We start from the raw sequence: 57,671 nt of genomic DNA, 5'->3' as shown, positions 1-57,671 counted from the left end.
TGTTTGATGACCTTTCCGGTGCTCAGGTCCATCACATCTATGCCGTGATGAAAGGTTCCAATCCAAAGCTTATCGCCATCAGCCATCAACCCGTGAATATTCGAATGCACGATGCTCTTTTTTTTCCCATCTGGGCGGTAGTTGCTGAATCGTCCGGTGTTGATCTCGTACTTGTTCAATCCTGCATCTTCAGTTCCGATCCATAGCCTGCCATATTGATCTTTTTGTATTTCGCGCACCGCATTTCCGCTGATCGAATTTTCCTGCTGCTGCGGAAAGTGTTTGCTGAAAATGGAATATTGTGCGGAGTAGTAGGAGATGCCTCCGAAATAGCTGCCCAGCCAGATCCCACCCTGATTATCCCTACAAAGGGTATAAACGGCATTGTCCGCCAAAGCATATCTGTTGTTGTTCTGTTTTTCCAGGTGGGTGATCCTGCCCGTATTGTGATGGTAAATGTATACGCCGGATTCGGTCGCAATCCAGTATTCCTGATTCGTATTCCGGAGGATATCTCTGACATAAATATTAGTCTTGTCCGGGTTGAAGCTAATGACATCGGTCACCTTGCTATTATTCGGGTCAAATAGCTTTAAACCCTGGGTGGTGGTGCCGACCAGCAGTTTCCCATCGTCGGTCTTCCGTATGGTCGAGATGGCAGCGGCTTCGCGGATCCCGGCGGTACTCAGGTTTTGAACCATACTGATCTTGTCTGCGCCTTGGTCATAGCGCCTGAGGATGCCATCACTGGCGCCGAGCCAGATGCTGCCGTCCTCGGCTGGGTAAATAAAGGTATAATCAACCTTGTTATCCTTAAATCTCCGGATCGTTTTGTTGTCTTTAGACAATCTGCTCAAGCCATTTGCAGCTATGATCCACAGGTTGCCCCGGTGATCCTGTTGTATGTTGAACGCCCGGATGCCCTTGGTATGGTTCAGCATCACAAAGCTTTCATCAGCGGCATGAAATCGATAAATACCATTGCCTGTACCCACAAACAGCTGGCCCCGGCTGCTATATAAAGAATAGATCAGGTTATTGCCAAGACTTTTCGGGTCATTTGGGTCGTTGCGGTAAGTTTTGAAAGTATAACCATCGAAACGGTTCAGACCATCCTTGGTTCCAAACCACATAAAACCTTTGTCGTCCTGAATGGAGGTATACACCGTATTGTTCGACAAGCCGTTCTCCACCTGGTAGTGTTTGAAATAGTACGGCTGGCCATATCCATACAGGTATGTACAGGCAAATGCAATGATTAAGAGAATGCGGTTCAATTGGTTAGGCTTTCTCAAATATATCAAAGATATGATGTGGTTGTTTACTCAAAATAGGGAATAGTGCAGAAATTTTGAGACGATTTGAGGAATTAATGAGACAATTCTGTAAACGACGAGCTTTTCAAAAGCGCCATATTTGAGTAACCGCATGCTGCATGCAGCATGTTTAAACCAAATAGCTAACCTTATGAAAAGACGTTTACACGCTTATGGCAGGAGCATAAGCTTAGAGTGGCGTACTCTTACGACACTTTTGTGCTGTTTCTCAATCCTTCTTTTCTCCTTACCGACGCTGGCACAAAACAGCACCATCACTGGTACCGTGGCCGACGACAAAGGTGTCCCCCTTGCTGGCGTAACCGTGAAAGTAAAGGGTACCACAGTTGGTGCAACAACGGATGGAGATGGCAAGTTCCAGGTCGCCGTAGCCAATAGAAATGCAACCTTGCAGTTCGGCTATGTCGGTTTCATCACCCAGGAGGTTCCACTGAATGGTCGCTCCAGTTTAACGGTAACCCTTGCCGAAGACAATCAGAAGCTTGAAGAAGTGGTGGTAACCGGCTTCGGTACCCAGAAGCGGGAGTCCATCACCGGGGCAATCTCCTCGGTAACCAGTAAGGATATCGAACGGGTACACGGTGGTGCTACCGTAAGTACCTCCCTTGCAGGTAAGATCCCAGGTGTCACTTTCCGGATGTCTGAAGGCCGGCCGGGTGCCAGCGCGAGCATCCAGGTGCGTAACATGGGCCGCCCGCTGTATGTCATTGACGGGATCCAACAGGATGAAGGGCAGTTCAACAACCTCGCACCAAATGATATCGAATCGATCTCCGTATTGAAAGACGCATCAGCGGCAATCTACGGTGTACGTGCTGCAAATGGGGTGATCGTGGTTACGACCAAAAAAGGTGCTAAAGGGGACAGTCGCATCAATGTGGATGCCTATGCGGGTTTCCAGAACTGGTCGCGCTTTCCTGATGTTGTACGTACCTCATATGATTACATGCGTTACAAAGCGGAAGCGGAAATGAATTCCAATGGTAACACCAGTATCACTCAAGAGGAACTGGCAAAATATCAGGCTGGCACCGACCCGGCTTACCGCAGTTTCGACTGGCGGGAATATGTGCTGAAGAGTAATAACAATGCGCCTCAGAACTCCCTGAACGTGAACTTTACCGGCGGCACGGATAAGTTGAACTATTATGTATCTGCGACAAATCTTTATCAGAACTCCGTTTTAGGAGAGGAATATGAATTTCAACGTACTAACATTCAATCGAACGTTAGTGCCACGGTGGCCAACGGCCTAAAAGTTGGCGTAAATATTAACGGTCGGATCGAAACTAGGGAAAACCCTGGTGTACCTGGTGTCGATGATTACTTCCTGGCCAGATTTGCCGTACTGCGCAACTCCCCACTTGAACGTCCGTATGCAAACGACAACCCGCTGTACCTGAACGATATTGGCCACACGGAATCGAATTACGCTTTCCTGAACAAGAGGCTCTCCGGAACCTACCGGAACGACTGGCGTGTACTACAGACCAATTTCAACGCGGAATACCAGATCCCCGGGGTGAAAGGGCTTACTGCCCGGGCAGTGTATTCCTACTATTTTGCAGATTACCTGCTTAATAACCATGAATATACCTATAACACTTACACCTATCGCCCGGAAACAGACACCTATGACATCACCGGCGGTAGTAATAACCCATACCGCGAGCGTGAGCAACGTAAAGAGTTTGCAACAACTTTCCAGGCGCAGATCAACTATCAAAACACCTTTGGTCAACACACCGTAGGCGCAACCCTGGTGAATGAAAGGATCGAGCTTAAACACCTGGGCAACTACATCCACTCCTCGCCAATTTCAAACAATTTACCGCTGATCTATTTTCCTACAGCAGATACCTACAATGACCGGGATGATGCAGAAACCAGGATCGGCTACATCGGACGGATTACCTACAACTTTGCCAACAGGTACTTCCTCGAAGCTTCCGCCAGGCGGGATGCCTCCTACCTGTTTGCGCCGGAAAACCGGGTAGGCTACTTTCCGGGTGTCTCTGCAGGATGGCGGATCACGGAAGAGAACTTCATGAAAAAGCTGCTTGGCGATAGCAAGATCTTAAGTGACCTGAAATTCAGAGGATCTTACGGTATCCTGGGGGATGACCGAAACCCGAATGATCCCAACCAGCCTATTGTTGCCGCTTACGCTTATCTGCCGGGCTATAATTACAACCAAGGTACAGCCATCATCGATGGAAATGCGGTGATTGTTTCCAGAGACAAGGGCATTCCGGTAACCAGAGTTTCCTGGCTTAAAAGTAAGTCCTTTAACGTCGGGGCCGACTTTGCATTGTTTAATAATAAGCTAACGGGTACCATTGATTATTTCTACCGTAAAAGAACCGGCTTGCTGGGCAATAAGAATGACCTGATCGTGCCAATAGAAATTGGATATAGCCTGCCGCAGGAAAACGTGAATTCTGATGCACAGTATGGAGAGGAGTTATCGTTGAACTATACCAACAAGATCGGAGAGCTAACTTACAATATCGGCGGAAACATTTCCTACACCCGCTTGAAGAACCTGAACTCATACAATCCGATTTTCTTTAACTCCTGGGATCAGTACCGCAACTCCTCGGAAAACAGGTTTGCGAATATTGACTGGGGTTACGAGATTGCCGGGCAGTTCTCTTCCCAGGAACAGATCAATAACTATCCCGTGAATGTGGATGGTAGGGGCAACCGTACGCTATTGCCGGGTGACTTGATTTACAAGGATCAGAATGGTGATGGCAAGATCGACCAGTACGATGAGCGACCTGTAGGCTTTGGCTACGGCAGGCAACCGAACGTGAATTTCGGCTTCAGCATTGGCGCGTCTTACAAGTCTTTCGACTTCCATGCTGATTTTTCTGGTGGTGCAGGGTATACCTGGTTCCAGAACTGGGAAACACGTTGGGCATTCCAGAACAATGGTAACCTGAACTCGATATTCGAAGACCGCTGGCATCGCGCTGATCCTTTCGATCTCAATAGCGAATGGATCCAGGGTAAGTATCCTGCAAACCGGATGAATCCAGGAACCAGCCACAGTAACTACGGCTCAAATTCCACATTCTGGTTGCACAATGTACGGTACTTGCGTGCCAGGACGATAGAGCTTGGCTATTCGCTGCCACAATCGATTCTCGAGAAGATCAAGGTTAAACGTGCCCGGGTATATCTGAATGGGTACAACTTGTTTTCAATCGATAACTTAAGCTCTTACAACGTTGATCCGGAAACAACAGACGACAACGGTCTTCAATTTCCACAGAATAAAGTTGTTAATGTTGGTTTAAACCTCACCTTTTAAGCCCCACAAATCGAATTACCATGAAGAAGATATATGTTACGATAATGCTCGCAGTGCTGTTGGTTGCAGGCTGTAAAAAAGACAGCGAATTTCTTGATGTGCCGCCAAAGCAGATTATTCCTGAAGAAACCGCTTTCTCCGACCCTGCACTCGTGCTGTCGGTCTTGGGAGACTTGTACAACCGGCAACAGGATTTTTCAAGCCTGGATGATGGCTGGGACAGCTTTGTTGATTTCAGTGAGGCTTTTCCTTCGGAAAATGGCGCTTACGACATTGTGCAAAGGACAAGCTGGGGCTATGGAGAATGGTCGAGCTGGGATTATGGTTATATCCGTGACCTGAACCTGTTCATTGAGCGGGCTACGGCAGCGACCAAACTTTCTGAAGCCGACAAAGTGCGCTTTATTGCAGAGGGCCGCTTCTTAAGGGCAAACTACTATTTTGAACTGGTGAAACGCATGGGTGGAGTGCCGCTGATCACCACCTCTTTGGTGTATGACTATAGCGGTAATGTAACCAACCTGCAGACACCAAGATCAAAAGAATCGGAGATCTATGATTTTGTAATCAGCGAAGCTGAGGAGATCAAATCCCTGCTCCCAGCAGATGTGAACGTGAAATCAAGGGCCAGCAAAGGTGCTGCTTTAGCCATGGAATGCCGCGCAGCGTTATACGCAGCGTCGATAGCTAAATACGGCGCCACAACACCGCAGGTCGCTTTGCCGGGCGGAGAGGTTGGCATTCCTGCGAACCTTGCTAATGATTATTATACCAAGGCATTACGGGCCGCTGAAGAGATCATTAGTGGAAGCGCTGGTGGCTACCAGTTATATCGTGTCTTACCTGACTTGTCTGATAATTATGCGCAACTTTTCCTGGATAAAAGCAGTGTGAATACCGAACCGATCTTTATTGAAGATTTTAAAGTGAATACCGGTCGGGTGCACAACTTTACGACAAACAATCAGCCTTTCTCCATCTCGGATGAAGGCCTTGATGCAGGACGTTTGAACCCTTCACTTAACATTGTAGAGGCTTTTGAACGTTTGGATAATACCTATGCACCGCTGGCAACCCGGGATGCCAATGGTAACCCAATTTATTACACCAATCAGCTGGATATTTTCGCGGGCCGGGATGCACGTCTTGCGGGAACAGTGCTGCTGCCAAATGGGCTCTTCAAAGGAAAACGGGTAGACATCTGGGCGGGTTACCTGCTTGCTGATGGAAGCATCCTCAGCAGTGATGATGCCAGTCGCCTGGTGCCACTTCCTGGAACAACCGTTCCTGTGCAGGTGGTCGGAAAAGATGGTCCGGTAAATGGGCAGGAATTCAGAAGCCAGACTGGCTTCTACATCCGCAAATATCTGGATCCTCAAGAAGGATCGGGTAGAAGGGGCCGCCGAAGTGATGTTGCGTTCATCCGCTACCGCTTCGCAGAGGTGCTTTTAAACGCTGCCGAGGCCGCTTTCGAGTTGGGTCAGACCAGCTTAGCGGCCGATTACCTGAACCGGGTGCGGCAGCGTGCGGGGCTCACCACGCCGCTAACCGAAATTACCTTCGACAGGATCGTGCATGAACGTCGGGTGGAGCTGGTGTTCGAAGGTCATACTTTGTTCGACATGAAGCGCTGGCGGCTTGCCCATGTGGTATGGGATGGCAGCCAGATGACGGTGAGCCAGCTTACCAGCAACATTGGTTCCGCTACCAAGAAAAACACACAGCCTTTTGGTTTGTGGCCATACAAATACTACAATCCTGGGAATCCGAACAATGGAAAATGGCTGTTCCGCGAAGTGAAGCCAAGTCCGGTAACCGGCGCAAGCAGGTTCCAGCTGGGTAACTACTACTCCAACATAGGTAACGACATTGTTTCGGCAAATCCTAAAATTGTTAAGCAACCAAATCAATAAGACACTTACATTTAAGACGTCATGAAGTTTAAAATTCATTATATCATCCTTTTGGCCATCGCATTTGGGGTTCAGTCTTGTAAAAAAGACAATTATGAAGCGCCGGCATCGACCTTGAGCGGCCGGATCATGTACAACGGCGAAGAGATCGGGCTGGAGTTTAATCAGGTCCCGCTGGAATTGTATCAACCAGGTTTCGGCAAGTCGGGTGCAATTGCCACAACCTTCGCGCAGGATGGCACCTTTTCATACCTGTTGTTCGACGGGCAGTATAAGCTGATCATCCCTAACGGGCAGGGACCCTTCCGCTGGCAGGAAAATTCAAGTGCTGGCCGCGATACGCTGAATGTGACTGTGAGTGGCAACCAGACCCTTGATCTTGAAGCAACACCTTACTTCCTGCTACGGAATGCAAGCTACTCGGCTAGTGGCACTACCATCAATGCCAGCTGTCGCATTGATCAGATCATCACCGGAGCGGATGCGAAGCTCATTGAAAATGTGGCATTGTTCATTAATAAAACACAGTTTGTTTCCAGAGCAGATAACATCGCAAATACCGAACTCGGCGCGGCAGCGATCACCGACCCGGCAAATGTAAGCCTGTCTGTCACGGTGCCTGCGATGACGCCAACACAAAACTATGTGTTTGCACGTATCGGACTAAAAATCTCCGGAGTGGAAGATATGATATTTTCACCGCTCCTAAAAATCCAACTATAATACATCTAAAATCAATTTGAATGAAAAAAGGAATCTCACTTTTACTGCTCGTTTTAAGTCAATTTGCAGTTCAGGCGCAGGAAAAATCCTGGAGTCTTGTCCGGGAAAGGATCGTAACGCCATGGGCAGAGCAGGTCGATGTAAATGCGCCTTTGCCGGAATATCCGCGTCCCCAATTGGTACGAAACAACAATTGGAAAAACCTCAATGGCCTTTGGAACTATACCATCGTTCCAAAAAATCAGAAAGCCACCACTAAATACGAAGGCAAGATCCTGGTGCCCTTTGCAGTGGAATCTGCACTATCTGGTGTAGGTCGCCGCGTAGGCAAGGACAGCGTACTCTGGTATCAGCACAACATTACCGTACCAACAAATATGCGCGGCAAAAAGGTGTTGCTGCACTTTGGTGCGGTAGATTGGCAAACCGAAGTATTTGTAAACGGTAAAAGTGCCGGTAAACATGAAGGCGGATTTGATCCTTTCAGTTTCGACATCACGAAACTGCTGACCAGAAGTGGTAATCAGGAGATCAAGGTACGTGTTTGGGATCCCACCGATGACGGGCCTCAACCTAGAGGTAAACAGATCAACAAGCCGGACGGCATCTGGTATACGCCGGTCACAGGTATCTGGCAAACGGTATGGATCGAGGCAGTGCCGGAGACGTACATCGAAAGCACGAAACATACACCAGATATCGATGCGAAAACCCTTACCGTAAGTGCTGCGGTTGCTGCTGCAAAACCTGGTGATCAGATCAGGGTACAGGCACTGGCCGGCGGTAAAGTTGTTGCCGAGCAGGTGGTTGCCGCGGATGCTACTGCCGTGCTGAAGCTGGAAGATCAGCATCTATGGTCGCCCGATGATCCTTATTTGTATGACCTGAAAGTTGCCCTGGTACGTGGCTCCAAAGCCCTAGATCAGGTAGATAGCTATTTCGCCATGCGTAAGATCTCTATGGCACCTGATGCGGCGGGCATCCAACGCATGCTGTTAAATAATAAGTTCCTGTTCCAATATGGCCCCCTGGATCAAGGCTGGTGGCCTGATGGTCTATACACGCCACCAACGGAAGCAGCGATGGTCTGGGATATTGACCGTTTGAAAGACATGGGCTTTAACATGATCCGTAAGCACATCAAAGTAGAACCTGCACGTTATTACAACTACTGTGATAAAAATGGTATCCTGCTTTGGCAGGATATGCCGAGCGGCGACTTGGGTAATGGTTGGGAAAATCATCCGGGTGTGATCGACAGGGCAACAGACCAGAAAAGAACCCCGGAATCTGAAGGCTACTACCGAAAAGAATGGGACAAGATCATGACCAGTCTTCATAACTTCCCATCGATTGTGGTGTGGGTACCTTTCAACGAGGCCTGGGGACAATTTAAAACCAAAGAAATTACCGATTGGACGATTCAGAAAGATCCTTCGAGGTTAGTGAACAGCGCCAGCGGCGGTAATTTCACGCAAGATGGGCATATTGTCGATCTGCATAATTATCCACGTCCGGCGATGCCTGATCCGGAACTGTTTGGTGCCAAACGCATCCTGGTACTAGGGGAGTTCGGGGGATTGGGTTTACCATTAACCGGTCACCTGTGGCAGGAACGTGATAACTGGGGCTACCAGAACTTCAAATCTGCGGATAGTCTGTTCACCCGGTATACAACCTTCATTGAGCGCATGACAGAGCTTATTCCAATGGGACTTTCTGCTGCGGTATATACCCAAACTACTGACGTGGAAGGAGAGGTGAATGGCTTCATTACCTATGATAGAAAGGTGATCAAAATAGAGCCGAAAAAGCTAAAATCAGAAAGTAAAAAGCTGTATGATGTGAAAGTAGCACTCTAAATTTTTCATTTTTTTAACCTGAACAACTGTTAAATAAAAAGTTTGGGAAGTTCATCAAACTTGAAAGATTAACAGCGATTTAAGTTTATTAAAGCCTCCTGGTTAGTTTGCTCCTCTGGATAGAGGGCAAACTAGTCAGGAGGCTAAAATTTTTATAAGCGCTTCGTTTTCTTATATTTGGCAGTTCATCAAAGAAAGAAATATGAGATATTGTTTGCTTTTACTAGGTATGATCTTCTTTCTTCAGGCGGGTGCTAGTAGCCCGGTAGAAGATAAAAATCCCAATATTAAGACTAAAACAGGACTCGCAACCTACTACTCGTCCAGGTTTGAAGGACGAAAAACCACCAGCGGTAAAAAGTATCGTGCACATAAGCTTACCGCAGCTCACCGCACCCTTCCCTTCGGTACCATCGTTACCGTGAAAAATCTTAAAAATGGTAAAACTGTAGATGTGGAAGTAAATGACCGAGGGCCATTCACCAAGCGCTATATCATTGATGTCTCTGCACAAGCTGCGAAAGAACTAGGCATCTGGAAAAAAGGCGATGCCCGGGTGGAGATTACCTATGTTAAAAAGTAACACGACACCAATTCTTCTGGTCGAACTAAATCAATTTCCCGCTGCCGCTTGTGTTCCACAAACGGCATTTGCTTTTATGGCCTGCTTCAGCATCAGTGAGGCTTGCTGGTTCCATGTTAGATTCAGGCTGCGGATGGCGATCTAACTGCCTGTAGGTTGAACCGCCCTCAAGCCGCCCTCAATCCGGGGTCGATACGGCCTCGACCGGCCGGTTGCCGGGTCAAACCCCTAAAGATACCCTGCTGATGCTTGGTCAACATCCTGGGCGGGTTTAGCTTAATTTATGATGGATGTGATGTTTAACTTACCGGGTACAAAACCTTCGATTAAGCAAATTCTCCTCGTAATAAATGTGTCACTTTATGTGTGCAATGTTGATAAAATTGCTCACTTGTTAAGAACTATTCGGAGCTAAGCTAAGGGGGGCTGTTTATATTTGTTAACACAAATTCCGCACATCGTAGATGTGAGGAACCTTGAACAAGTTGTTGAAATCTAGCAGATTAACTTCAATGCGAAAATTTCAGCTGTCGCCTGGCTCAGCTCAGGGGCGTTTTTGTAAAGACGAACGGCAGTGTTCAAAAAATTAAATAATTACTCATCCAAAATAGAAACATATGCAACAAGAAGAAGTATTACTAAAAGAAAATAAGGATCGCTTTGTTCTATTGCCTATTAAGTACCCGGAGTTGTGGGAAATGTACAAAAAGACCGAGGCCAGCTTCTGGACTGCAGAAGAGATTGACCTGTCTGACGACCAAAAACACTGGGATGGTCTTAATGATGGTGAAAGGCATTTTATCTCCCACGTACTTGCATTTTTTGCAGCAAGTGATGGTATTGTAAACGAAAACCTGGCCGTAAACTTCATGAGCGAGGTGCAGCTTCCGGAGGCGCGTTGTTTCTATGGTTTCCAGATTATGATGGAGAACATCCACTCTGAAACCTATGCGTTATTGATCGATACCTATATTAAAGATCCGGTAGAAAAGGATCGTTTGTTCCATGCGATTGAAACGGTGCCTTGTGTGAAGAAAAAAGCAGAATGGGCACTACGCTGGATCGATGGCGGTAACTTCGCCGAGCGCCTTGTCGCATTTGCAGCCGTCGAAGGTATTTTCTTCAGCGGTAGCTTCTGTTCCATTTTCTGGTTGAAAAAACGTGGTTTGATGCCAGGTTTAACCTTTAGCAATGAGCTGATCTCCCGCGATGAGGGTATGCACTGCGAGTTTGCCTGCTTATTATACCGCATGTTACAGACTAAATTGAGCGAAGAAGCTGTACAGGGCATCATCCGCGATGCCGTGGAAATTGAAAAAGAATTTATTACCGATGCATTACCCGTAGCACTGATCGGTATGAATGCGAAGCTGATGTCTCAATACATCGAGTTTGTTGCCGACAGATGGTTGGTAGAGTTGGGTTACAGCAAGATCTATAATGCAACCAACCCCTTTGATTTCATGGAAATGATTTCGCTGCAGGGTAAAACCAACTTCTTCGAAAAACGTGTGGGTGACTACCAGAAAAGTGGTGTGTTGACCTCTACGGAGGATAAAGCATCTGCTTTCTCCCTGGATGACGACTTTTAAAAAATTAGATAAATATTCACGGTTCGACAATTAGGCCCTTTGTGGGATTTTGGTGTCGCCTCAAAAATCTTTAAGATATGTTTGTACAAAAAAGAGATGGCCGCAAGGAAGTGGTGAAATTCGACAAGATCACCGCCAGAATTGAAAAGCTATGTTATGGCTTCAATCCGGAGCTGGTCGATCCTATTGATGTTGCCAAAAAGGTGATTGAAGGGCTTTATGATGGTGTAACAACCTCTGAGCTGGACAGCCTTGCTGCAGAAACGGCAGCGTCGTTGACCACCAAACACCCGGATTATGCATTACTAGCTTCCCGTATTGCGGTGTCTAACCTGCATAAGAACACCACCAAGTCGTTCTCAAAGACGATGGAGATGCTTTATAATTATGTGGATCCAAAAAACGGTAAACCAGCATCGCTGATTGCGGATGATGTTTGGGCGGTTATCGAGGAGCATGCCGATATTTTGGATAGCACGATCATTTATGACCGCGACTTTGGGTTTGACTACTTCGGTTTCAAAACCCTGGAAAAATCTTACCTGCTTAAAGTTGACGGACAGATCGTTGAACGTCCGCAACACTTATTCATGCGTGTTGCCGTAGGTATCCATAAAGCTGATATCGACAGTGCCATTAAAACTTACAACCTGATGAGTGAGCGTTGGTTTACACACGCTACACCAACCTTATTTAATGCGGGTACACCGAAACCTCAGATGTCTTCATGCTTCCTGCTAACGATGCAGGACGACAGTATTGAAGGTATCTATGACACCTTGAAGCAAACAGCGAAGATTTCGCAGAGTGCTGGTGGTATCGGCTTAAGCATCCACAACATTCGCGCTACTGGTTCCTATATCGGTGGCACAAACGGCACCAGCAACGGTATTGTGCCGATGTTGAAGGTCTTCAACGATACGGCACGCTATGTAGATCAAGGTGGAGGTAAACGTAAAGGTGCTTTCGCAATTTACCTGGAGCCATGGCATGCGGATATCTTCTCTTTCCTTGACCTTCGTAAGAACCACGGTAAAGAAGAATTGCGTGCCCGTGATCTGTTCTACGCTTTATGGATCAGTGATTTGTTCATGCGTCGTGTGGAAGAAGATGGCGAGTGGAGCTTATTCTGTCCGCATGAAGCACCAGGTCTGGCCGACTGCTTTGGCGCGGAGTTCGAAGCGTTATATGCACGTTACGAGCAGGAAGGCCGTGCAAGAAAAACCATCAAGGCACAGGAACTATGGTTTGCGATCCTTGATGCGCAAATTGAAACTGGTAACCCATTCTTGTTGTATAAAGATGCTGCGAACAGCAAATCTAACCAGCAGAACCTTGGAACGATCAAAAGCTCCAACCTTTGTACTGAGATCATCGAGTACACCTCCAAAGATGAAGTTGCGGTTTGTAACCTTGCTTCACTTGCATTACCTAGATTTGTAATCAACGGTGAATTTGATCACCAGAAATTATATGATGTTACTTATCAGGCTACATTGAACCTGAACAAGATCATCGACAATAATTACTACCCTGTAGACGAGGCGAAAAACTCGAACCTTCGTCACAGACCAATTGGCTTAGGGGTTCAGGGCTTGGCAGATGCCTTCATCCTGATGCGTTATCCTTTTGAAAGCGAAGAGGCAAGGATCCTGAACAAAGAGATCTTTGAAACGATCTACTTCGCTGCTATGACAGCTTCTAACGATCTGGCAACGAAAGATGGTGCTTATGAAACCTTTGAAGGCTCGCCATTATCACAAGGCAAGTTCCAGTTTGATCTTTGGAATGTTAGCCCGGAAAGCGGTCGCTGGGATTGGGAAAGCTTACGTGAAAAGGTTATTAAACATGGTGCCCGCAACAGCTTATTGGTTGCGCCAATGCCAACGGCATCAACTTCACAGATCCTTGGTAACAACGAATGTTTCGAGCCATATACTTCTAACATTTACACCAGAAGGGTGTTGAGCGGCGAGTTCATCGTGGTGAACAAACACCTGCTTAAAGACCTTGTTGCTTTAGGACTTTGGAATACGGCAATGAAAGACAGGATCATTCTTGCGAACGGTTCTATTCAGGACATCGCAGAAATCCCGCAATACATCAAAGATCTTTACAAAACCGTTTGGGAGATCAAGATGCGCAGCATTATTGATATGGCTGCTGATCGCGGTGCTTACATCTGTCAGTCGCAGTCACTGAACTTGTTCATCAATGCACCAAATACTTCAAAGTTGACTTCAATGCACTTCTATGCATGGAAAAAAGGCTTGAAAACAGGTATGTATTACCTGCGTACCCAGGCAGCTTCACAAGCGGTTAAATTCACGATTGAGAATCAATCGGGTAAAAACCTGGAGCCCGTTATTCCGGCATTGATTTCAGAAGGTGCTGAGGAGATCATTGAAGGTCCAGTTTGTACCATGGAAGAGGGCTGTATCAGCTGCTCTGGCTAAGATAATTTAGTGGTTAATTCACCGGGGAGTAGATGTTCATCTGCTCCCTTTTTTTGTTTTTAAATTCCGGCTACGGTGTCGATAAATCAGCATGTCTAAACACGAGATCATTTCCTGCGAACGTTGTACTGCCCGAATGGAGTGCAAAGCAAATTCCTATAGCAAGTGCCAGTGCGCAAACATCCAACTTACGATTAATGAAGTTCAGTACATCGCGGAGCTTTATGACGGTTGTTTGTGTGTCAAATGCCTTCATGACTTACAGCTGGAGTATCTAAGTTCTATACGCTAATATTTTCTCCATGCAACATGACAATGCGTTAGTTACGGCTTCTTTTTGTAATAATGCGGTATAATTAGCGCCTTGAATTAAGTATAGAGCAGTCCCAAAAATATTTTCTATAACTTTGCATTTCAAAATTTTATTGAATGGCTAAAGTACAAGTTGGATTGGTGCAGATGAGCTGTACCAGTAATAAACAGGAAAATTTAGATAAAGCGATCGTAAAGATCCGTGAGGTTGCTGCGCAAGGTGCCCAGGTGGTATGTTTGCAGGAGTTGTTTACCTCATTGTATTTCTGCGATGAAGAAAATTATGATAATTTTCAGTTGGCAGAGGCCATCCCTGGTCCCTCAACAGATGCTTTATCTGTGGTTGCTGCAGAATTGAATGTAGTGATTATAGCTTCTTTATTTGAGAAAAGAGCTGAAGGTCTTTACCATAATACCACCGCAGTGCTGGATGCTGATGGTGCATACCTGGGTAAGTATCGCAAGATGCACATCCCGGATGATCCAGGTTTTTACGAGAAGTTTTACTTCACCCCTGGAGATCTAGGTTATAAAGTATTCAAAACGAAATATGCGAAGATTGGGGTGCTGATCTGCTGGGATCAATGGTATCCTGAAGCTGCACGACTTACTGCGCTTATGGGTGCCGACTTCCTGTTTTACCCCACTGCAATTGGCTGGGCGACTACACAGGATGAAGGTACCAACACGGAGCAGTATAATGCATGGCAAACCATTCAGCGTTCACATGCCATTGCAAACGGCGTTCCAGTGGTGAGTGTAAACCGTGTAGGTGAAGAAGCGGGCGTTAAGTTCTGGGGTGGATCTTTTGTGTCCAATCCTTTCGGAACTCTATTATACAAAGCATCGCATGATGAAGAAGAATTGAAAGTGGTGGAGCTTGATCTATCCAGATCTGACAGCTACAGGACACACTGGCCATTCCTTCGCGACCGCAGAATTGACAGTTATGCACAGATCACTAAAAGGTACATAGATGACGAGTCTATTTAACGATACGCCGAAAAAGGCAGGTTATGCCTTTCCGGCGGAGTGGGAGCTACATGAAGCGACCTGGTTAAGCTGGCCACATAAAGAGGCTTCCTGGCCTGGAAAGATCGAGACCATTTACGGTCCTTACTGCGAATTCATCAAGGTGGTGGCAGAAGGGGAGAAAGTGCGTATCAACATCAATGATGAGGAAACCAAAGCATTCGCAATTGCAGAATTGCAGAAAGTAGGTGCCGATCTGAACAATGTGGAGTTTTTCATGCATCCCACAAATGATGCCTGGTGCCGCGACCATGGTCCTGCGTTCTTGTTGAATGCAGATCGCTCGAAAAAGGCGGTGATCGACTGGGGCTACAATGCCTGGGGCGGTAAATATCCGCCTTTCGATCTGGATGATGTGATTCCAACAACCATCGCGCAGCATTATAAGTTACCATTATACACCCCTGACATCGTCATGGAAGGTGGATCTGTGGAGTTTAATGGTGCAGGTACGATCTTGACCACTACGGCTTGTCTGTTGAATGAAAATCGTAATCCGCACCTGAACAAGTTCCAGATTGAGCAATACCTGATGGAATACTACGGTGCGGAGCAGATCCTTTGGTTAGGGGATGGTATTGTTGGTGACGACACGGATGGGCACATTGACGACATCACCCGATTTGTAAATGAAGATACGGTACTTACCGTTGTGGAGGAAAACGAGGAGGATGAGAACTACCACCTGCTGCAGGAGAACCTGGAAGCGCTAAAACAGATGAAACTGCTAAACGGGAAACCGCTGAAAGTGGTTACTTTGCCGATGCCATCACCAGTGATCCATGAAGATACCCGCTTGCCGGCTTCTTACGCGAACTTCTATATTGCGAATAAAGCGGTTGTGGTACCTACTTTCCGGGATGCCAACGACCAGCGCGCACTGGAAATCATCCAGAGTGTTTTCCCGGACCGTAAAGTGGTAGGGATCGACTCTACGGATATCATTTGGGGACTTGGCAGTTTCCACTGTTTGAGTCAGCAGGAACCTGCAACATACAAGCCGGTGCCAGTAGTTTAATTGATAAATAAATAACCAAGCATAAATGAAATTATTAGAAGGAAAAACCGCACTGATTACTGGTGCTTCTAAAGGAATTGGTCGTAAGATCGCAGAGAAATTTGCAGAACAAGGAGCAAAAGTAGCTTTCACTTATTTATCGTCTGTTGAGAAAGGTGAAGCTTTAGAGCAGGAATTGCAAAGCTTCGGTACCCAGGTTAAAGGTTACCGTTCTGATGCTTCAAAATTTGATGAAGCAGAAAAATTGATCAATGATATTGTTGCTGATTTCGGGGCATTGGATATCGTGGTTAACAATGCAGGGATCACTAAAGATGGTTTGCTGATGCGCATGAGCGAAGAGAACTTCGATGATGTGATCAATGTAAATCTTAAGTCTGTGTTCAACGTAACCAAGGCGGCTTCTAAGATCATGATGAAAGCACGTAAAGGTGTGTTCATCAACATGAGTTCTGTAGTTGGTGTACAGGGTAATGCCGGTCAGGCGAACTACGCAGCTTCAAAAGCTGGTATCATAGGCTTTTCTAAGTCCGTAGCTAAAGAACTTGGCTCCCGGAACATCCGTAGCAACGTGGTTGCTCCAGGTTTCATCCGTACGGAAATGACCGATGTATTGGATCCAAAAGTTGTTAAAGGCTGGGAAGAGGGTATTCCTTTGAAACGTGCCGGTGAAGTGGAAGACGTGGCAAACGTATGCGTTTTCCTGGCATCAGACATGAGTTCGTATGTAACCGGACAAGTGATCGCTGTAGATGGCGGTATGCTGTAAATAGATCATCTTAATTGCAGCTGGATCATTCAGCTGAAGAAATACACGCTGAACCCCGCAATTGCTGTGGGGTTCTTTTTTTACCAGAAAATTCTGGATATATTGTTGCTTAAAGCCTGAACATCTGAAATGACCATCACAACCTCCGTCGCAATAGAAATCCTGGGTACCATTGCTTTCGCCATATCGGGATCGTTTGCTGCCATGCAAAAGCGACTCGATCCCTTCGGTGTGCTGATCATTGCTTTTGTGACCTCGATCGGCGGTGGTACGGTACGTGACCTGCTGCTTGGCGATACACCGGTGAAGTGGATGCGGGACGTAAATTACTGCCTGTTGATCCTGGTGACTTCACTGCTAACCATATTCTTCAAGAAGAACATCAAACGTTTCAAGGTGACCCTGTTTATATTTGACTCCTTGGGTTTAGGTTTATTTACGATGCTGGGCTTGCAGAAGGGCATTAACTTCGGACTGGATCCGGGCATGTGTGTTGCGCTGGGCACGATTACCGGCTGCTTTGGTGGTATCATCAGAGATACGCTCTTAAATGCGATCCCATTGATCTTCCGGCAGGAGATTTACGCTACTGCGTGTATTCTGGGAGGAGTTTTGTACTTCGGACTGCTGGAGTTGCATATGAAGCCCGACTTCGCGAAAGTGGCGGTGATTGGTTTTATCTTCGTGTTGCGGATCATTGTGGTGCGCTACAAGCTTGCACTGCCAAAGTTTGGCTATTAGCTGATCGGGAAGGGCTTTATTCTTTAGGGGTGTCTTTCACAATTACAAAGACATCTTCATTGTCTTTCTTCATGAAGTACTTTTCACGGGCAAATTTCTCTGCCATCTTCAGGTTGGTGGTAAGCTCACGAAGGTCTTTCTTTACCTGGTTGGTTTCTTTTTCATAGAAAGCCTTTTCTTCTTTTAGCTTGCTTACTTCAGAGCTGTATTCGTATTGCGATAACATATCATTCCTGTCGAAAAACAACATCCATACTGCAAAGGCGAAAGCGCAGAGGAAATACTTGTTCCGGAAGAGTTCAATGATCCTTTTCATTGATACAAATATAAAAGAAAAGCGGAGCGAAGTGGATTTATTTACAAAGAAGAATCTGCAGGGAAATTGATTAACGAAAAACGGCCGTTACAGGAGCTGTAATGACCGTTTATTTCTTGCTTGATCTCGATTCCGATCAAGCGCTTAAGTGTATTTCAGCAGCCTTATACGCTGCCGGTATATACTTTATATTATTTTTTTAAGAATTTGAAGTCTCTTCCCAAGAAACGTGCTGCAGAACCAAGTTCTTCTTCAATACGAAGTAATTGGTTGTATTTAGCGATCCTGTCAGAACGTGACGCTGAACCAGTTTTGATCTGTCCGCAGTTTAAAGCTACTGCTAAGTCAGCGATGGTTACATCTTCAGTTTCACCGCTTCTGTGGCTCATTACGGAAGTATAACCACTGTTTTGTGCTAAGCTTACTGCATTAATGGTTTCGGTTAATGAACCGATCTGGTTTACTTTTACCAGGATAGAGTTTGCAATGTTCTTCTCGATACCTTGTTGAAGACGCTTAACGTTGGTAACGAACAAGTCATCACCTACAAGCTGTACTTTATCACCGATTGCGCGGGTTAAAGATTCCCATGCTGCCCAGTCGTCTTCATCTAAACCATCCTCAATAGAGATGATTGGATATTTACTTGCCCAGTCAACCCAGTAATTCACCATCTCTTCAGAAGTTAATTTCTCCCCTGATGATTTGTGGAAGTTGTAAGTTTTAGAGCTTGAATCGTACATTTCAGAAGCGGCAGCATCCATAGCGATCCAGATGTCTTTTCCTGGCGTGTAACCAGAAGCTTCGATCGCTGTAAGTACCGTTTCAATAGCTTCAACGTTAGAACCGATGTTTGGTGCGAAACCACCTTCATCACCTACGTTGGTGGAATAGCCTTTTTTCTTAAGTACAGTTTTAAGGTTATGGAAAACCTGAGTACCCATTTGCAATGCTTCAGAGAAGCTGCTTGCACCTAAAGGCATGATCATGAATTCCTGGAAGTCAATTTTGTTATCCGCGTGTGCACCACCGTTCAGGATGTTCATCATCGGAACAGGCAGGGTGTTTGCATTTACACCACCGATGTAGCGGTATAACGGTTGTCTGCTTTCCTGCGCTGCAGCTTTAGCAACCGCTAAAGAAACACCAAGGATTGCATTTGCACCTAAATTGCCTTTGTTCTCAGAACCGTCAAGCTCGATCATCGCTTTGTCGATCATGTTTTGTTCGAAAACATCAACACCGCGAAGGGCTTCAGCAATTTTAGTATTTACGTTTTCAACTGCTTTTAATACACCTTTGCCCATGTAGGCATTGTTATCACCATCCCTTAGTTCAACAGCTTCATGTTTACCAGTACTTGCGCCAGACGGCACAGCAGCACGGCCCATGTTGCCATTTTCTGTAATTACTTCAACTTCTACCGTAGGATTTCCCCTTGAATCAAGGATTTGCCTTGCATGAACATCGATTATTAAACTCATTTTTATATTATTTTATGTTTTGTTTTTCGCTTAGTGTAAAGTTTACAATTACCAAGCAGTATTCAAAGTTAAACAAATAATAAAATAATAGGTTTGCAGGGCGATATTTTATTCCCACCTAAAGACTTTAACGGCAACGGAGTAGATCAGAATTCCCCAGATCACCAGGATCATCATCTCAAATTTAACATCCCAAAGGTTATAGCCTTCGAAAGCGATTTTGCGCATGGCATCATTCAGGTAGGTGAGGGGCAGGGCTCTGCTGATTGGTTGCAGCCATTCCGGAAAATTATCAATCGGGAAGAAGGTGCCTGATAGCAGGAACTGCGGCAGGGTTACGATGTTCGAGATCGGCGGTATGGTGCTTTCGCTTTTGGCAATACCAGAGACTACGAAGCCGAAGCCCATGAACACAATTAAACCTAAGACTGCGAGCAGCAGCATGTTGAGCACGGTGACCACACCGTTGATCAGCGTAAAGTGGAAGAAGAAGTGACCAACCAGAATGATAAACACGGCGCCAAGCAGCGCAAAGCCGATCCTGGCAATACCTTCACCGAACACAATGCTGGAGCGTCGTACTGGTGTGGCAAAAAACCTTTTGATCACAAGGGTTTGTCGTAAGCTAAAAAATACGAAGGCCGTGCCGAACACGCCGGTACTGAGCAGGGAAAAGCCCAGCTGACCAGGAAGGATGAAGTCGATTACCCGGTAGGTTCTGCCATGTATGGTGCTCTCTCTCAAAACCGCCACACTGGGTTTCAGGTTTTTGGTGTTGAGCTCGTAAAGAGCGTTGGTCAGTAATGATTTTAGTATGCTTCCCTTATCTCTTGAAGCAGAGGTATATTGAATGTTGGCGGTATAAGCCGGGGTATCTGCAGGGTTTTTCTGGATGTTGATGACCCCATCAATGTTTCCTTTTTCAAGGCTGTTATTCAGCTCTTCAGTGTTCTTATCCCGTACCAGCTTTACCACCTGGATTTGCTCCAGGGCGGTGATCACCGGGTTGTGCAGGTCGGAGCCTGGTGCTACGCCAAGGCTTATCTTGGGACCGCTGCCGCTTAAGAAGCCGAAGATCAGAATAAAGATCAGGGGGAAAGCAAGGGTAAAAACAACTGCAGAAGGACTGCGCATAATGGAACGGAAACTAGCTTTCGCCAGCGCCAGAGTCGCTTTAGTATGATTGTATGATTGCTGCATTTTTTATCCTTCGCGCCATGCCTTACCGGTAAGATTGATGAATACATCTTCCAGGTTGGCCTTTTTAACTTCTTTTTTACGTTCAAAGCCGCTGTTCACCAGGTTGTCAATTAACTGATCCGGGGTGTCCAGGGCAATGATCTCGCCGCGCTCCACGAAGGCTACGCGGTCGCAGAGTTGCTCTGCTTCGTCCATATAGTGCGTGGTGAGTACCACGGTGGTGCCTTGATTTCTGATGTCGATAATCAGGTCCCAGAGATTGCGCCGGGCTTGGGGATCCAGTCCGGTGGTGGGTTCATCAAGAAAAACAATCTTTGGTGAATTGATTAAGGTTGTTGCAATGGAAAACCGTTGCTTCTGTCCACCGGAAAGTTCCTTGTACTTGGCTTTGGCCTTGTCTTGCAGGTTAACCTTCGCGAGCATATCCATTGGCTTGGTATTTACGCCATATAAACCTGCGAAGAGCTCGATAAGTTCCAGAAGGTTTAAGTTTGGGTAATAGCCTGCCGCCTGCAGCTGCACGCCAATGATCTGCTTGATCTGTCCGGCATGTTTATCTACATCGTAACCATTCACCCGTACCTCGCCCGAGGTTTTATCGCGCAAGGTTTCTATGATCTCGAGGGTAGTGGTTTTCCCGGCCCCATTGGGGCCGAGTAATCCAAATATCTCGTTTTCCTGAACGTCAAAGGTAATGCCCTTCAGGGCGGTGAAGTCGCCGTACTTTTTAACCAGGTTTTTAACGCTGATTATCGCCTTAGCGCTGTCCATGACTACCAGCTTACCTCGCCAGTAATTAGGCCCACGAAATCATCGAACAAATAACGGGAATCGTGCGGGCCAGGTGAAGACTCCGGGTGATACTGTACGGAGAATGCTTTTTTACCTTTAACACGGATACCTTCGATCGACTGGTCGTTCAGGTTCACGTGGGTAATTTCAACTTTATCAGAACTTCTTACATCTTCCGGTACAACACCGAAGCCGTGGTTTTGAGAAGTGATCTCACATCTTTCGGTGATCACGTTTTTAACCGGGTGGTTTAATCCGCGGTGTCCGGTGAACATCTTCATGGTTTTGATGCCGTTTGCTTGTGCCAATAACTGGTGACCTAAGCAGATCCCGAACAATGGTTTATCAGCCGCTAAGATCTCCTTTACCATTTCGATGGCGTAAGGCATTGCTGATGGATCACCAGGGCCGTTAGAGATAAAGTATGCATCAGCACCCCAGGCTTCCATTTCAGCGAAAGAGGTTTTAGCAGGGTATACCTGTACATAAAGATCTCTATCGTCGAAGTTACGAAGGGTGTTTTTCTTGATACCAAAGTCAACCGCAGCAACTTTATATTTTGCATCCGGAGAACCGTAGAAATAAGGTTTGTCTGTAGAAACCTGAGAAGATAGTTCCAAACCGTCCATTGCTGGCACTGCGTTTAATCTTTCTTTCAGCTGGTCGATGTCCAGGATTTCAGATGAAATGATCGCATTCATCACCCCTCTGTCTCTGATGTGTTTCACCAAAGCGCGGGTATCGATATCAGAGATACCTACGATGTTTTCGTTTTGGAAATAATCCTGAATAGACTCAGAAGCTTCTTTACGGCTATAGCCGATGTTAAAGTTCTTACAAACGAGCCCGGCGATCTTAATGGAATCAGATTCAATTTCCGCTTTGTGAATACCATAGTTACCAATGTGTGCATTGGTGGTCACCATAATCTGTCCGAAATAGGAAGGATCTGTAAAAATCTCCTGGTAACCGGTCATTCCGGTGTTGAAGCAGATTTCACCTGTTGTGGTTCCTATTTTTCCTGCTGCTTTTCCGTGATATACAGTGCCATCGGCTAAAAGCAAAATTGCAGGTAACTTGGTGTAGTTAGTCATAATTTATGATCAGAAGTTATGTGGAAAAAAAAGAAAAACGTGGGATTTGCGACAGGGTTGGCGCTTAGTTGGTTCAGAAATATGCAGTGATTTAACCCCTTCATTTTCGACTGCAAAGATAGGTTTTATGGCTAATTAAACCTAATTTTGTTGTAAAAACAACACATATGTCTCAGCATAAAGAAGTAAAACGGATAACCACACACATCCTTCAGGAAATGAAAGCACGTGGGGAGAAAATCTCCATGTTAACCGCTTATGATTATTCCATGGCAACGATCCTGGATGATGCCGGATTAGACGTTTTATTGGTTGGTGATTCTGCTTCAAATGTGATGGCCGGACATGAGACCACACTGCCGATTACTTTGGACCAGATGATCTATCACGCGCAGAGTGTGGTACGTGGTGCCAACAGGGCTTTCGTAGTGGTGGATTTACCTTTCGGTAGCTATCAGGGCAATTCCAAGGAAGCCTTGAACTCCGCGATCCGCATCATGAAAGAATCTGGTGCACATGGGGTGAAGCTTGAAGGCGGCGCTGAAGTTGTAGAATCTATTCAGCGTATCATTACTGCCGGGATTCCGGTGATGGGGCACCTGGGCTTAACGCCGCAGTCGATCTATAAGTTCGGAACTTACACCGTACGGGCTAAAGATGAAGCCGAGGCGGAGAAACTTAAAGCGGATACGCTGTTGTTACAGGAAGCAGGTTGCTTCAGTGTGGTGCTAGAGAAGATCCCTGCGAAGCTTGCGAAAGAGGTTTCTGAAAGCGTGCATATTCCGGTGATCGGGATTGGTGCTGGCCCGCATTGCGATGGTCAGGTGCTTGTGGTGAACGACATGATCGGTTTAACCAAAGGTTTCCGTCCACGTTTCCTACGCCAGTACCTGAACCTTTATGATGGTATACTGAATGCTGCGCAGCAGTACATCAAGGATGTAAAATCAAATGATTTTCCGAACGAGAAAGAACAATACTAATTGATAAGCATGCCGATAACAGATAAAGACGTGCTCTATGAAGACAATCACCTGATCGCGATCAATAAGCGGGCAGGTGATATTGTGCAGGTGGATGAAACAGGGGATCAGCCGTTGGACGAGAAAGTTAAAGTTTACCTCGCAGCTAAATACAATAAGCCAAACAGTGCTTTTCTGGGCGTGGTGCACCGGCTGGACCGTCCGGTAAGTGGGGTGATCCTGTTTGCCAAGACGAGTAAAGCGCTGGAAAGGATGAACGCCATCTTCAAAAACCGCGAGGTGAAGAAGACCTATTGGGCGGTGGTGCGGAACAAGCCTTCGAAGCCTTCAGGGACATTGATCAACTGGCTGGTGAAAAACACACAGAAGAATGTGGTTACCGCACACCCGAATGAAGTAGCAGGGAGCCAACGGGCGGAACTAAGCTACCGTCTGATTGCAGAGCTTGGGGGCTATTACCTGCTGGAAGTAGACCCCTTAACCGGACGCTCGCACCAGATCCGCGTACAACTGGCGACCATGGGCTGCCCGATTGTGGGGGATAACAAGTACGGCTATCCCCGGGGGAGTAGAAAAGGCAGCATCTGTCTGCATGCGCGAAGGCTGCAGTTCCTGCATCCCGTTAAGAAAGAACCGGTGAACATCTTCGCCAAATTGCCTGTTGATGGCTTCTGGGAGCGCTTCGAGCAGTTTTAATCAGCTGCCAGATCACCGCTAGGGGTTAATTTCCTACTTACATGCCGATTGTTCGAGCACAACGCTGCCATCAAACTTCAGATCACCTAAAGATTTGAAGCTTGCTCTGCCGTCCTGCTCCTGCACTTCGGCAAAACCTTCTATCAGTTTACCGTCCTTTTGCAGATAGGCTACCTGACGCACCGACTGCATGCCCTCTGATTGGAAGGTATAATCCAGAAGGATGGTATCGCCTTTTACCAGCCCGCTTACGGCACCGGTGTTTCGATCTTTTTCCCGCGGAATGATGTTCAGCAAACCGCTTACCTGATCTCCTTTGATGTGCAGATCCAGGTACGTACTATCCTGATTTTCATAACGCACATAGCAGGTTCTGGATTCTGCCGCGGCAGCTACCGCGGTTTCTGCAGTAATGGTGCTGTCGGCAGCTTGCTTGGTGCTGGAGTTGCCATTACATGCAGCAAGCAATGTTGCGCAGGCGGCAATAAGAAAATACTTTTTCATCTGTCTGGAGTCTAGGTTTATACAAGCGTTTGAATTGCCTGTGTTCTAATCTAACGCTTAATCAATTAAAACAATCTTTATTGAGGTAAAAACATTATCTTGAAGACAAAGAAGCAGTATATTCTTAAACAATATGTTAACACAATTGTCATATTACAGGTAAGTAAATTGTGTTAATTTCAAAATCATTCATGCTTATGAAACTGAAAGCGATCATCACACTCGGATTACTATTATCCATTGTTGTATTAATGAGTGCATTTATCCCGATGCCACAGGAAAGAATATACAAGAATCTAAAAGTGCTGCCAAAGGATATCAGCAAGGAAGACCTTGGAACAGTCATGGATGGATTTAAAACATCACTGGGTGTTAAGTGTAATTACTGCCACGCAGCGAGTGAAACGGAAAAAGGGAAACTCGATTTTGCCAGTGACGCCAAGCCGGAGAAAGAAACTGCACGTATGATGATGTTAATGACGGCCAAGATTAACAAGAAGTTTTTTCATGTTAAGGATGTAAAGAATCCCAAAGCCATCCTGCCGGTAAGTTGTATCACTTGCCATAACGGCAAAGAACGTCCGGCGACCTTAGATCCTGCGACACTGAAATAGCGAGGCTGGAGGCAGCAGACGAACATTTCTAAAACACTTTCTCCCTGGAGGTTGTTCCTTCTATAAAACGATCAACCATGAAATTAATCAGAGAAAATACAAACTTAAAGACCATTGGGCTTATCACCGGGCTTGCTGCAGGTGCGGTTGTTGCTGCCTTATTTGCGACAAAAAGTGGTTCAGAATACCGCGAACTTATCGCTAAAAGGATCAAAGGGCTGCTGGGCGAAGATGCTGTTAAAAAGCCTGTGGAAATCAAGGATCATGTGGTGGAAGATGTAAGATCACAGGTCATGGAAGCCGCAAATAAACTGGCGGGCGATGCAGAAAACGTTGATCTTACGAAAACAACCCTGAAACATACAGAGCCAAAATCAAGACAGCTTCCTATTGAATCTTAGTGAACGAACCGTTTGAAAATGGAATCTAAGTGGCAGCATTAATATGTTGTCACTTTATTTTTATACAATTTGAATCTGATATTGCTACATTTAATCTTTGTAGAAAGTTTAAATGTTCGACAAGCCAAATTCAGCCCTGTATGACAATGATCTCATCGCTAAGATAGCGGATGGAGATCAGTATGCTTTCACCACTCTGTTTGAGCAGTACCAGTCTATGGTTTACGGATATGCGCTGCACCTTACACGCTCCAAGGAATATGCAGAAGAGATTGTTCAGAACATCTTTATGAACATCTGGGTCAAACGTACTCAACTTCCGGAAATTGAAAACTTAGGCGCCTACCTCAATCGCGCCACGCGAAATCAATGTTACTCTGCTTTAAGAAAGATCGCAACGGAGCGGCTCGTGGAGCTGGACCAGTCCCACCTGGAGCTCAACGACGGCAGCAATGCGGAAGATCTGGTGTTATACAATGAATCTTTCCAGCTGCTGCAGCATGCGGTAGCATCACTTCCACAGCAGCGGCGGCAGGTTTATGAGCTTTGCCACGGGCAAGGTCTGAAATATGAAGAGGTAGCGCAGCAGCTGAACATTTCTCCCGGCACGGTACACAGCCACATGAAACTGGCATTGAGGACCATTCGTACGCATCTTCAAGCGCTGCACACCGCCATCTTCCTGTTCCTGATCTGCAGGTTCTAAAAAACTTTCAAAAAATCGCTTAGCGCATTACCCCGATCTATTGTTTGCTGCGTCAGTAACAGTAAATAACCAAATATTTACAGGTAATGTCATCGGAATACAAACTCAGAGAACTATTCGAACGGTATGTTCATGCCGAACTCAGCGCGCCTGAATTGAATGAATTCATGTCGCTCGTGGATCAGGATGAACTTAAACCGGTGCTGAACCAGCTCATGGATGATTACCTGAAATCTAATACCTACAGCACCAGTCTTAACAGTGAGCAAAGAGGCCGGATCCTGACCAACATCTTCAATTCAGACAGGCTCCTGGAAGCGCAGAAGCCGAAGGTACCGCACACTGCAAAGTTATATCCTGCACACACTTACTGGAAAGCCATGCTTGCCGCAGCCATGGTGATCATCATGCTGGCCATCTCCACATTTTTCATCTATCACACCAAGCAGTCTCAGCACTTCAAGCCCTACTATGGTGCTCTAAAGCCGGGGACGAACAAAGCCTACCTCACTTTAGCCGATGGAACCAAGGTTCCACTTGATGATCAATCAGATGAAATCATTGCTGCCCAGGCTGATCTTAAGATCAGAAGAACTGCCGATGGTCAGTTGATATATGAACGGAATAGCTCTCCCGCTGGAAAGCAGCATTCTGGAACTGCCACTGCCTACAATACAATATCTACACCCGCAGGCGGGCAGTACCGGGTGCTGTTGCCAGACGGTACGCGAGTTTGGCTGAATGCAGCCTCCTCCTTGAAATACCCCATCACCCTTGCCGGGCTGAAGCAACGCAAGGTAGAGTTGCAAGGCGAAGCTTACTTTGAAGTCGCAAAGCTCCAACACACGAACATGCACATTCCCTTTATCGTGCGCAGTAAAGGGCAGGAGGTGGAAGTGCTGGGTACGCACTTCAATGTGAGAAGTTACGCAGATGAAGCACAGGTTGCAACCACCTTGCTTGAAGGTGCTGTTGTTGTACGCCGTCCGGAAGCTTTCGAGCGGTTATTAAAACCTGGTGAACAGGCACTCACTGGCACCGGCGTAAGGGTTTCGGCGGTAGATACCAGTACTGCCGTGGCCTGGAAGAACGGGCTGTTCAAGTTCGAAACTGCGGATATCTATTCTGTGATGCAGCAATTCTCCCGCTGGTACGATATCGATGTGGCGTATGAAGGGGCAGCGCCCAAGAACCGTTTCACCGGTGAGATCTATCGCGATATGGACGCCAATGATGCCCTGAAGCTCTTAAAGCTTGCGCAGATTAAGTTCCGTGTAGAAGCACCGGAAAGTGGCAAAGGCAGAAAGAAAGTTATTATCTCCAACAAATAAAACAACCAAATACTAACCAAATAAACCGTATGAACATGAGAACACAGACACGATATCACCCCTGACCACATCGGGTGCTTAGAAAAAAAGCCTGACAATGCTTGGACCCATTGCCAGGCTAAAGATCTGAGTAAACCCATTCCGATAGCGGAACATTATAATCTGACAATTATCGTTTACCCAAACCCATTCAAAAGTATGAAACCATCTCGAGCTTTCCATAAACGGAAAGGTCAAGATCGCTTCATCTCCGAAACAAACTCAAAAAGATGAAAATAAATGCTTTTCATATGGCCATGCCCTACATCAGGCTTGGCCGAAAAACCCTATTGATTATGAAATTAACCACTTTTATCCTCATGATCACGCTGGTACATGCAAGCGCAGCTGTAGTGGGCCAAAAGATTAATATCAAGCAAAACAATAAACCGCTAGCACAAGCGCTGTCGTCCATAAAAAAGCAGACGGGTTATGTGTTCCTGAGCAATGATTTCAATCCTGCCACGGAAAACGTAAGTGTAAATGTCCAAAACGCATCACTTGAAGAGGCATTAAGTTCCTGCCTAAATGGAAACTCCATTTCTTACAACATTGTTGGTAAAACGATTTTTCTCTCTAAAAAGCAGGGTTTTTCAAGTGTGAAGCCTGTGCAGATCGTTATTCGAGGGGTAGTCCGTGACGACAAAGGACAACCGATCCCCGGCGCAGGCGTAAAGCTAAAAGGAAGTCTTACAGCCGTAGCAACGGACGTCAATGGTAGCTTCAGTATTGCTGTGCCTGATGAGAATGCCGTCCTGGTGTTTACTTATGTCGGCTTTGATGCTAAAGAACTCACCGTCGGTTCGCAGAAGACCTTTGAAGTTACGCTTGTTCCAAACGCCAATGAGCTTGAAGAAGTTGCGGTGGTGGGTTTTGGTACCCAGCGCAAGGTTTCCCTGATCGGGGCACAGTCGACCGTGTCCCCTGGTGAACTGAAGCAGCCCGTGGCCAGCGTGACGCAGTCCCTTGCAGGCCGGATTGCCGGTGTTGTGGGCGTGCAGCGTAGCGGTGAGCCTGGACGTAGCACTGCCGACATCTGGATCCGCGGTATTGCCACCTTCGGTGGTAACTCCAGTTCGCCACTGATCCTGGTAGATGGGGTAGAACGTTCCATTTCCGACATTGACCCGGAAGACATCGAGTCCTTCACCGTACTTAAGGACGCCTCCGGAACTGCCGTGTATGGTGTACGTGGCGCAAACGGGGTGGTAATCGTTCGCACCAAAGTAGGTAAGGTCGGCAAACCAAGCATCCTGTTCGACTATAACGAAGGGATAAGCACCTTTACCAGAAGACCCGAAATGGCAGACGGAATTACCTATATGAACCTGGCTAATGAAGCGACCGTTGGTCGTGGCCAAGCTGCCAAATACGAAGAAGATTACATCCGAAAAACGGCTTCAGGTGTAGATCCACTGCTGTATCCAAACGTGAACTGGATGGATGAATTGTTCAAAGATTACAGCCGCAACAGACGTGCAAACCTGAATGCCAGCGGGGGAGTAGACAACGCACAGTATTATGTTTCCCTGGCCTATTACAATGAAACAGGTTTTTTAAAGACCGATGACCTCTCCCAGTACAATTCCTCGCTCGACTTCAAACGCTACAACTTCACCAGTAACCTGAACCTGAAGCTTACCGCAACCACCAAGCTCGACCTTGGACTGCAGGGTTATGCATCCACCGGTAATTATCCCGGAGAAAATACCCAGGACATCTTCCGCTCCGCACTGGATGTGTCTTCCGTAGAATATCCGGTGATGTATCCCGGGAACTTCATTCCTGGAAAATCATCAAATGGTGGATTCCGTAACCCTTATGCGGATCTCACCCGCAGGGGCTACCGTACTGAATTCCGGAACCAGCTGTACAGCAATCTGCGACTTACCCAAGACCTGGGCATGCTGACCGAAGGTCTGACAGCAACCGCAATGGTCGCATTCGACAGTTACAACTGGAACAACATCAGACGCTCCAAACGGGAAAGCACCTACTTCCCGGAGAATGTGGAAGGTACCAATTCACCGTATCTGCCTGATGGAACACTGAACCTTCGCCAGACCTATACCAGTTCAGGGAATTACCTGAGCTTTAATCCAGACAGGGGTGGCAACCGTAAATTTTACACGGAAGCTGCGGTGCACTATGATCGTGCCTTTGGTAAACACCGTGTTGGTGCCTTGATGCTCGGCTATACCGAAGACGCTTCTAACCCTTTCGCCGGCGATTTTACCACCTCCATTCCCGAGCGTATGGTGGGTATCGCCACCAGGGCAACGTATTCCTATGACGACCGTTACTTCGCTGAAGTGAACTTCGGTTATAACGGATCAGAGCTCTTCGCGCCGGAAAACAGGTATGGTTCTTTCCCCGCCTTCGGCCTGGGCTGGATTCCATCCAACGAGAAGTTCTTTGAGCCCTTGAAAAAGGCAATCTCGTTCCTGAAGTTCCGCTACTCTGACGGGGTAACCGGTATCGGCAAGATTAACGGGCGCCGCTTCGCTTACCTTACCCTGGTTGCAGATAACGCGCGCGGCTATCAGCTGGGTAAAAACTTCAACAATACCGGTGGTATCAACGTTACCGACTATGGCGTAGCCATCAAATGGGCAGAAGCAAGAAAGCAGGATCTGGGTATGGAGATCCGTACCTTGAACGATAACCTTTACCTGATCGTAGACGTATTCAAAGAACACCGCACCGGGATCTTCCTGCAACGTCAATCTATTCCCGCTTATATCGGCTTAACCAATTCCCCTTATGGAAATCTTGGAGAGGTCGACAACCGAGGTTTCGATGCCACCTTAGAGTACAACTTCCGCGTTGGGCAGGTAGACATCGGCTTAAGAGGAAACTTTACCTATACCAAAGATAAGCTACTGAATGACGACCGCCCGAACCAGCCGTACCCATGGATGTCGCACATCGGCAACAACATCCTCGCACGTTACGGTTATGTTGCGGAGAAGTTGTTTGACTCTCAGGCAGAGATCGATGCCAGTGCAACACCGGGATCAAAGCAGCTGGTTAGACCTGGAGACATCAAGTACGCCGATCTTAACGGCGACGGACTGATCAACGATTACGACAAAACCCGTATCGGCAGGGGAGATGTTCCAAACAAGGTGTACGGCTTTGGCTTGAGTGCTTCCTACAAAGGTTTCGCACTAAGTGCATTGATGCAGGGCGTGTCAGGAGCCGACATTATGCTCGGTGGTTCCGGTATTTTCCCATTCAATGGCGGCGGCGGGCTCTCGAACGCTTACAGCAATGTAACGGACAGATGGACACCGGAAGCTCCAAGACAAGAAGCGTTCTATCCTCGTCTGGCCTATGGTGAAGATCAGAACTTCAACAACACTCAGGAAAGCTCCTGGTGGGTAAAAGACGTAAGTTTCCTTCGCTTAAAGAGTGCACAGTTAAGTTACAACCTGCCGAAGAACTTCTCCTCAAAATTGCGACTGAAGAATGCCGCAGTATACCTGATCGGTACAAACCTGCTAACCTTCAGTGACTTCAAACTCTGGGATCCTGAGCTAAACACAAACATCGATGGCAGAGCCAACGGATCAAAGTATCCACTTACAGCCACCTTGTCTTTAGGTCTTAACGTTAAATTCTAATCGCTACGAACATGAAAAAATATATCGCAATACTGGTAATCGCTCTCCTGACCAGTGCAACCTCCTGCAAAAAAGGCTTTTTGGATCAGGTGCCGAATGATCGCCTGACCTTAGAGGAAACCTTTGAAAACCGCGCAACCGCAGAGAAATTCCTGAACAACATCTATTCACAAATACCAGACGAGTTCGGACAGCGCAACCCGGGTGGCGACCGCAATGGCGGACTCTGGACCGGCGCTTCCGATGAAGCAGAATTCGTATGGGGCTTCGTGCAAACCAACAGCATGAACATCGGCAACTGGGACGCCAACTCCGGTTTCGTGGGCGACTTCTGGCGCAACTACTACCGTGGTATCCGCTCCGCAAGTTTCTTCATCGCCAACATTGACAAAGTTAACCAGGATATCTCTCCGCAGCTTAAAGTGCAATACAAGGCAGAAGCAAAAGCGCTGCGCGCCATGTATTATTATTACCTGATCCGCCTGTACGGACCTGTTGTGATCCTGGGTGAAGATGTAATTGAACCGGATGCACCGGCAGAACAGGTCCGCATTGCCAGGAGCAGCATGGATGAGTGCGTAAGCTATATCGCTACTGAACTTGAGCAGGCCGCTGCAGATTTACCTGTCGTGCCGAGCAATGACAACAACTACGGCCGCATCACTAAAGGCATTGCACTGGCTTTCCGTGCACAGGCCTACCTGCTTGCCGCAAGTCCGCTTTACAATGGCAACACTGACCTGGCTTCGCTGGTAAATAAGGATGGTAAACAACTCGTTTCGCAGACTTACGATGTCAACAAGTGGCGTGTAGCTGCCGATGCCTACAAAGCATTTATCACCCAGTTTGTTCCGGGAACATACGACTTGTACCGGGTAAACAACGCCAGCGGTGCCTTCGACCCATACTTATCCTGCCGGAATGTATTTCTCGAAGCCTGGAACAAGGAAGTGATCTTCGCCCGCCCGGAATCATCGTTATCCTCACGCCAGTATGAGATGACCCCATACCACAGCGGTAAAAACTCCGAATCCCGCGGCTCCGGCGGCCTGGGTGCAACACAAAACCAGGTGGATGCTTTCTTCACCGCCAATGGGCGCAGCATCGATGATCCGGCTTCCGGCTATCAGCCTACGGGTTTCAGCGACTTCAAAGCGCCGGGTACAGAGGTTGTAACCAGCACGTACAATCAATGGGTAAACCGCGAACCCCGCTTTTATGTGAACATCACCTACAATGGAAGTGTGTGGCTCAACACCAATAACGGTACCATCATCACCGAGTTCTTTAACAACGGCAACTCGGGTAAAGCGACCGGTGGTAACGATTATACCGTAACCGGTTATGTGGTCAGAAAGGCAATGGGCCTCGGCAAATGGGATGAGAACAACCGTCCGGTTATCCTGATCCGCCTGGCAAACATCTTCCTGGATTATGCCGAAGCGTTAAATGAAGCTGAACCTGGAAATGCGGAGGTGCTCCGTTACCTGAACCTGATTCGTGAGCGCGCAGGTGTTCCACAATACGGCTCGGCCGAACTTCCGGCACCTGCTGGTGTAGATGTCATGCGTGAAGCCATCCGTAAAGAACGCCGCGCTGAACTTGCCTTTGAGAATGTTAGATTCTTCGATACCCGAAGATGGAAAATTGCCGAGCAAACCGATAACGGGCCAATCTATGGGCTCGATATCAGCAAGAACATGCCCGAATTCCTGAATGTGGTGCCATTTGAAAGCAGGGTATTTACCAAGAGACACTACCTGTTCCCGATCCCATCAAACGACGTGAATGCGGACGATCTGATGGTGCAAAATCCGGGTTGGTAACTTCCTTTAAATCCGTAATTTAGCTGTAACCAATATATAATCATGAAAAAAACCGCCCTACTACTACTCTGCTGCTTCCTGTTTTTCAAAACGCAGGCACAGCATGAAGCCCCCGCTTACCCGCTGCTCACCAACAACACGTACTTCAGTGTATGGTCTTTCACCGATAAACTCAACGGCTCGCCCACCCGGCACTGGACCGGTAAAACCCATGCATTGCAGGGCACCATCAGCGTTGACGGTAAACTTTACCGCTTCATGGGGCAGGAGGTTAAACCTTATCTGCCGCTCGTATCCAGCCTGGAAGGTGAGGTGCCGAAATTCCGCTACACCCTAACGGCACCTGCCGGAAACTGGATGGATGCCACATACGATGACTCCAGCTGGAAAGAAGATGCCGCACCCTTCGGTGATGACCAAAGCTTCGCCAAAACGGAGTGGAGAAGTGATGAGATCTTCCTCCGCAAAGTGTTCGATGTGCTTGCAGTGCCATCAAAGAAGGTGTACCTGAAGATCAACCATGATGACAACATCGTGGTATTCCTGAATGGAAAAGAGATCATGCGCAAGGAAGGCTGGGTACATGAGTATGTTTATGTGCCAATCCCCGAAGGCGTCCTTAAAAAGGGAAAAAACCAACTGGCCATCCATGTGAAGAACACTGCTGGGGGCCGTCACATTGATGCTGACCTGGTAACCGAACCTGTACAGGATGAAAGTATCGCGCTTGCGGAGCAAACCAATGTACAGGTGGAAGCAACCCGCACCATCTACGACTTCCGCGCCGGCAATGTAAATCTGAACGTCACCTTCCTTTCTCCATTGTTGCTGAATGATGTGGAACTAACCGAAAGACCGATCAGCTACATCAACTATACCGTGAAAGCGAATGATGGCAAACCGCACCAGGTAAGGATCAATTTTACGGCATCGTCTGACCTGGCGGTGAACACCCCGGGACAAACCGTAAAAGCATGGACGCAGCAGGAAAAAGGACTTTCCTTCCTGAAAGCTGGTACTGTGGAGCAACCGGTATTGCAAAAGAAAGGTGACGATATCCGCATTGACTGGGGTTATGTTTATGTTGCCGTCCCGCAGGACTATAAAGCAACACAGCTACTGATCAAATCGGGCCCTTCCTTAAACTTGAGCACCGAATTTGAGTTTGCGAGTGTAAATAATACCGCACAAAGCAAATACGTGATGGTAGGTTATGATGACTCAGACCCGATCCAATATTTTAAACAAAACCTCAAGCCACTCTGGAAAACCAATGACAAAGTGACCTTTGTAGATCAGCTAGCCTTAGCCGCCGCTCAATTTCCAGACATCATGAAGCGCAGTATTGCTTTTGACAAGGACCTTGAAGCAAAAACGCTGAAGGCCGGGGGTATGGAATATGCCGAACTATGCAAGCTCGCTTACCGTCAAAGCGTGGCCGCGCACAAGATTGTGAGATCCCCAGACGGCGAATTACTGTTCATGTCTAAGGAGAACTTCAGTAATGGCTCCATCAACACCGTAGACATTACCTATCCATCTGCACCACAATACCTAGTTTATAATCCGGAATTGTTAAAAGGTATGATGAACGGTATCTTCTACTATAGCGAAAGTGGTAGATGGAAAAAGCCCTTTCCGGCACACGATCTTGGTACCTATCCACTAGCAAATGGTCAAACCTATGGCGAAGATATGCCTGTTGAAGAAGCAGGGAACATGCTGATCCTTACTGCTGCTGTAGTCAAAGCGGATGGAGACATTGCTTACGCCAAAAAACACTGGGAAACCTTAACGACCTGGGGTAATTACCTCCTTAATGAAGGGTTTGACCCGGCAGAGCAATTGTGTACCGACGACTTCGCCGGCCACCTTGCGCACAATACCAACCTTTCTGTAAAAGCCATTGTAGCTCTTGGTGCATACGCGCAGATGGCAGAAAAGCTGGGCATGAAAGATGTTTCTGCAAAGTACAGGGCAGCAGCGCTTGAAATGGCCGACAAGTGGGAGAAACTCGCAAATAGCGGCGATCACTACGCTTTGGTGTTTGATAACAAAAATACCTGGAGCCAGAAATATAATATGGTCTGGGACAAACTGCTGAAGCTTAATCTATTTCCAAAACACGTATACACTAAGGAAATCGCTTACTACCTGACCAAACAGAACACTTACGGATTGCCTTTAGACAGCCGTAAAGGCTATACCAAGTCAGACTGGATCCTTTGGACAGCAACCCTGACAGATAACCGTGCCGACTTCCTGAAGTTTGTTAAACCGGTTTACAAGTATGCCACAGAAACGCCTAGCCGTGTGCCTTTGAGCGACTGGCATGAAACAATAGACGGTAAACAAGTAGGCTTCCAGGCCAGAAGTGTAGTTGGTGGATACTTCATCAAGTTACTTGCTGACCAGTGGAACAATAAATAATGTGTATATATCTTTTATTAGGACTACTTTTGTGGTCTTAATAAAAGAATATAAAAGAACTATGTCTGCAAATAATACCAAGCCTGTTTACCCGGATTTTTCAACCTTCTACGAAGAAGCGGTAAAGCCATTTAAAACAGCCAATCATGCTGCTATCCGGTTGGATAACAAACTTAAAGGCAATTCCAAAAGCTTCTTTGCATACTTCATGTATCAGGATAAAAAATGGAAAGTAGCTTCAGATACGAATATTAGTAAGCTGGATATGGCCTATGAGGCAATTAAAAATGGAACTGATCCATTTGTGATCAAGCCGACCCGGGATCATAAAGGAGAGACGCTGAACATTAAGGGACAGCCAATCCGCGATACTAGATTCTACGTGTATTCCGCCTAGATCGCTAGAATTAGAATCATAAAAAAGGATCTGCCAGCCGAAAGCACTGACTTTCAGCGGGTAGGTCCTTTTCTTTTTCATGGTGCACATCTGCTAAAAGCGACTATATTTGCCGCCTCAATCGCAAATTGATGTACTTAAAGAAATTCTCCTTTGCCGCATTTCTGCTAACTGGCAGCGCCATGTTGGCCAATGCGCAGCACGCTCCAAAAGATAGCGTGAATCACTTGAATGAAGTTGTAGTCAATGAAAACCGGCTTAAACTTCCATTCTCCAGTCAAAACCGGAACATCTGGATCATCGACAAAGAAAAGATTAAAAGCCTGCCGGTACGATCCGTTGCGGAGCTGCTGAGCTTTGTTTCCGGTGTAGATGTACGCCAACGCGGACCAGCAGGCACTCAGGCCGACATCAGCATGGATGGCGGAACCTTCGATCAGACCTTGGTCCTGTTGAACGGGGTTAAAGTCTCTGACCCACAAACGGGGCACAACATGATGAACCTGCCGATCAATATGGACGATATTGAACATATTGAAGTATTACGAGGCTCGGCATCGCGTATCTATGGTCTTAACGCCATCACAGGGGCCATCAACATCATCACCCGCACACCTGAAAAAACTGGTGCAGCAATAAATGTTTTTACCGGAAGTAGTTTCAAGAAGGATGCTTCAAATGGAGAAACCTTCGCTAATTATGGCGTAAAACTGAGTGGCGATCTTGTACTGGATAAATCCAGTCACCTGTTTTCTCTGAGTCAGGAAGCCAGCAATGGTTATCGCTACAACACCGCTTTTAACAACCAGAAGTTGTACTATCAGGGGCGTTTGAACCTGTCGGCAGCAGACCAGCTGGACCTGAATGCCGGGTATATCCACAATAACTTCGGCGCAAATGCTTTCTATTCTGCACCTGGAGATCTGGAAGCGGAAGAAACGGTGAAAACTGCACTGGCTTCTGTAGCCTACACCCGCAACATCAATCCCAACTGGACCTTCGCACCAAGGGTAAGCTATCGCTATAATATCGATGATTACTTATACATCAAACAAACGCCTGACCGGTTTCATAATCACCATGAAACCGGCGTACTGGATGTTGAATTAAACAATACCATAGAAACCGGCATTGGTACTTTCGGTTTAGGACTGGAGCTTCGAACAGAGAACATCAACAGTACAAATCTGGGTAAACGTGACCGCACCAATAGCGGCGCCTTTGCAGAGTACAAGTTTGAGCCATTGACTGGGCTGTTGATCAACGCTGGTACTTATGTGAACTATAACTCCGACTATGGCTGGCAAGCATTCCCCGGCATAGATGCCGGTTACAATTTCTACGGCAACTGGAAGGTGTTTATGAACCTGGGCACGGGACAGCGCCTGCCAACATACACGGACCTCTACTACAAAGGGCCTACAAACATCGGTAATGCAGACCTCGTTTCCGAGAAGTCGAAATATGCGGAAGGTGGTATTAAGTATCAGGATGCCAAATTCACCTTCAATGCCAGTTATTTCAACCGGAAGATCAGCAACTTCATTGATTGGGTAAAAGCCGTTCAAACCGATCCATGGCAGCCCCGTAACTTCAGTGATGTAACCACCAAAGGTTTCACCATCAGCGGCGATTACCTGATGAACTTCGGTGCAAATGCCAGCTTCAACAGCCTGCGACTTGGTGCATCTTACACCAACCTCGATCCGAGTTTCAAAACCACCATTGCGGATGCCGTATTCTCAAGATATGCACTGGAAAGCGTTAGAAATCAGCTTAGCCTGACCGCAAATGCCCAGGCTTTCAACCTGCTTTCCCTGACCCTGACTTCCAGGTTCAACGAAAGAATTAACTATAAAAGCTACCAGGTGCTGGATGCACGTTTGGCGGCAAACTTGAAGCGATACCAGATCTACCTCGATGGCGCAAACTTGCTGGATGTTCAGTACATCGAATCTGGTGCTGTGCCGATGCCAGGTACCTGGCTTACCCTGGGTTTCAAAGCTAAAATTTAAGACCTGCCACGCTAGAGCGTTCTACTAAGACCGTTTTTATTACTAAATAGCCGTTGTTAAACGGCTATTTACGTATGTATCCGTTTATTTTACGACTAAACCTTGATGCGCTGTTCAACTTTGTTCTGGCGATTGGAAATGATCGCGATCCTTTAACTTAGAACTTCAAATCATGGACTACTCAAAAAACAGCGTACGCTTAGCAGGTTTCACAGGCACAGATCCGGTAATCGTAGATTATCCTGGCAGCAAAAGAATGGGACGGATCAGTCTCGCCGTAAATGAATCTTACAAAAACACCAGCGGAGATTTCGTAAACAAAACACAATGGTTCAACCTGGTGTTCTGGAACAGGAAAGTTGAACTTATTGAGGGCAGTATCACAAAAGGTACAGCGATTTGTATAGAAGGCAAATTAAATAACCAAACTTACACGGATAAAAAAGGAGAACAGCGCTTCAGTACCGAAATTATTGTCAATGCCATAGAGGTTATCTCAAAATGAACCGGGTGCGAATGTTAAAATTTGTCACCTAAATGCCTCATTTCGAATAGCTTTTTGGTATTGTAAATCAGTAACTTAGGTATGGACCTAATTCTTCTTCGATGAAAAAGAAACTTGTAGGCTTTTTGCTGCTTATTGCAACAGCGGCCTGTAACAGCACTGAAAAAGACATGAATAATTACAAATGGTCGGAGGCGGCTCCACCTGTAGCAGAAATGAAACCGATGCCGAGAGCGCTACACGGCGACACCGTAATCGATAACTATTACTGGATGATCGATTACTTTAAAAAAGGACCAGACAGCAATAAGGTGGTCGAATACCTTACCGCGGAAAATAAGTATCTGGACACCATGATGCATGGTACGAAGGAATTTCAGGAATCCCTTTTTAAAGAACTTAAAGGCCGCATCAAGGAAAAGGACGAGAGTGTGCCGGCGCTAAAGAATGGGTTCTATTATTACACCCGGACAGAAGAGGGCAAGCAATATTTCAAGTACTGCCGTAAAAAGGGGAGCCTGGATGCCAAAGAAGAAATACTGCTGGATATTGATGAAATGGCAAAAGGCTCAGCCTATTATTCTGCCGCTGGGTTTAGCGTAAGCCCAGACAACCGTTATCTGGCATACGGCCTTGATAAACTATCCCGGCGTCAGTATACCATCTATATCAAGGATCTTCAAACCGGCGAGATCCTGAAAGATGCCATCCCGAATACGGAAGCTGACCCAACCTGGGCAGCGGACAATAAAACACTTTTCTACACCTCTAAAAACATAGAAACCCTACTAAGCGAAAAGGTGAAAAAACATAAGCTTGGAGCGGAAGCGAGCCAGGATGAAGTCGTGTATCACGAAAAGGATCCAAGTAACTATATTGGAGTTTATAAATCAAAGTCCAACCAGAAGATCTTCATTTATTCTGGCGCAACGATGTCCTCGGAAATCCGGTACATCGATGCCGCCACACCGGACCAAAGCTTTAAGCTTTTCCAACCCCGCATCAAAGATGTGCTCTATGATGTGATCGCCCTGGACGATAAGTTCTTGATCCGAACTAATCTGGATGCTAAGAATTTCCGGTTAATGGAATGTGCGATGGACAATACCAGTCGCGAACACTGGAAAGAAGTCATACCGCATCGAAAAGATGTTTTGTTGCAATACGTGGATGAGTTTAAAGACTTTATCGTGCTTTCCGAGCGTAAGAACGGATTGGTACAGCTGCGCATTCAGCGGCGTGACGGCAAGGAACACGACGTAGAGTTTAAGGAGCCTGCCTACCTGCTGGAGAGTGCCGAAAACCCGGAATATGATTCCAAGACACTGCGTTTTATCTATACTTCTTTAACCACGCCAGTTTCTACGTACGACTATAACATGGAGACGAAAGCACGCAAACTGATGAAGCGGCAGGAGATCGTTGGTGGTTATGAACCAAAAGAATACACAACCGAGCGCATCTTTGCCACCGCGAAAGATGGTACCAAGGTGCCTATCGCATTAGTGTATAAGAACAGCACCAAACGCGACGGCAGGGCACCATTGCTGCTTTATGGTTATGGCTCGTATGGTGCCAACATGGACGCCGCTTTCTCCAGAAATGTGCTCAGCCTGCTTAACCGTGGCTTTATCTATGCCATTGCCAACATCCGCGGTGGCCAGGAACTCGGCCGCCAGTGGTATGAAGACGGCAAGCTGATGAAAAAACAGAACACCTTTACCGACTTCATCAGCTGCGGGGAGTATCTGATTGATCAGAAGTATACTTCCAAGGGGCATCTGTATGCAATGGGTGGCAGCGCAGGAGGACTCCTGATGGGGGCCGTCGTTAACATGGCACCAGACCTCTGGAAAGGGATCATTGCGCAGGTACCTTTTGTAGATGTGGTGAACACCATGTTGGATGAAAGTATTCCCTTAACCACGAATGAGTTCGATGAATGGGGCAATCCTAAAAAAAAGGAAGCTTATGATTACATGAAAAGCTATTCTCCCTATGAAAACATTGAACCGAAAACTTACCCAAACATGCTGGTGACCACGGGTCTGCACGACAGTCAGGTACAATACTTTGAGCCTGCAAAATGGGTGGCCAAGTTGCGGGCAACCAAAACCGATCAGAATGTCCTGTTGCTCAAGACCAATATGGATTTCGGACATGGTGGTGCTTCCGGAAGGTTTGATTACCTGAAGGATGTTGCGCTCAATTACGCTTTCCTGTTTGCGCTTGAAGGGATCAATAAATAAGGATCAAATTGCTCGTTATAAAATTAGATTGCTCCTTATAAAATAAGAAAGGCTCCTGCATCAACAGGAGCCTTTTACAAACATTGCAATAACAATCGAAGTTCAGCAACTTAGCGCAGCAGCTGTTTATTTATTAAATCGGTAGGCTACGCCACCATAAAAGTTCCTGGTTGCAGCGGGATTAAAATACCTGTTCCCAGCAGCATTCAGGTCATTGCCTAAACTGTATTTCTCATTAAAGAGGTTATCTACACCTGCATAGATCTCCAGTATGGCCTTGTTAAACTTCAACGTTCTCCAGCCAATCTTGCTTTGTACCAGATGATACTTATCCGCGAAAACCGAGTTTGCATCATTCAGCGGAATGCGCGACGTAAAGTTATGCTGCAGGAAGAAGTAAAATCCTTTTGGGAACTGCATGTCTACGCTACTGACGATACTTCCCTTAGGCACACCGGTAAGCCTGTTGCCAGAGTAATCTGCTGTGCGGTCCAGGTAATCTCTAAAGCGGAATTTGCTCAGTGTATAGGCGCTGCGAAGCTGCAGACCGCGTACAAAGCGGCTTTCGGCGTAAGGCAGTAGCCATGCACTCAGCGAGGTTTCCAAACCGTACTGATTGGTACCACCAGCATTGACAAAGAACTCCGTATCATCCTCATTCAATCGTCGTACAATAGCATTGTTCAGGCGGTAGTAAAAACCGGTCAGATCAACACTTACCCGTTGATCCCTGCTGTGCAGCGTGAAACCAGTTTCGTAGTTCCAACCCGATTCGGGTTGCAGGTCTACATTGATCACCTGGTCTGAAGCCCGGATCTCCGCAATGGTTGGCGGCGAGTAGCCTTTACTTACGGAGCCCCTCCAGGCAAAATCATCATTGATCAGGTAGGAGAGTGCCACACGCGGCATAAATTGTACATCCAGCTCGTTGGTTCGCTCCGCTACGGCTACAGGCGCAAGGCTTTCATAATCATACTTGTAGAGGTTGGCACTGGCAGAAAGTTCCAGCAGCCACTTGTCCTTGAAGTCAAAATTAGCGTGTAAGAACGCGAAGTTGGATGCTGCACGGAGTTTATCTTTCGACTGCACCGCCGCCGGGGTACCATAGTTGTTGTCGTAGTTATTGATGTCCGAAGAGGTACCCGTGCTTTCAACACCCAGGTTGAAACTGTATTTTAGATCCTGGACTTCCTGCTTGTATTCTACGAAAGTGCGCAGGCCCAATGTAGATTCAAAGCGTTGTTCATAATTGGTAATGAAAGGGTTTTTGAAATCGATGTAGGCGCCATAAACGGCTGCTACATGACGGAAACCGGGTGCAAAGTTCCATTCGTTGGATATCCCGCCGAAGAGCATTTTACTGTAGATCCCTGCTTGCTGCTCCGCCGCGGACCGGATGGCACCTGCTGCCGGTCTGGACCCACGTGGATTGGCTTCAAACTGCGCGGCATTTAAGCCACCCGGTGTCTGATAACTCAGATCTGAATAGAAGAACAGCGACTTTAGATTTGCATTGTCTGCATAACGCAGCTTCTGCGTCAGCTGCAGGTAATTGCGCTTCATGGCACTGTGATCACGATAGCCATCGCTGCGCTGGTAACCCTGGCTGATACCCAGGTCATAGTTCTTCCAGCTATTGCTTACGGAAGCGTTCTCATGAAACATGCCGAAGGATCCGCCTTCCACACGAAGGTTAGCTGCAGGTCCTGTGGATGGTGTCTCTGGATTGATCAGCACCACACCGCCAGAGTTGGCACCATAGACACTGCTTTGCGGACCTTTAAGGATCTGCAGTTGCCCCAGGGCATTTACGTCCAAAGCATTCAGGTAACTGTTGCCACCGGCATCCGTTAACGGAAATTCATCGAAGTAGAGCTTTACATTACGAATCCCAAAAGGGGAGCGCAATAAACTACCACGGATGGACAAGCGGTAACTGCCGGGAGATCGTTCTTCCATCCGTACGCCAGGTGTGGTATTTACCGCCGGAATAAGCGAGATGGAAGGCTGCCTGCCAAGAATGTGCTGATCCACAACACCAATGGAGCCTGTAGCGCGTAATAGCGGTTGCGTCGAAAAATAAGGATGGATAACAACTTCTTTCAATGTTCTGCTGCTGTCTGGGTTAACCTGGGCCGCTGCACTTAAAGAAAGCAGTAATAAAATGGAGGTCGTAAATTGCTTCATTATTTCGCTGCCACCCTCCATATTGTATTACTCACATCATCTGCCACCAGGATAGAGCCGTCCTTCATCTCAGCAATACCCACAGGTCTGCCGTACACTTCCGCTTTTTCAAGATCCGCAATGAAGCCTGTCAGGAAATCTTCCATTGGCCCTGCTTGTTCACCATTCTTAAATGGGATAAAAGGTACTTTATAGCCGGACAATTCCGACCTGTTCCAGGAACCATGCTGTCCAATGAACATACCACCCTGGTATTTCGCAGGGAATTTTTTGCCATTATAAAATGCCAGTCCAAGTGAAGCAGTATGGGATCCCACCGCAATATCCGGCACGAGTGTAGCCTTCACCAGATCTGGTCTTTTGCCAGCCATCCGCGGATCTTCATGTTGCCCGAAGTAGGCATATGGCCAGCCATAAAAGCCGCCTTTTTTCACGCTGGTCACATAATCCGGAACCAGATCATCACCCAGCTTGTCGCGCTCATTTACAGCAGTCCACAGCTTTTTCGTTCCTGGTGCCCAGGCCATGCCTACAGGGTTTCTTAAGCCTGCTGCATAGATGATCTCTCCGGAACCATCGGGATTGATCTCTAATATATTGGCTCTTTTCACTTCATGTTCCATCCCGTTTTCACCAACATTACTGCCGGATCCAACACTGACATAGATCTTCGAATTGTCTTCGTTTGCAATCAGGTTCCGTGTCCAGTGATTGTTATAGCCACCCGCAGGCAGGTCAACGATCTTCTTACCTTTGCCAGTGATCTTGGTGGCCCCCGTTTTATAAGGATAGGTAACCACACCGTCTGTATTGGCTACATATAGGGTGTTGCCAATAACCAACACGCCATACGGCTGATTCAGGCCGGATAAGAACAAGCTTTGTAAATCCGGTTTTCCATCCTTGTTGCTATCGCGGTACAGGATGATGGCGTTTGCACTTTCACCGCCTTGTTCCGACTTTGCTTTACCCGATATCACATTGGCGATCTGCTCCTTGGTAGAGCGCTCGGAATTGGATAGTACGGCAAGTACGTCCCCATTGGGAAGCACATAGAGGTTACGTGGACTCTTAATGTTGCCCGCGAATTTAGTTACGGTGAAACCTGCCGGTGCCACCGGGGTCTTACCTTCCGGCCAGCCGATAACTTTGCTGAAGCGATTTTTAGAGGCTTCCGGGTTCGGTGCAGGAAGGTTTAAGGTCTGATTGGATTTGGTTTTAACCTGGTCTGTCTGCGCGACAGCGATGTTGGTGCCCGATATCGCTACCAGTCCAAGCGGTAGTAGGGCTAAGGCCTTGGAGATATTTTTCATTTATGTTCGTTTCAAATAAAACAAGCTTTAAATCCAGATGTTTTCGAGCCCGGCAAAACAGCGCATTTAGATGCGCAGTTGATTTTCGGATCGAAGCAGGAAATTAGGTCAAAAAAAAGCCGTTCCTGGTTAAAGAAACGGCTTTAATGTATTTAAAAGAAGGACTAGCCTAATTTTGCTTTTAAGTTTTCGTCGATAGCAGCTAAGAACTCCTCCGTGTATAAGTAGTCTTTACCATGCTCAACTTTGTTACCGTGGATACAAACCGCTAAATCTTTAGTCATTTTTCCACTTTCTACAGTTTCGATACAAACCTGCTCTAAAGTATGGCAGAAGTTGATCAACTCCTGGTTGCCATCCAACTGGCCACGGAATTCTAAACCTCTTGTCCAGGCGAAGATCGACGCAATTGGGTTGGTAGAAGTTGGTTTTCCAGCCTGGTGATCACGGTAGTGACGGGTAACCGTACCGTGAGCTGCTTCAGCTTCCATGGTTTTTCCATCTGGTGTAACCAATGTAGAGGTCATTAAACCTAATGAACCAAATCCTTGTGCTACGGTATCAGACTGAACGTCACCATCATAGTTTTTACAAGCCCAAACAAAGTTACCGTTCCACTTCAATGCAGAAGCAACCATGTCATCAATTAAGCGGTGCTCATAAGTGATACCAGCTTCATCAAATTTTTGCTTGTAGTCATTCTGATAGATCTCTTCGAAGATATCTTTGAAGCGACCATCGTATTTTTTAAGAATGGTATTTTTAGTAGAAAGATATAAAGGCCATTTTTTCATCAATGCCTGGTTGAAACAAGCATGAGCGAAACCACGGATACTTTCATCTGTATTGTACATTGCTAAAGCAACACCATCACCTTTAAAGTTGTAAACGTCAAACGACTGTACTTCGCCACCATCTTCAGGAGTGAAAGTCAGGGTTAACTTACCTTTACCTTTAGTTACTAGATCCGTTGCACGGTATTGATCACCAAAAGCGTGACGACCGATGCAAATAGGAGCGGTCCAGTTTGGAACCAAACGCGGAACATTGCTCATTACAATTGGCTCACGGAAAACAGTACCATCAAGGATATTACGGATGGTTCCGTTTGGTGATTTCCACATTTGCTTTAAGCCGAATTCTTCCACACGTTGCTCATCAGGTGTGATGGTTGCACACTTAATACCTACACCATATTTTTTAATGGCTTCTGCAGCATCAACGGTTACCTGATCATCTGTTTGATCGCGGTATTCTACACCTAAGTCGTAGTATTTAATATCTAGATCTAAGTAAGGTAAGATCAGTTTATCTTTGATAAATTTCCAGATGATGCGGGTCATCTCATCACCATCAAGCTCTACAACCGGCTGGGTTACTTTAATTTTTTGTACAGACATATACGGGTTCAATTTTAAGTTCGATAGATTTTACAAAGATATAAATCTAAAAACAATTAAAGATTTGAGCAGGTTATTATGATAAAAACCTGAGATATGAACACAAATGAAGAAAATATTCCCGGAAGTGATTTAAGCTCTAAAGATAAATTACACCTTTCAGATCTGGGTGAAGTAAAAGACTTTGAAAACCTGGCTTACGATAAAGACGCCAACAGCTTTACCCTGGATGTAAAGGGTGATGATGATGAATATGATCATCCGCTACCTTATGATACCAGTGCGCCAACGGGCGAAGATTTTAATTCCACTTACGATGAGGCTAACCCGCACATTGGCGATGAATATGCGGCCAAAGATGAGCGCCTTGAAGGTGCCTTAGATGATCTTGGTATGCGCATCGATGATGGTGATATTGTGGAGCTTGATCCTGAAGACGAGTTCTTATCGAAAACCCCTGAAGATGACCGTCCGGATCTGGATGAAGAAGGTTACCCCATAAATGATGCCCCTCCAATGCCCTAAGGGCTAAGGATTGATATCCAGGTTAAAGCGCCTGCGCATTTCTTCCAGTTTCGGGTTTTTGCCAAGCAGGTATTGGTATTTCTCGGTACTGGTGTATAAGCGGTTCTGAATTTTCCGTTCCACCTTTTCGGTAACGATGGTCAGATCAAAGTTCTTTAACCTGGATCTTAAAAAGTTTAAAAACTCCACCATTTCACTTTGCAGGATGCTTTCCTGCGCACTATTTTCTATAGCGACCTTAATCTGTGTAGGGCTCTCCAGCTTCGGTGGATTACTTTTCAGGATCGTGAAGAAATTGATCTTATGTGCATCAAAAGCCTTTTTGGTGTATTCCTCCCATAATGCTAAGAGCTGTTCATAGCTGAAAGCTTCCTTATCGTCACCAACAATATATTTCGGCTCCTTATCATCCACGCCAGCAGCAAGGTTTTCCAATGCCGTTAATGAAGGGATCAGCGTGCCCCCAGAACCTATATTGCCATTCAGCTTGATGGACATGCTGCCGCTTTCCGGTTTTAGCTTAATCGGTGTTTCTGTTTTTTCTGCCGCCGGCTTTGCTACGGGTTCAGGTTCTTTAAAGGTCTGAGCTACTGGCTTTTGATCGTTACTGTAAGCCTTTTCAACTGCAACGCTGGTCGGCGCTGGCGGCGTTACACTAGTTTTTTTTTTAAGCTGATCTGTGTCAGTTAACGCTTCAGTACCATTCTTCGGCAATTGGGCCAGTTGCAGTACAGATGGGATGTGACACATCTTGATCAGGGCCAGCTCGACCTGCAGTCGTTGATTCTTGCTGTTCTTATAGCTGAGGTCACATTGATTGGCCAGGTTCAAACTGGTAAGAATGAAGGATACCTGGATCTGTTGACTTTGACTTAGATATTTCTGTTTAATGTTTTCACTTACTTCCAGCAATTTAACTGTCATTGGGTCTTTAGCCACAAGCAGATTTCTTAAATGCGTTGCCAGTCCGTTAATGAAATTATTTCCATCGAACCCATTGTTCAGGATTTCATCGAAAAGCACTAGTGCATTGCTCACGTCGGCATTGATCAGGTAATCCGTTAAGCGGAAATAATAGTCATAATCCAGAATGTTGAGGTTATCAATAACCGATTTATAAGTCAGGTTCTTGTTGGTATAACTAACAATCTGGTCGAACATGGATAGCGCATCACGCAAACCGCCGTCGGCTTTCTGCGCAATGATATGCAGTCCGTCTGCTTCGACGTTGATCTGTTCGCGTTGCGCGATCTTATTCAATAAACCCGCAATATCATCTACCTGGATCCGGTTGAAATCGAAGATCTGACAACGGGAAAGGATGGTTGGCAGGATCTTATGCTTTTCTGTCGTGGCCAGAATGAAAATCGCATAGGAAGGTGGTTCTTCCAGGGTTTTCAGGAATGCGTTAAAGGCGTTTGCCGAAAGCATGTGCACCTCATCGATGATGTAGATCTTATACTTGCCGGCTTGCGGTGGAATACGAACCTGTTCAATTAAACTTCTAATATCATCTACCGAGTTATTAGAAGCAGCATCGAGTTCATGGAAGTTAAAAGAATGTCCGGTTTGAAAAGAAACGCAGGACTCACAAACACCACAGGCCTCCTGATCGGGGGTGATGTTGGTGCAGTTGATGGTTTTTGCCAGGATCCTTGCGCAAGTGGTTTTTCCGACACCACGGGGACCGCAGAAAAGAAAAGCCTGGGCAAGCTGGTTATTCCTGATGGCATTTTTCAGCGTACCGGTAATATGGTTTTGTCCAACTACGGTTTCGAAAGTAGCTGGGCGATATTTACGGGCAGAAACAATGAAATTTTCCATCGCCACGAAATTAGATAATTTTTGCATGCCATGGGGAATATGTTGGAAAATAATGCCAGCAGCAAACGTTTCCAAGCCCTGCTGCGCTGTAGTTGAGACATGGTTGAGCCCTGGTTAAGCCGGGGTCGAGCCGCCTAGAGCCGGCTCAAGGGCGGGTCAAGGCCGGGTTGAGGGCGGCTTGAGGGTGGGTCGACCCCAAAGCTGTCTTATCCTTGTCTTGTCCTAGTATAGCTGTAGGTGTTTAGCTGTTAACTCTAAACTGCTTATATACTTGGAGTTGTTATTCCGGTTTGAGTTATACACGCTGTATTTTCACTTAATTGCGACATTTGCGCTTTAGATCCACCCTTCAGGCATGAAACAAAGATTCAGACGGCGGTATCGTACCGCGAAATACATATTTTATAAAGAGACCCTGATCGACTACCGCGAACATTTCTGGACCTTCCTGGGCTCTTTTGTTGGCATTGCGCTCATTGGGTTCATCCATAGCGAGTACCTCACCGTTCACGACAACCTGTTTATCATTGGTTCCTTTGGCGCCAGTTCCGTGCTGATCTATGGGATCATCAACAGTCCGCTGGCGCAACCCAGAAATCTGATTGGTGGCCATGTGGTCTGTGCCTTTGTAGGCGTTTGCGTGTACAAGCTCATTCCGAACGAGCTCTGGCTGAGCTCCGCTTTGTCGGTATCACTGTCCATTGTTGCCATGCAGATCACCAAAACTTTGCATCCGCCGGGTGGCGCAACCGCATTGATCGCGAATATTGGTTCAGAAAAAATACATGCTTTAGGCTTTATGTATGTGTTCAGTCCGGTGCTAACCGGCGTCTTGATCCTGCTGCTGGTGGCCATAGTGTTCAACAATGCGACCCCACACCGGAAGTATCCGCACAACAAACACTGGTACAAGCTTTGGAAGCGAAGCTACCGCGGAAAACGTACCAGGAATCCAAAATAGGTTACTGGACTCAGAATAATTTATTCGTACTTTGCTCGAAAGACGCTCACATGTTTAAATCAATCCTATTAACGCTGCTGTGCTTCCTTTGCCTGGATGCCGCCTATGCCCAAAACAGTTCGAAAACAGATAGCTTATATCAAGCAGCCTTACACTGCTACGAGCAGCAAGACAAAGCTCAAGCAATGCAACTTTTCCAGCAAGTGCTACAGTTCAACCCGCTGCATAAAGATGCGTTGTTCAATTTCGGCGTGGTAAATTACGAACTTGGAAATCAAAATAAAGCTTTTGAAATTTTTCAGCAGGGCGTTAAACTGCATGACCGAAATGCTGCTGAACTACTTAAAGAACTCGGGCAACCTATTGCTTATGCAGATACGATGTATTTGGATGATGTAGATACCTTACCAAAGGTTTTGATCAGTAAAGGGCCAGAAAATCTGTTTAGATCAGCTGGGGCGCTAAGTTTTGTTTTACAGGACCAGATCGCTAAAGAAATTATGCAGTCGACTGAAATTAAAAAGCGGCTTGGCAAGAGCAGGAAGCTTTTTGTGACATTAATGTTTTTGGATGACGGTCGCTTAACAGGAGATGTAATTCTCAGTAATGAAGGCCAGGGTCAACATGTTAACATGGTCTTTGAAGGCATTCAGCTATTGCCAGCCAAATATCAGGGAAAGGCAGTTTCTGTATGGGGATTGAATGTTCCTATCTCATTGAATAAAGATTAATTTGTGCCTTAATGCAGACAGAAATGTCTAAAAATGGGAACACCTGCTTCACATTTTTTTGCACGGTTTCGAATGTTTATGAATTGTTAAGATTCCCCGTCAGGCACTAAGCAGGCTTGATTTTTTAACATCATTATTTTCTGTTCCGGTAGTTTTTGGTTTGCTTCTTGTAAAATCAGCAGTACAAACATCTACTAAATTTTTGAACTTAAAATTTGAAGTTATGAAAAGAACATCAATCTTAAAAAATGTATTAGCGGGGACGTCATTGTTGTTATTTGCGACTTTAATTACATCTTGTAAGAAGGATGACGTTGATGAGGTTGGATCAGCCAATGTGATTGTGGTAAATGCATCAACCGGGTCTTCAGCGCAAACCTTCCAGCTTGCAGGGAATACGGTAAGGTCAGGCTTAACCTTCGGACAAAATACAGAGTACATCGCGACGAACTCTGGCAATAACCTGCGCGCCATTTTTAAAAATGACGGCTCTGATACTGAATACGCATCTGAGGAGATCGATCTGGTTAACGGCAGAAACTACAGTGTGTTTTTAGCCGGCGACGGTCAGAATGCAAGGGTTAGGGCGTTTGAGGACAACCTGGCTGCGCCAACCAGCGGACAAGCTAAAGTACGTTTTGTGCACTTAAGCGACGCTGCACCTGCAAATGTGGACATCCGCCGGGCAAATGGTGACAACCTGGTTGTAAATCTTGAACATGATAAAGCGAGCGACTGGGTAACTGTCGGTCCAGGGGTATTGTCTTTACAAGTATTTGCAGCTGGGCAAACCACAAATCTGGGCAACTTTGATCTAAGTGCATTTGCACCGGATAAGATCTACACCGTTTACGTGGCCGGATCGAATGCTGACGACATCAGTGTTCATCAGATCAGCCATAACTAAAAGCGTGCGCTCTTAAAAGAAAAGCCGCGGGCACAGCCTTGCGGCTTTTTTAATGCCTGGAATATCTGTTATCTTTATCTTGTAAATTGCTTAGCATGAAAACGCAGCAGTATGTATATGGCCTTGCTTTCCTATTGACGCTATGTACCTCTTGTGCGAAAAATACGCCGCAGACGAATCACCGTTTAAATATCCGCAATGCCAGGGAACTCCAGGAGTTCTTCCGGTATTCGGGTGAAGACCGCCCGATCATCAGTGGCCACCGGGGTGGTATGATGAAGGGTTATCCTGAAAATTCCATCGCCCTTTTTGAGCATACGCTGCGTTATACGCCGGCCATATACGAAGTGGATCCGCGGCTCACTAAAGACAGCGTTGTGGTACTCCTGCACGATGAAACACTGGAGCGGACAACGACAGGTACCGGGCGCGTCTCTGATTATACCTATGAAGCGCTCAAACAGCTGAAGTTGATCGATATTGAAGGCAACCTTACCGCTTACCGGATACCTACACTTGTGGAAGCACTTGAATGGAGTAGCGGAAAGACGGTGCTCAACCTGGACAAAAAGGATGTGCCGCTTGCCATGACCGCGAAGATCTTAAGGGAATGTGGTAATGAAGCCGTTCTGGTAAGTGTTTCCAACCCCAAAGAAGCTAAGTTTTACTACAATGATAACCCGGAAAGAATGATGACCGCTCATATCAATTCCAAAACCGTATTCGATGCCTATGTGGCCGCTGGAATTCCATGGAAGAATATCGTAGCCTATGTAGGGCCGCTAAATAAAGCGGAAAATAGAAAGCTCTACGAGTTGCTGCATGCGGAAGGGGTGATGTGTATGATGTCGGCTGCTTCTTCTTACGACAGGCTGCGCGAACCGGCAAGGCGTGCTGCCAATTACAGGGATGCTTTCTCGCAAGGAATCGATATCCTGGAAACCGATTATCCGGTCGCAGTTGCGGAGGCGATTAAACCGCTCGTGCCTACATCGAGCATTCAGCAGAAATATATCATGATCATGCAGGATTAGTGTGATGCGCAAACGTCCAGAGCTGTATTAAAAATATTACGCCAGAATGGGCTATCTGCTTAAGCATCTGTCGAAATAGTTGTATCTTGAAGCATCAGTTTTTAACAGCTCAACATATGAAAAGTAACCGTATGCTCCTTGCTATCCCCATTCTTGCATTATTAAGTGTATCAGCGCATGCTGCACAAAGCACTGGCTCCACAAACATTCTGGTTAATGTTGCGGAGGATCCCCAGCCCCTGATTAAATCTTTCGCAAGAGATTCCACAAAGTATTCTGCGGACAGGAAGGTTGTATCGCTTTTTGGTGATGCAAAGATTATGTCGAAAGATGTTGCCGTGATTGCAGATGAGATCGTTTATGATGCCACAGCGCAGACTTTGAAAATTAAGAATCTTCAATCGCTTATGGTTAGGAGTAAGGAGCATAAAGGAAAATTTGATGGCTCATCGCTAACGTTAAAGCTAACGGAAGCCGGGTACGAAGTTGTTAAATGATGTTTAATAATGTTTTCAATTGCCCTACAATTTCGCTGCCCTTACTTTAGTGTTAACAGAACTGTTAACACCCGTCCTAAATGAGATTACCTAAATTGTGGATACTTGCGGCTTTTGCTTTGTTGCTGAGCCATTCCAATAGCTATGCGCAGCAGCAGGATGCCGGCATCCTCGAGGCGTTAAATCGTGTGATCAGGCCAGTTGAGACGCTTGAGCCTGAGGGTAGCTTTTCAGACTTGAACTTTTTGGATGAAGTCATCGCTTCAAAAAATGTAATTGGATTAGGGGAGGTAACGCATGGTACCGCGGAAGTCTTCAAATACAAGGACAGGCTGATCCGTTATTTGGTAACGAAGCATAGTTTCAAAGCGATCGGTTTTGAAAGCGACTTTATAGCCGTTGAACACCTGGATAATTACATCAATCATGTCGCGGATACCATCAAGGTTGCTGGCGGCTTTCCTTTGAATGATCATACCAAGGAGATGTTGTCCTGGCTCAGAAGCTATAACATGGATAAGTCTGCCGCTGACCGCGTTCATCTTTATGGGTTGGAGCTAAGAGGGTTTTATAGCATTTCCGCAAAGATATTGGCTGCAGCACCTGATCTTTCAGCTGCGGACAAACAAATCCTTCAGAAGTTTGCGCGTACGGATTATTACGCATTGACAAAAAGCGACATCTCAAACTTAAAAGCATCCTTTCCATCTTTTCGGGCAGTGCAGCGCTTAAATGCCCTGTCGCCAGCGGTGTTTAGCCATTACCTGGATATGCTATCAGATGCGATAGAGCACTTTGGTACAACATACGCAGGTGTTCGTGATGAAGCGATGGCGCGAAATGCCAACTGGATGCTGGAGCAAACAAAGAACAAGAAGTTGATTGTTTGGGCACATAATGGCCATGTTTCCAAAGCGCCGCTGTTCCGTATCAAGAAAATGGGACAATATCTGGCGGAAGCACATGATTACTATGTTATTGCTACGGACTTTAGTGCGGGTGATGTGCTGGTTAGCGTAAAGGATCAAGGGAGAAATAAGCTTCAAGCTGTTCATTATCCAAAGCCAGACTTCCGAAAGATCTACGAGTATTATTTTGAACAACTGAAGTATGAAAACTTCTTTCTGAATCTAAACGCCAGTGAGCAAATGCCAGCATTAAAGACATTCTTTGAACAGCCCTTAAACATGCGTATGATTGGTTCAACAGCCACACCAGCTTATGTGAAATTGGCAATGGCAAAGCATTTTGATCTGATTGTATTTATAAAAAATAGTACCGCAAGTTAGCTGCGGTAAATATTGTAGTTTAAAATTGAATAACACCTGTATGAATCAAGCTGCGCTTCTTTCCGATGCCGATACCTCATCAACGTCCATTAATGACCAATCTGTTCAGATCAAGGATCACAAAGTAGAATATCTTTCTTCCTTAACCGCATTGCGTGGCATCGCGGCATTGCTGGTGGCGGTGTTTCATTTTGAAATGGCTGCAGCCCGCTTTGTTCCCGCTGCGCAGTCTATGTTCTTTGAGAAATGCTACCTTATGGTTGACTTGTTTTTTATCATGAGCGGATTTATCATGCTGCATGTGTACAGCAAGGATTTTACGGCGCGTGTTCAAGGTGATTCTTTGAAGAAGTTTTTTGTAGCGCGTTTTGCTAGAGTGTATCCATTGCATCTGTTTTCAACGCTACTGCTGGTAGTGATTGTTCGGTATCTAACCAACTGGGGCAATCCCCCGATCCTTTTGGAACAACCATCAGACATTCTGCCGAACATCCTGCTGCTGCATTCCTTTGGATTTACCAAGATCTATTCCTGGAACATTCCTTCCTGGAGCATCAGTGCCGAATTTGCCGCCTACCTGTTATTTCCTTTCCTAGCACTGTTTCTGAATAGGAAGCGCTTGATTGCCGTGCTGTTGTTGGCGGTGTTTGTTGTTGCAGCCTACTATTCGATCATGTATGTGCTGCCACGGAAAAATCCGATAAACCCCGCCATTCCGGTGCCTCACAATCTGAATACCACGTTTGATTATGGCTATATCCGCGGCATTGCGGGTTTCGTTACCGGCATGCTCGTTTATCTGGTTTACGGATTGCAGTCCTTCAAGAAAGCCTTTTCCGGTGATTTCGTTTCCATATTACTGATGCTTGGCATTGGTCTTTCGCTGCATTATGCCTTAAATGACGGTGTTACCGTATCACTTTTTGCGCTGCTCGTGCTCAGCATCGCTGCAAATACCGGGAAGATCGCAACCTTCTTCAATAGCCGGGTGATGCAGTTCTTAGGTGATATTTCTTATTCCATTTATCTGATGCAGATTTTTTTACAGGAGCCCTTTTCGCATGGCTATCAGCTTCCCGGGACGGTAGGTGTAGGTCGTGGAAGACAGAACATTGAACTTTTCAGCGGCATATTTTATTGCTTGATTTATCTGGTGCTGCTGATAGTGATTTCTTACATCTCTTACCGTTGGCTTGAGCGCCCTTGTCGTAGATTCATCAATCATGCCTGGGGTAAATAATTCAGCCTTAGCCTGTTGTGTGCGGCTAGGCTGCTGTTGGCTTTGCTTCCCCGAACTGTGCATTGATCAGTGGTGTTTTTGGTGCCAGGAAAAATCCCGTAAGGCTCGCAAACATAATCGGTACAAAATAGTGGAAACCCGTCATGGTAGCCAGCAGAACAATGACGCTGATCGGCGTGCGGGTTACACAAGCATTAATTGCCGCAATACAGCACACCATCATCAAAGCAATATTCTGATCCGGGAAGAACCGGTGCAGGATCAACCCAAGTGTGGTGCCTACAAAAAACAATGGAATGATAAATCCACCACGCCAGCCCGAAGTCATGGTAATGGAAATGGCCAGCAATTTTCCAAGAATGATTGCGAAAAGCATGGTCAGGCTCAGGTCGGAGACCAAAAGTTCTGATATTTCATCATGACCGAAATAGCGCGTGATTGGCAACTGATAGCCAATGATGCCCAGAATTAGTCCGCCGATGGCCAGCTTAACGTAAATGGGAACAGGAAAGCTCTTGAAAACGGATTTGAACTGTTTTACCATATAGATAAATAGCCAACCTACTGCGGTGGCAATCATGGCGTAGGCAACAGCATACATCAGGTCGGATAAGTTCGTTTCCACGTAGGGAGGGAAGTTCCAGGTCGGTCCGATGGGGGTACCGGTGATCAGCAGGAAGACAACGAAACTTGCGCAGCTGGCGACAATGGCTGGGATCATCGCTTGATAGTATTGGCTGACGTGTTTATGATGCAGGATTTCGATGGCAAAAAGACTTCCGCCGAGTGGCGAACCGAAGAGCGCAGTAAATGCTGCAGCCATACCGGCGATGGTCAGGGAACGCATATCTTCACCTTTCATCTTGAATTTCCGCGCTACCCAGGTGCCGATGGAACCGGAGACTTGCACCAAAGGTGCTTCGGGACCTAAACTTCCTCCGCTGGAAATACAAAGCAGGGAAGACATGATCATGGAAGGATTGTTCTTCGCGTTCAGCTGTCCGCCCTTGAAGCGGATGTTGTCTACGATCAGATCGATCTCACCGGGGTCGCCAAGCTTTTTAATTACTATACCGGCGAGTAGTCCCGCCAAGGTCATCAAGGGAATGATCCAGAGGCCTTCAACTTTTGATAACAGGTGAATCATTTCTTCGAGCACGAGCCAGTAAGCACCTGCAGTGACGCCACCTAGCGCACCAAGCAGGATCCAAAGCCAGAACATCCGACTGAAAACGAAAGGATTGAAGCTGAGGGTATGATTTGCTTTCTGCTTAAGTGCGACGATTTTTCTCTTGTTGCTGTATTCCATAAGCTTGATTGTGCCGCAAAACTACGGGTAAATTTAGGGAAGCACTAATTTTTAAAGCAACAAGGTGATTATCATATACATAAATGCAGTCTGACAGTTTGTTTAAAAGAATATTATTCTTAAGTTTGCATCCCCGTAGTCGATGCGGGATAAACTAAATAATTAAATAACAATGAATCAGTACGAAACTGTTATCGTTCTAACCCCGTTGTTGTCAGAAGAAGTAGCTAAAGAAGCAATTGCGAAATTTAGCAAAATCATCGCTGACAGCGGAGCCGAGATTATCCAAGAGGATAGTTGGGGTTTGAGAAAATTAGCGTATCCGATTGCAAAAAAAGCAAGCGGACATTTCCACCTAACGGAGTACAAAGCGTCAGGTGAATTAATTAACAAATTGGAATTAGAACTAAAACGCGATGAGCGTGTTCTACGTTTCTTAACCGTTAGATTGGACCGTCACGCGGTTGCATACAACGAGAAGAAACGCAGTGGTGCTTTTAACAAAAAACCTAAACAGGAGGCTGCAGTATAATGGCGAAAGATCAAAAAATACAGTATGTTACCGCTCCTAAAGTGGACGATAACAGAAAGAAATATTGCCGTTTCAAAAAGAATGGTATTAAATATATTGATTACAAAGACGCAAACTTCTTGTTGAAATTCATCAATGACCAAGGTAAAATTTTACCACGCCGTTTAACCGGTACTTCATTGAAATTCCAACGTAAAGTGGCTCAGGCGGTAAAACGTTCTCGTCACATTGGTTTGTTACCTTTCGTTGCTGACCAATTAAAATAAGCGCTGAACATGGAAATTATTTTAAAACAAGATATCAAATCCCTAGGGGAGAAAGATGATATCGTGAATGTAAAGCCAGGTTTTGGTCGTAACTACTTAATTCCTCAAGGATTTGCTCAATTGGCTACACCTTCTGCGAAAAAAGTATTGGCTGAAAACTTGAAACAAGCTGCTTTCAAACAAGATAAAATTAAGAAAGATGCTGAAGAGATCGCTACACGTTTAACTGATGTTAAATTGTCTATCGGTGCTAAAGCTGGTGAGTCTGGTAAAATCTTTGGTGCAGTTAACACCATTATGATTGCTGACGCATTGAAACAACAAGGTTTTGATGTTGACCGTCGCCGTATTACTTTTGAAACTGAACCTAAATTTGTTGGTGACTATGTTGCTAACTTAAACTTACACAAAGAAGTGAAAGTTAAAGTTCCTTTCGCAGTAGTAGCTGAGTAATCTTTATTACAAGATAAGAAAAAGCGTTCCGGATTCCGGGACGCTTTTTTTGTGTGCGCCCGGCACGGGCGCAAACTATAGGGTGAAAGTCCCGAACGCGCCTTGATAGTGGGAAGCGTTAACCTAAGGCAAGGGTGTCCTTCGCGAGGAGGAATCTGAAGGAAGCCGGCGGTAAATCTCTGGCCTGACGAACAGGAAGCGAATCAGGCAGTTGGATGTGGGTGAGTTTGCACAACAAAATAAAGCCCAAAACTATCCGAAACATCCCGCTGTATATTCGACAGGTATATGGAGAGAAAGTTTGCGTTCTTACCCGGGGAGATCTGATAAACTGCTGC

48 protein-coding genes (1 of these 48 running past the window's edge) are annotated in these 57,671 nt (G+C 46.3%); 36 read left to right on the top strand and 12 right to left on the bottom strand.

The window, feature by feature from the left end:
- Positions 1 to 1,277, bottom strand: partial view of a ligand-binding sensor domain-containing protein gene (locus AC5WJX_RS16250; RefSeq protein WP_494485355.1) — the start only. 1,939 nt of this gene lie to the left of the window's left edge; the window shows 1,277 of its 3,216 coding nt (coding positions 1-1,277); its start codon is at positions 1,275 to 1,277; its stop codon lies beyond the left edge, outside the window.
- 190 nt (positions 1,278 to 1,467) lie between these two features.
- On the opposite strand from AC5WJX_RS16250, the gene AC5WJX_RS16245 reads away from it, so the two are divergent.
- The 12 genes from AC5WJX_RS16245 to AC5WJX_RS16190 all read left to right on the top strand — a co-directional run bounded on the left by AC5WJX_RS16245 (position 1,468) and on the right by AC5WJX_RS16190 (position 17,657).
- Positions 1,468 to 4,656, top strand: coding sequence for a SusC/RagA family TonB-linked outer membrane protein (locus AC5WJX_RS16245; protein WP_494485354.1), 3,189 nt, complete (start codon positions 1,468 to 1,470; stop codon positions 4,654 to 4,656).
- 20 nt (positions 4,657 to 4,676) lie between these two features.
- Positions 4,677 to 6,569, top strand: a complete 1,893-nt coding sequence (locus AC5WJX_RS16240; protein WP_494485353.1) for a RagB/SusD family nutrient uptake outer membrane protein — start codon at positions 4,677 to 4,679, stop codon at positions 6,567 to 6,569.
- Positions 6,570 to 6,590: 21 nt separating this feature from the next.
- Positions 6,591 to 7,292: a DUF3823 domain-containing protein gene (locus tag AC5WJX_RS16235; protein ID WP_494485352.1), complete on the top strand. Its 702-nt coding sequence runs from the start codon at positions 6,591 to 6,593 to the stop codon at positions 7,290 to 7,292.
- Positions 7,293 to 7,312: 20 nt separating this feature from the next.
- Positions 7,313 to 9,154 carry a glycoside hydrolase family 2 protein gene (locus tag AC5WJX_RS16230; protein ID WP_494485351.1) on the top strand — a complete coding sequence of 614 codons (1,842 nt, stop codon included), beginning with the start codon at positions 7,313 to 7,315 and terminating at the stop codon, positions 9,152 to 9,154.
- A gap of 202 nt (positions 9,155 to 9,356) precedes the next feature.
- Complete coding sequence (locus AC5WJX_RS16225; RefSeq protein ID WP_494485350.1) at positions 9,357 to 9,737, top strand: septal ring lytic transglycosylase RlpA family protein; 381 nt, start codon at positions 9,357 to 9,359, stop codon at positions 9,735 to 9,737.
- Positions 9,738 to 10,354: 617 nt separating this feature from the next.
- Positions 10,355 to 11,329, top strand: a complete 975-nt coding sequence (locus AC5WJX_RS16220; protein ID WP_440427866.1) for a ribonucleoside-diphosphate reductase small subunit — start codon at positions 10,355 to 10,357, stop codon at positions 11,327 to 11,329.
- Between the two features lie 77 nt (positions 11,330 to 11,406).
- Positions 11,407 to 13,785 (top strand): ribonucleoside-diphosphate reductase subunit alpha, encoded by a 2,379-nt coding sequence (locus AC5WJX_RS16215; protein WP_494485349.1) that lies wholly within the window; start codon positions 11,407 to 11,409, stop codon positions 13,783 to 13,785.
- A 91-nt stretch (positions 13,786 to 13,876) separates the two neighbouring features.
- On the top strand, positions 13,877 to 14,077 hold the full coding sequence (locus AC5WJX_RS16210; protein ID WP_494485348.1) for a cysteine-rich CWC family protein: 201 nt from the start codon (positions 13,877 to 13,879) through the stop codon (positions 14,075 to 14,077).
- Positions 14,078 to 14,214: 137 nt separating this feature from the next.
- Positions 14,215 to 15,090, top strand: a complete 876-nt coding sequence (locus AC5WJX_RS16205; protein WP_494485347.1) for a carbon-nitrogen hydrolase — start codon at positions 14,215 to 14,217, stop codon at positions 15,088 to 15,090.
- Positions 15,074 to 16,147: an agmatine deiminase family protein gene (locus tag AC5WJX_RS16200; protein WP_494485346.1), complete on the top strand. Its 1,074-nt coding sequence runs from the start codon at positions 15,074 to 15,076 to the stop codon at positions 16,145 to 16,147. The genes AC5WJX_RS16205 and AC5WJX_RS16200 overlap by 17 nt, the downstream gene beginning before the upstream one ends.
- A gap of 25 nt (positions 16,148 to 16,172) precedes the next feature.
- The gene (fabG, locus tag AC5WJX_RS16195) at positions 16,173 to 16,916 is read left to right on the top strand and encodes a 3-oxoacyl-[acyl-carrier-protein] reductase (protein WP_494485345.1); all 744 of its coding nucleotides are present in this window, start codon (positions 16,173 to 16,175) and stop codon (positions 16,914 to 16,916) included.
- A 129-nt stretch (positions 16,917 to 17,045) separates the two neighbouring features.
- Positions 17,046 to 17,657, top strand: a complete 612-nt coding sequence (locus AC5WJX_RS16190; protein WP_440427855.1) for a trimeric intracellular cation channel family protein — start codon at positions 17,046 to 17,048, stop codon at positions 17,655 to 17,657.
- A gap of 16 nt (positions 17,658 to 17,673) precedes the next feature.
- Here the strand turns inward: AC5WJX_RS16190 and AC5WJX_RS16185 are convergent, their stop codons facing one another.
- From AC5WJX_RS16185 to carA, 5 genes are all read right to left on the bottom strand, one after another.
- The gene (locus AC5WJX_RS16185) at positions 17,674 to 17,973 is read right to left on the bottom strand and encodes an FtsB family cell division protein (protein ID WP_440427853.1); all 300 of its coding nucleotides are present in this window, start codon (positions 17,971 to 17,973) and stop codon (positions 17,674 to 17,676) included.
- A gap of 191 nt (positions 17,974 to 18,164) precedes the next feature.
- The gene (gene eno, locus AC5WJX_RS16180) at positions 18,165 to 19,457 is read right to left on the bottom strand and encodes a phosphopyruvate hydratase (protein WP_440427851.1); all 1,293 of its coding nucleotides are present in this window, start codon (positions 19,455 to 19,457) and stop codon (positions 18,165 to 18,167) included.
- Positions 19,458 to 19,565: 108 nt separating this feature from the next.
- Positions 19,566 to 20,657 (bottom strand): ABC transporter permease, encoded by a 1,092-nt coding sequence (locus AC5WJX_RS16175; RefSeq protein ID WP_494485344.1) that lies wholly within the window; start codon positions 20,655 to 20,657, stop codon positions 19,566 to 19,568.
- Positions 20,658 to 20,660: 3 nt separating this feature from the next.
- A complete protein-coding gene (locus tag AC5WJX_RS16170) occupies positions 20,661 to 21,428 on the bottom strand; it encodes an ABC transporter ATP-binding protein (protein WP_494485343.1) in 768 nt (255 codons plus the stop codon).
- 2 nt (positions 21,429 to 21,430) lie between these two features.
- Positions 21,431 to 22,543 (bottom strand): glutamine-hydrolyzing carbamoyl-phosphate synthase small subunit, encoded by a 1,113-nt coding sequence (gene carA / locus AC5WJX_RS16165; protein WP_440427845.1) that lies wholly within the window; start codon positions 22,541 to 22,543, stop codon positions 21,431 to 21,433.
- Positions 22,544 to 22,710: 167 nt separating this feature from the next.
- On the opposite strand from carA, the gene panB reads away from it, so the two are divergent.
- Positions 22,711 to 23,526, top strand: a complete 816-nt coding sequence (gene panB, locus AC5WJX_RS16160) for a 3-methyl-2-oxobutanoate hydroxymethyltransferase (RefSeq protein ID WP_440427843.1) — start codon at positions 22,711 to 22,713, stop codon at positions 23,524 to 23,526.
- 9 nt (positions 23,527 to 23,535) lie between these two features.
- Positions 23,536 to 24,222, top strand: a complete 687-nt coding sequence (locus AC5WJX_RS16155) for an RluA family pseudouridine synthase (protein ID WP_494485342.1) — start codon at positions 23,536 to 23,538, stop codon at positions 24,220 to 24,222.
- A 33-nt stretch (positions 24,223 to 24,255) separates the two neighbouring features.
- Here AC5WJX_RS16155 and AC5WJX_RS16150 read toward each other — a convergent pair whose 3' ends face one another.
- Positions 24,256 to 24,726 (bottom strand): hypothetical protein, encoded by a 471-nt coding sequence (locus tag AC5WJX_RS16150; protein WP_494485341.1) that lies wholly within the window; start codon positions 24,724 to 24,726, stop codon positions 24,256 to 24,258.
- 197 nt (positions 24,727 to 24,923) lie between these two features.
- Between AC5WJX_RS16150 and AC5WJX_RS16145 the strand changes: the two genes are divergently transcribed.
- The 11 genes from AC5WJX_RS16145 (at position 24,924) to AC5WJX_RS16095 (ending at position 40,865) form a co-directional block, all read left to right on the top strand.
- Positions 24,924 to 25,340 (top strand): c-type cytochrome, encoded by a 417-nt coding sequence (locus AC5WJX_RS16145; protein WP_494485340.1) that lies wholly within the window; start codon positions 24,924 to 24,926, stop codon positions 25,338 to 25,340.
- 77 nt (positions 25,341 to 25,417) lie between these two features.
- Positions 25,418 to 25,741, top strand: coding sequence for a YtxH domain-containing protein (locus tag AC5WJX_RS16140; RefSeq protein ID WP_494485339.1), 324 nt, complete (start codon positions 25,418 to 25,420; stop codon positions 25,739 to 25,741).
- A 112-nt stretch (positions 25,742 to 25,853) separates the two neighbouring features.
- Complete coding sequence (locus AC5WJX_RS16135; RefSeq protein ID WP_494485338.1) at positions 25,854 to 26,447, top strand: RNA polymerase sigma factor; 594 nt, start codon at positions 25,854 to 25,856, stop codon at positions 26,445 to 26,447.
- A gap of 86 nt (positions 26,448 to 26,533) precedes the next feature.
- Positions 26,534 to 27,778 (top strand): FecR family protein, encoded by a 1,245-nt coding sequence (locus AC5WJX_RS16130; RefSeq protein WP_494485337.1) that lies wholly within the window; start codon positions 26,534 to 26,536, stop codon positions 27,776 to 27,778.
- 335 nt (positions 27,779 to 28,113) lie between these two features.
- Positions 28,114 to 31,443: a TonB-dependent receptor gene (locus AC5WJX_RS16125; RefSeq protein WP_494485336.1), complete on the top strand. Its 3,330-nt coding sequence runs from the start codon at positions 28,114 to 28,116 to the stop codon at positions 31,441 to 31,443.
- Positions 31,444 to 31,454: 11 nt separating this feature from the next.
- On the top strand, positions 31,455 to 33,269 hold the full coding sequence (locus AC5WJX_RS16120; RefSeq protein ID WP_494485335.1) for a RagB/SusD family nutrient uptake outer membrane protein: 1,815 nt from the start codon (positions 31,455 to 31,457) through the stop codon (positions 33,267 to 33,269).
- Between the two features lie 42 nt (positions 33,270 to 33,311).
- Positions 33,312 to 35,699 (top strand): glutaminase family protein, encoded by a 2,388-nt coding sequence (locus AC5WJX_RS16115; RefSeq protein WP_494485334.1) that lies wholly within the window; start codon positions 33,312 to 33,314, stop codon positions 35,697 to 35,699.
- 61 nt (positions 35,700 to 35,760) lie between these two features.
- Positions 35,761 to 36,096 carry a hypothetical protein gene (locus tag AC5WJX_RS16110; protein WP_494485333.1) on the top strand — a complete coding sequence of 112 codons (336 nt, stop codon included), beginning with the start codon at positions 35,761 to 35,763 and terminating at the stop codon, positions 36,094 to 36,096.
- 131 nt (positions 36,097 to 36,227) lie between these two features.
- Complete coding sequence (locus AC5WJX_RS16105; protein WP_494485332.1) at positions 36,228 to 38,111, top strand: TonB-dependent receptor plug domain-containing protein; 1,884 nt, start codon at positions 36,228 to 36,230, stop codon at positions 38,109 to 38,111.
- Between the two features lie 172 nt (positions 38,112 to 38,283).
- On the top strand, positions 38,284 to 38,616 hold the full coding sequence (locus AC5WJX_RS16100) for a single-stranded DNA-binding protein (protein WP_440427820.1): 333 nt from the start codon (positions 38,284 to 38,286) through the stop codon (positions 38,614 to 38,616).
- Positions 38,617 to 38,717: 101 nt separating this feature from the next.
- Complete coding sequence (locus tag AC5WJX_RS16095) at positions 38,718 to 40,865, top strand: S9 family peptidase (RefSeq protein WP_494485331.1); 2,148 nt, start codon at positions 38,718 to 38,720, stop codon at positions 40,863 to 40,865.
- Between the two features lie 126 nt (positions 40,866 to 40,991).
- On the opposite strand, the gene AC5WJX_RS16090 is transcribed toward AC5WJX_RS16095, so the two are convergent.
- The 3 genes from AC5WJX_RS16090 to AC5WJX_RS16080 all read right to left on the bottom strand — a co-directional run bounded on the left by AC5WJX_RS16090 (position 40,992) and on the right by AC5WJX_RS16080 (position 45,765).
- Entirely contained in the window at positions 40,992 to 43,052 is a 2,061-nt protein-coding gene (locus AC5WJX_RS16090) for a TonB-dependent receptor (protein WP_494485330.1), read from the bottom strand.
- Positions 43,052 to 44,365 carry a PQQ-dependent sugar dehydrogenase gene (locus AC5WJX_RS16085; protein WP_494485329.1) on the bottom strand — a complete coding sequence of 438 codons (1,314 nt, stop codon included), beginning with the start codon at positions 44,363 to 44,365 and terminating at the stop codon, positions 43,052 to 43,054. The genes AC5WJX_RS16090 and AC5WJX_RS16085 overlap by 1 nt, the downstream gene beginning before the upstream one ends.
- Positions 44,366 to 44,529: 164 nt before the next feature.
- Entirely contained in the window at positions 44,530 to 45,765 is a 1,236-nt protein-coding gene (locus AC5WJX_RS16080; RefSeq protein ID WP_440427812.1) for an NADP-dependent isocitrate dehydrogenase, read from the bottom strand.
- A gap of 96 nt (positions 45,766 to 45,861) precedes the next feature.
- Here AC5WJX_RS16080 and AC5WJX_RS16075 point away from each other — a divergent pair, with 96 nt between their 5' ends.
- Positions 45,862 to 46,290, top strand: coding sequence for a hypothetical protein (locus tag AC5WJX_RS16075; RefSeq protein WP_440427811.1), 429 nt, complete (start codon positions 45,862 to 45,864; stop codon positions 46,288 to 46,290).
- 3 nt (positions 46,291 to 46,293) lie between these two features.
- Here AC5WJX_RS16075 and AC5WJX_RS16070 read toward each other — a convergent pair whose 3' ends face one another.
- The gene (locus AC5WJX_RS16070; protein WP_494485328.1) at positions 46,294 to 48,114 is read right to left on the bottom strand and encodes a DNA polymerase III subunit gamma/tau; all 1,821 of its coding nucleotides are present in this window, start codon (positions 48,112 to 48,114) and stop codon (positions 46,294 to 46,296) included.
- 355 nt (positions 48,115 to 48,469) lie between these two features.
- Here AC5WJX_RS16070 and AC5WJX_RS16065 point away from each other — a divergent pair, with 355 nt between their 5' ends.
- The 7 genes from AC5WJX_RS16065 to AC5WJX_RS16035 all read left to right on the top strand — a co-directional run bounded on the left by AC5WJX_RS16065 (position 48,470) and on the right by AC5WJX_RS16035 (position 54,773).
- Positions 48,470 to 49,075, top strand: a complete 606-nt coding sequence (locus tag AC5WJX_RS16065) for an HPP family protein (RefSeq protein WP_440427807.1) — start codon at positions 48,470 to 48,472, stop codon at positions 49,073 to 49,075.
- A gap of 50 nt (positions 49,076 to 49,125) precedes the next feature.
- Complete coding sequence (locus AC5WJX_RS16060; RefSeq protein WP_494485327.1) at positions 49,126 to 49,806, top strand: tetratricopeptide repeat protein; 681 nt, start codon at positions 49,126 to 49,128, stop codon at positions 49,804 to 49,806.
- A 223-nt stretch (positions 49,807 to 50,029) separates the two neighbouring features.
- A complete protein-coding gene (locus AC5WJX_RS16055; protein WP_440427804.1) occupies positions 50,030 to 50,713 on the top strand; it encodes a DUF4397 domain-containing protein in 684 nt (227 codons plus the stop codon).
- A gap of 95 nt (positions 50,714 to 50,808) precedes the next feature.
- A complete protein-coding gene (locus AC5WJX_RS16050) occupies positions 50,809 to 51,747 on the top strand; it encodes a glycerophosphodiester phosphodiesterase family protein (RefSeq protein WP_494485326.1) in 939 nt (312 codons plus the stop codon).
- A gap of 116 nt (positions 51,748 to 51,863) precedes the next feature.
- On the top strand, positions 51,864 to 52,244 hold the full coding sequence (locus AC5WJX_RS16045; protein WP_494485325.1) for a hypothetical protein: 381 nt from the start codon (positions 51,864 to 51,866) through the stop codon (positions 52,242 to 52,244).
- An 80-nt stretch (positions 52,245 to 52,324) separates the two neighbouring features.
- On the top strand, positions 52,325 to 53,533 hold the full coding sequence (locus tag AC5WJX_RS16040; protein ID WP_494485324.1) for an erythromycin esterase family protein: 1,209 nt from the start codon (positions 52,325 to 52,327) through the stop codon (positions 53,531 to 53,533).
- 40 nt (positions 53,534 to 53,573) lie between these two features.
- Entirely contained in the window at positions 53,574 to 54,773 is a 1,200-nt protein-coding gene (locus AC5WJX_RS16035; RefSeq protein WP_494485323.1) for an acyltransferase family protein, read from the top strand.
- 25 nt (positions 54,774 to 54,798) lie between these two features.
- Here AC5WJX_RS16035 and AC5WJX_RS16030 read toward each other — a convergent pair whose 3' ends face one another.
- Positions 54,799 to 56,082: a chloride channel protein gene (locus AC5WJX_RS16030; protein ID WP_494485322.1), complete on the bottom strand. Its 1,284-nt coding sequence runs from the start codon at positions 56,080 to 56,082 to the stop codon at positions 54,799 to 54,801.
- Positions 56,083 to 56,254: 172 nt separating this feature from the next.
- Between AC5WJX_RS16030 and rpsF the strand changes: the two genes are divergently transcribed.
- Genes rpsF through rplI form a run of 3 tightly spaced genes read left to right on the top strand, consistent with a single transcriptional unit; the run spans position 56,255 to position 57,333 of the window.
- Entirely contained in the window at positions 56,255 to 56,614 is a 360-nt protein-coding gene (rpsF, locus tag AC5WJX_RS16025; RefSeq protein ID WP_440427792.1) for a 30S ribosomal protein S6, read from the top strand.
- A complete protein-coding gene (gene rpsR, locus AC5WJX_RS16020) occupies positions 56,614 to 56,880 on the top strand; it encodes a 30S ribosomal protein S18 (protein WP_188626327.1) in 267 nt (88 codons plus the stop codon). Before rpsF ends, rpsR begins: the two co-directional genes overlap by 1 nt.
- Positions 56,881 to 56,889: 9 nt before the next feature.
- A complete protein-coding gene (rplI, locus tag AC5WJX_RS16015; RefSeq protein ID WP_440427790.1) occupies positions 56,890 to 57,333 on the top strand; it encodes a 50S ribosomal protein L9 in 444 nt (147 codons plus the stop codon).
- The last annotated feature ends 338 nt before the right edge of the window (positions 57,334 to 57,671 follow it).

It is taken from the genome of Pedobacter sp. NEAU-ZC8 (genome assembly GCF_059278965.1).
Note: the sequence above shows the minus strand (reverse complement) of the source record. Positions and strands in the feature narration are given on the sequence as shown.

Coding starts and splice junctions, on each gene's coding strand:
- AC5WJX_RS16150 (WP_494485341.1), bottom strand. CDS start 24,726: ATGAAAAAGTATTTTCTTATTGCCGCCTGCGCAACATTGCTTGCTGCA.
- AC5WJX_RS16030 (WP_494485322.1), bottom strand. CDS start 56,082: ATGGAATACAGCAACAAGAGAAAAATCGTCGCACTTAAGCAGAAAGCA.
- AC5WJX_RS16140 (WP_494485339.1), top strand. CDS start 25,418: ATGAAATTAATCAGAGAAAATACAAACTTAAAGACCATTGGGCTTATC.
- AC5WJX_RS16100 (WP_440427820.1), top strand. CDS start 38,284: ATGGACTACTCAAAAAACAGCGTACGCTTAGCAGGTTTCACAGGCACA.
- AC5WJX_RS16060 (WP_494485327.1), top strand. CDS start 49,126: ATGTTTAAATCAATCCTATTAACGCTGCTGTGCTTCCTTTGCCTGGAT.
- rpsF (WP_440427792.1), top strand. CDS start 56,255: ATGAATCAGTACGAAACTGTTATCGTTCTAACCCCGTTGTTGTCAGAA.
- AC5WJX_RS16170 (WP_494485343.1), bottom strand. CDS start 21,428: ATGGACAGCGCTAAGGCGATAATCAGCGTTAAAAACCTGGTTAAAAAG.
- AC5WJX_RS16190 (WP_440427855.1), top strand. CDS start 17,046: ATGACCATCACAACCTCCGTCGCAATAGAAATCCTGGGTACCATTGCT.
- AC5WJX_RS16130 (WP_494485337.1), top strand. CDS start 26,534: ATGTCATCGGAATACAAACTCAGAGAACTATTCGAACGGTATGTTCAT.
- AC5WJX_RS16205 (WP_494485347.1), top strand. CDS start 14,215: ATGGCTAAAGTACAAGTTGGATTGGTGCAGATGAGCTGTACCAGTAAT.
- AC5WJX_RS16200 (WP_494485346.1), top strand. CDS start 15,074: ATGACGAGTCTATTTAACGATACGCCGAAAAAGGCAGGTTATGCCTTT.
- carA (WP_440427845.1), bottom strand. CDS start 22,543: ATGACTAACTACACCAAGTTACCTGCAATTTTGCTTTTAGCCGATGGC.
- AC5WJX_RS16075 (WP_440427811.1), top strand. CDS start 45,862: ATGAACACAAATGAAGAAAATATTCCCGGAAGTGATTTAAGCTCTAAA.
- AC5WJX_RS16095 (WP_494485331.1), top strand. CDS start 38,718: ATGAAAAAGAAACTTGTAGGCTTTTTGCTGCTTATTGCAACAGCGGCC.
- AC5WJX_RS16085 (WP_494485329.1), bottom strand. CDS start 44,365: ATGAAAAATATCTCCAAGGCCTTAGCCCTACTACCGCTTGGACTGGTA.
- AC5WJX_RS16090 (WP_494485330.1), bottom strand. CDS start 43,052: ATGAAGCAATTTACGACCTCCATTTTATTACTGCTTTCTTTAAGTGCA.
- AC5WJX_RS16245 (WP_494485354.1), top strand. CDS start 1,468: ATGAAAAGACGTTTACACGCTTATGGCAGGAGCATAAGCTTAGAGTGG.
- AC5WJX_RS16145 (WP_494485340.1), top strand. CDS start 24,924: ATGAAACTGAAAGCGATCATCACACTCGGATTACTATTATCCATTGTT.
- AC5WJX_RS16045 (WP_494485325.1), top strand. CDS start 51,864: ATGAAAAGTAACCGTATGCTCCTTGCTATCCCCATTCTTGCATTATTA.
- AC5WJX_RS16070 (WP_494485328.1), bottom strand. CDS start 48,114: ATGGAAAATTTCATTGTTTCTGCCCGTAAATATCGCCCAGCTACTTTC.
- AC5WJX_RS16220 (WP_440427866.1), top strand. CDS start 10,355: ATGCAACAAGAAGAAGTATTACTAAAAGAAAATAAGGATCGCTTTGTT.
- AC5WJX_RS16035 (WP_494485323.1), top strand. CDS start 53,574: ATGAATCAAGCTGCGCTTCTTTCCGATGCCGATACCTCATCAACGTCC.
- AC5WJX_RS16115 (WP_494485334.1), top strand. CDS start 33,312: ATGAAAAAAACCGCCCTACTACTACTCTGCTGCTTCCTGTTTTTCAAA.
- AC5WJX_RS16055 (WP_440427804.1), top strand. CDS start 50,030: ATGAAAAGAACATCAATCTTAAAAAATGTATTAGCGGGGACGTCATTG.
- AC5WJX_RS16175 (WP_494485344.1), bottom strand. CDS start 20,657: ATGCAGCAATCATACAATCATACTAAAGCGACTCTGGCGCTGGCGAAA.
- panB (WP_440427843.1), top strand. CDS start 22,711: ATGTCTCAGCATAAAGAAGTAAAACGGATAACCACACACATCCTTCAG.
- AC5WJX_RS16135 (WP_494485338.1), top strand. CDS start 25,854: ATGTTCGACAAGCCAAATTCAGCCCTGTATGACAATGATCTCATCGCT.
- rplI (WP_440427790.1), top strand. CDS start 56,890: ATGGAAATTATTTTAAAACAAGATATCAAATCCCTAGGGGAGAAAGAT.
- AC5WJX_RS16215 (WP_494485349.1), top strand. CDS start 11,407: ATGTTTGTACAAAAAAGAGATGGCCGCAAGGAAGTGGTGAAATTCGAC.
- rpsR (WP_188626327.1), top strand. CDS start 56,614: ATGGCGAAAGATCAAAAAATACAGTATGTTACCGCTCCTAAAGTGGAC.
- AC5WJX_RS16125 (WP_494485336.1), top strand. CDS start 28,114: ATGAAATTAACCACTTTTATCCTCATGATCACGCTGGTACATGCAAGC.
- AC5WJX_RS16235 (WP_494485352.1), top strand. CDS start 6,591: ATGAAGTTTAAAATTCATTATATCATCCTTTTGGCCATCGCATTTGGG.
- AC5WJX_RS16230 (WP_494485351.1), top strand. CDS start 7,313: ATGAAAAAAGGAATCTCACTTTTACTGCTCGTTTTAAGTCAATTTGCA.
- AC5WJX_RS16050 (WP_494485326.1), top strand. CDS start 50,809: ATGAAAACGCAGCAGTATGTATATGGCCTTGCTTTCCTATTGACGCTA.
- AC5WJX_RS16110 (WP_494485333.1), top strand. CDS start 35,761: ATGTCTGCAAATAATACCAAGCCTGTTTACCCGGATTTTTCAACCTTC.
- AC5WJX_RS16225 (WP_494485350.1), top strand. CDS start 9,357: ATGAGATATTGTTTGCTTTTACTAGGTATGATCTTCTTTCTTCAGGCG.
- eno (WP_440427851.1), bottom strand. CDS start 19,457: ATGAGTTTAATAATCGATGTTCATGCAAGGCAAATCCTTGATTCAAGG.
- AC5WJX_RS16155 (WP_494485342.1), top strand. CDS start 23,536: ATGCCGATAACAGATAAAGACGTGCTCTATGAAGACAATCACCTGATC.
- AC5WJX_RS16240 (WP_494485353.1), top strand. CDS start 4,677: ATGAAGAAGATATATGTTACGATAATGCTCGCAGTGCTGTTGGTTGCA.
- AC5WJX_RS16040 (WP_494485324.1), top strand. CDS start 52,325: ATGAGATTACCTAAATTGTGGATACTTGCGGCTTTTGCTTTGTTGCTG.
- fabG (WP_494485345.1), top strand. CDS start 16,173: ATGAAATTATTAGAAGGAAAAACCGCACTGATTACTGGTGCTTCTAAA.
- AC5WJX_RS16065 (WP_440427807.1), top strand. CDS start 48,470: ATGAAACAAAGATTCAGACGGCGGTATCGTACCGCGAAATACATATTT.
- AC5WJX_RS16105 (WP_494485332.1), top strand. CDS start 36,228: ATGTACTTAAAGAAATTCTCCTTTGCCGCATTTCTGCTAACTGGCAGC.
- AC5WJX_RS16210 (WP_494485348.1), top strand. CDS start 13,877: ATGTCTAAACACGAGATCATTTCCTGCGAACGTTGTACTGCCCGAATG.
- AC5WJX_RS16185 (WP_440427853.1), bottom strand. CDS start 17,973: ATGAAAAGGATCATTGAACTCTTCCGGAACAAGTATTTCCTCTGCGCT.
- AC5WJX_RS16080 (WP_440427812.1), bottom strand. CDS start 45,765: ATGTCTGTACAAAAAATTAAAGTAACCCAGCCGGTTGTAGAGCTTGAT.
- AC5WJX_RS16120 (WP_494485335.1), top strand. CDS start 31,455: ATGAAAAAATATATCGCAATACTGGTAATCGCTCTCCTGACCAGTGCA.